Origin of the sequence: Peribacillus sp. FSL M8-0224 (genome assembly GCF_038003055.1) — a bacterium.
Classification (GTDB): Bacteria; Bacillota; Bacilli; order Bacillales; family DSM-1321; genus Peribacillus; species Peribacillus frigoritolerans.
Genome location: NZ_JBBOOJ010000001.1, coordinates 1,730,149 through 1,787,819, shown reverse-complemented (window position 1 = coordinate 1,787,819; position 57,671 = coordinate 1,730,149). Strand labels below are relative to the sequence as shown.

General features: G+C 38.4%; 55 protein-coding genes and 2 pseudogenes (2 of these 57 only partly in view). 11 read left to right on the top strand and 46 right to left on the bottom strand.

The genetic code is table 11. The annotated features are described in order from the left end of the window. Nucleotides 1-644, bottom strand: partial view of an alkaline phosphatase PhoX gene (locus tag MKX49_RS08665; RefSeq protein ID WP_340876082.1) — the 5' portion only. Its footprint begins 802 nt before the window's first position; the window shows 644 of its 1,446 coding nt (coding positions 1-644); the start codon lies at nt 642-644; the stop codon falls past the left edge of the window. Between the two features lie 832 nt (nt 645-1,476). Between MKX49_RS08665 and MKX49_RS08660 the strand changes: the two genes are divergently transcribed. Further along, nucleotides 1,477-1,680, top strand: coding sequence for a hypothetical protein (locus MKX49_RS08660; RefSeq protein WP_340876080.1), 204 nt, complete (start codon nt 1,477-1,479; stop codon nt 1,678-1,680). 101 nt (nt 1,681-1,781) lie between these two features. Here the strand turns inward: MKX49_RS08660 and MKX49_RS08655 are convergent, their stop codons facing one another. The 7 genes and pseudogenes from MKX49_RS08655 to MKX49_RS08625 all read right to left on the bottom strand — a co-directional run. Next, nucleotides 1,782-2,228: a hypothetical protein gene (locus MKX49_RS08655; protein WP_340876078.1), complete on the bottom strand. Its 447-nt coding sequence runs from the start codon at nt 2,226-2,228 to the stop codon at nt 1,782-1,784. Between the two features lie 69 nt (nt 2,229-2,297). Beyond that, on the bottom strand, nt 2,298-2,474 hold the full coding sequence (locus tag MKX49_RS08650) for a hypothetical protein (RefSeq protein WP_161784875.1): 177 nt from the start codon (nt 2,472-2,474) through the stop codon (nt 2,298-2,300). Between the two features lie 457 nt (nt 2,475-2,931). After that, complete coding sequence (sigH, locus tag MKX49_RS08645; RefSeq protein ID WP_404826649.1) at nt 2,932-3,660, bottom strand: RNA polymerase sporulation sigma factor SigH; 729 nt, start codon at nt 3,658-3,660, stop codon at nt 2,932-2,934. A 1,159-nt stretch (nt 3,661-4,819) separates the two neighbouring features. Further along, entirely contained in the window at nt 4,820-6,067 is a 1,248-nt protein-coding gene (locus tag MKX49_RS08640; protein ID WP_340876074.1) for a helix-turn-helix domain-containing protein, read from the bottom strand. 316 nt (nt 6,068-6,383) lie between these two features. Next, the gene (locus MKX49_RS08635; protein WP_340876073.1) at nt 6,384-10,466 is read right to left on the bottom strand and encodes a S8 family serine peptidase; all 4,083 of its coding nucleotides are present in this window, start codon (nt 10,464-10,466) and stop codon (nt 6,384-6,386) included. A 371-nt stretch (nt 10,467-10,837) separates the two neighbouring features. Beyond that, nucleotides 10,838-11,125, bottom strand: a pseudogene (locus tag MKX49_RS08630) (DUF6584 family protein); the annotation flags it as partial. A 265-nt stretch (nt 11,126-11,390) separates the two neighbouring features. After that, nucleotides 11,391-11,880: pseudogene (locus MKX49_RS08625) on the bottom strand (transposase); the annotation flags it as partial. Nucleotides 11,881-11,971: 91 nt separating this feature from the next. On the opposite strand from MKX49_RS08625, the gene yyaC reads away from it, so the two are divergent. Next, nucleotides 11,972-12,541, top strand: a complete 570-nt coding sequence (gene yyaC / locus MKX49_RS08620; protein ID WP_340876072.1) for a spore protease YyaC — start codon at nt 11,972-11,974, stop codon at nt 12,539-12,541. Between the two features lie 96 nt (nt 12,542-12,637). Here yyaC and MKX49_RS08615 read toward each other — a convergent pair whose 3' ends face one another. Together MKX49_RS08615 and MKX49_RS08610 are read right to left on the bottom strand one after the other, a co-directional pair. Next, nucleotides 12,638-13,948, bottom strand: a complete 1,311-nt coding sequence (locus tag MKX49_RS08615) for a CitMHS family transporter (protein WP_275725819.1) — start codon at nt 13,946-13,948, stop codon at nt 12,638-12,640. Between the two features lie 248 nt (nt 13,949-14,196). Continuing rightward, complete coding sequence (locus tag MKX49_RS08610; protein WP_034313052.1) at nt 14,197-15,060, bottom strand: LysR family transcriptional regulator; 864 nt, start codon at nt 15,058-15,060, stop codon at nt 14,197-14,199. A gap of 149 nt (nt 15,061-15,209) precedes the next feature. Between MKX49_RS08610 and MKX49_RS08605 the strand changes: the two genes are divergently transcribed. Both MKX49_RS08605 and MKX49_RS08600 read left to right on the top strand, forming a co-directional pair. Further along, entirely contained in the window at nt 15,210-16,337 is a 1,128-nt protein-coding gene (locus MKX49_RS08605) for a 2-methylaconitate cis-trans isomerase PrpF family protein (protein ID WP_340876070.1), read from the top strand. A 57-nt stretch (nt 16,338-16,394) separates the two neighbouring features. Then, nucleotides 16,395-16,541 (top strand): hypothetical protein, encoded by a 147-nt coding sequence (locus MKX49_RS08600; protein ID WP_202190542.1) that lies wholly within the window; start codon nt 16,395-16,397, stop codon nt 16,539-16,541. Nucleotides 16,542-17,148: 607 nt separating this feature from the next. Here the strand turns inward: MKX49_RS08600 and tcuA are convergent. Further along, the gene (tcuA, locus tag MKX49_RS08595; RefSeq protein WP_340876068.1) at nt 17,149-18,660 is read right to left on the bottom strand and encodes an FAD-dependent tricarballylate dehydrogenase TcuA; all 1,512 of its coding nucleotides are present in this window, start codon (nt 18,658-18,660) and stop codon (nt 17,149-17,151) included. A gap of 268 nt (nt 18,661-18,928) precedes the next feature. On the opposite strand from tcuA, the gene MKX49_RS08590 reads away from it, so the two are divergent. From MKX49_RS08590 to MKX49_RS08580, 3 genes are all read left to right on the top strand, one after another. Then, on the top strand, nt 18,929-19,789 hold the full coding sequence (locus MKX49_RS08590; protein ID WP_048677798.1) for a LysR family transcriptional regulator: 861 nt from the start codon (nt 18,929-18,931) through the stop codon (nt 19,787-19,789). A 45-nt stretch (nt 19,790-19,834) separates the two neighbouring features. Then, a complete protein-coding gene (locus MKX49_RS08585; RefSeq protein WP_340876066.1) occupies nt 19,835-20,962 on the top strand; it encodes an AbrB family transcriptional regulator in 1,128 nt (375 codons plus the stop codon). 397 nt (nt 20,963-21,359) lie between these two features. After that, the gene (locus tag MKX49_RS08580; RefSeq protein WP_340876064.1) at nt 21,360-22,682 is read left to right on the top strand and encodes a CitMHS family transporter; all 1,323 of its coding nucleotides are present in this window, start codon (nt 21,360-21,362) and stop codon (nt 22,680-22,682) included. 297 nt (nt 22,683-22,979) lie between these two features. On the opposite strand, the gene MKX49_RS08575 is transcribed toward MKX49_RS08580, so the two are convergent. Continuing rightward, nucleotides 22,980-23,300, bottom strand: a complete 321-nt coding sequence (locus tag MKX49_RS08575) for a hypothetical protein (protein WP_340876063.1) — start codon at nt 23,298-23,300, stop codon at nt 22,980-22,982. A gap of 607 nt (nt 23,301-23,907) precedes the next feature. Here MKX49_RS08575 and MKX49_RS08570 point away from each other — a divergent pair. Continuing rightward, nucleotides 23,908-24,390: a DUF456 domain-containing protein gene (locus MKX49_RS08570; RefSeq protein ID WP_318290892.1), complete on the top strand. Its 483-nt coding sequence runs from the start codon at nt 23,908-23,910 to the stop codon at nt 24,388-24,390. Nucleotides 24,391-24,571: 181 nt separating this feature from the next. On the opposite strand, the gene MKX49_RS08565 is transcribed toward MKX49_RS08570, so the two are convergent. The 10 genes from MKX49_RS08565 to MKX49_RS08520 form a co-directional block, all read right to left on the bottom strand. Continuing rightward, nucleotides 24,572-25,351 (bottom strand): sulfite exporter TauE/SafE family protein, encoded by a 780-nt coding sequence (locus MKX49_RS08565; RefSeq protein ID WP_323598104.1) that lies wholly within the window; start codon nt 25,349-25,351, stop codon nt 24,572-24,574. Nucleotides 25,352-25,402: 51 nt separating this feature from the next. After that, nucleotides 25,403-25,630, bottom strand: coding sequence for a sulfurtransferase TusA family protein (locus tag MKX49_RS08560; RefSeq protein ID WP_034312794.1), 228 nt, complete (start codon nt 25,628-25,630; stop codon nt 25,403-25,405). 42 nt (nt 25,631-25,672) lie between these two features. Further along, on the bottom strand, nt 25,673-26,800 hold the full coding sequence (locus tag MKX49_RS08555) for an MBL fold metallo-hydrolase (protein ID WP_323598106.1): 1,128 nt from the start codon (nt 26,798-26,800) through the stop codon (nt 25,673-25,675). 48 nt (nt 26,801-26,848) lie between these two features. Next, on the bottom strand, nt 26,849-27,244 hold the full coding sequence (locus MKX49_RS08550; RefSeq protein WP_340876062.1) for a DsrE/DsrF/DrsH-like family protein: 396 nt from the start codon (nt 27,242-27,244) through the stop codon (nt 26,849-26,851). Between the two features lie 25 nt (nt 27,245-27,269). Further along, a complete protein-coding gene (locus tag MKX49_RS08545; RefSeq protein WP_340876060.1) occupies nt 27,270-27,842 on the bottom strand; it encodes a sulfurtransferase TusA family protein in 573 nt (190 codons plus the stop codon). A gap of 47 nt (nt 27,843-27,889) precedes the next feature. Further along, nucleotides 27,890-28,192 (bottom strand): rhodanese-like domain-containing protein, encoded by a 303-nt coding sequence (locus MKX49_RS08540; protein ID WP_048687706.1) that lies wholly within the window; start codon nt 28,190-28,192, stop codon nt 27,890-27,892. An 18-nt stretch (nt 28,193-28,210) separates the two neighbouring features. Beyond that, nucleotides 28,211-28,579 (bottom strand): rhodanese-like domain-containing protein, encoded by a 369-nt coding sequence (locus MKX49_RS08535; protein WP_340876058.1) that lies wholly within the window; start codon nt 28,577-28,579, stop codon nt 28,211-28,213. Nucleotides 28,580-28,605: 26 nt separating this feature from the next. After that, on the bottom strand, nt 28,606-29,085 hold the full coding sequence (locus MKX49_RS08530) for a DsrE/DsrF/DrsH-like family protein (protein WP_048687705.1): 480 nt from the start codon (nt 29,083-29,085) through the stop codon (nt 28,606-28,608). 111 nt (nt 29,086-29,196) lie between these two features. Continuing rightward, nucleotides 29,197-29,502 (bottom strand): monooxygenase, encoded by a 306-nt coding sequence (locus MKX49_RS08525; protein ID WP_340876055.1) that lies wholly within the window; start codon nt 29,500-29,502, stop codon nt 29,197-29,199. Between the two features lie 38 nt (nt 29,503-29,540). After that, nucleotides 29,541-29,801: a metal-sensitive transcriptional regulator gene (locus tag MKX49_RS08520; protein ID WP_034312817.1), complete on the bottom strand. Its 261-nt coding sequence runs from the start codon at nt 29,799-29,801 to the stop codon at nt 29,541-29,543. Nucleotides 29,802-30,382: 581 nt separating this feature from the next. Between MKX49_RS08520 and MKX49_RS28395 the strand changes: the two genes are divergently transcribed. Then, nucleotides 30,383-30,520: an IS3 family transposase gene (locus MKX49_RS28395; RefSeq protein ID WP_375541196.1), complete on the top strand. Its 138-nt coding sequence runs from the start codon at nt 30,383-30,385 to the stop codon at nt 30,518-30,520. A 66-nt stretch (nt 30,521-30,586) separates the two neighbouring features. Here MKX49_RS28395 and MKX49_RS08515 read toward each other — a convergent pair whose 3' ends face one another. Beyond that, nucleotides 30,587-31,570, bottom strand: a complete 984-nt coding sequence (locus MKX49_RS08515) for a tRNA dihydrouridine synthase (RefSeq protein WP_340878502.1) — start codon at nt 31,568-31,570, stop codon at nt 30,587-30,589. A 284-nt stretch (nt 31,571-31,854) separates the two neighbouring features. Between MKX49_RS08515 and MKX49_RS08510 the strand changes: the two genes are divergently transcribed. Then, entirely contained in the window at nt 31,855-33,489 is a 1,635-nt protein-coding gene (locus MKX49_RS08510) for an acetolactate synthase large subunit (protein ID WP_318290883.1), read from the top strand. Nucleotides 33,490-33,516: 27 nt separating this feature from the next. Next, nucleotides 33,517-34,950: an aldehyde dehydrogenase family protein gene (locus MKX49_RS08505; protein ID WP_048687700.1), complete on the top strand. Its 1,434-nt coding sequence runs from the start codon at nt 33,517-33,519 to the stop codon at nt 34,948-34,950. Nucleotides 34,951-35,191: 241 nt separating this feature from the next. Here the strand turns inward: MKX49_RS08505 and MKX49_RS08500 are convergent, their stop codons facing one another. The 23 genes from MKX49_RS08500 to MKX49_RS08390 form a co-directional block, all read right to left on the bottom strand. After that, nucleotides 35,192-35,587 carry a YybH family protein gene (locus MKX49_RS08500; RefSeq protein ID WP_340876054.1) on the bottom strand — a complete coding sequence of 132 codons (396 nt, stop codon included), beginning with the start codon at nt 35,585-35,587 and terminating at the stop codon, nt 35,192-35,194. A 155-nt stretch (nt 35,588-35,742) separates the two neighbouring features. Next, on the bottom strand, nt 35,743-36,549 hold the full coding sequence (locus MKX49_RS08495) for a sugar phosphate isomerase/epimerase family protein (RefSeq protein ID WP_065421209.1): 807 nt from the start codon (nt 36,547-36,549) through the stop codon (nt 35,743-35,745). Between the two features lie 21 nt (nt 36,550-36,570). Then, nucleotides 36,571-37,917, bottom strand: a complete 1,347-nt coding sequence (locus MKX49_RS08490; protein WP_340876052.1) for an MFS transporter — start codon at nt 37,915-37,917, stop codon at nt 36,571-36,573. A 192-nt stretch (nt 37,918-38,109) separates the two neighbouring features. Then, nucleotides 38,110-39,477, bottom strand: a complete 1,368-nt coding sequence (locus MKX49_RS08485) for an MFS transporter (protein WP_340876050.1) — start codon at nt 39,475-39,477, stop codon at nt 38,110-38,112. Nucleotides 39,478-39,725: 248 nt separating this feature from the next. Further along, nucleotides 39,726-40,538 (bottom strand): dioxygenase family protein, encoded by an 813-nt coding sequence (locus MKX49_RS08480; RefSeq protein ID WP_340876049.1) that lies wholly within the window; start codon nt 40,536-40,538, stop codon nt 39,726-39,728. 28 nt (nt 40,539-40,566) lie between these two features. Further along, complete coding sequence (locus MKX49_RS08475) at nt 40,567-41,760, bottom strand: thiolase family protein (RefSeq protein WP_340876047.1); 1,194 nt, start codon at nt 41,758-41,760, stop codon at nt 40,567-40,569. 4 nt (nt 41,761-41,764) lie between these two features. Continuing rightward, nucleotides 41,765-42,103: a DUF3870 domain-containing protein gene (locus MKX49_RS08470; RefSeq protein ID WP_048687694.1), complete on the bottom strand. Its 339-nt coding sequence runs from the start codon at nt 42,101-42,103 to the stop codon at nt 41,765-41,767. Between the two features lie 75 nt (nt 42,104-42,178). Then, complete coding sequence (locus tag MKX49_RS08465) at nt 42,179-43,294, bottom strand: muconate cycloisomerase family protein (protein WP_318290875.1); 1,116 nt, start codon at nt 43,292-43,294, stop codon at nt 42,179-42,181. 20 nt (nt 43,295-43,314) lie between these two features. Then, nucleotides 43,315-43,947 (bottom strand): 3-oxoacid CoA-transferase subunit B, encoded by a 633-nt coding sequence (locus tag MKX49_RS08460; protein WP_251542177.1) that lies wholly within the window; start codon nt 43,945-43,947, stop codon nt 43,315-43,317. Next, nucleotides 43,940-44,629 carry a CoA transferase subunit A gene (locus MKX49_RS08455; RefSeq protein WP_340876044.1) on the bottom strand — a complete coding sequence of 230 codons (690 nt, stop codon included), beginning with the start codon at nt 44,627-44,629 and terminating at the stop codon, nt 43,940-43,942. The genes MKX49_RS08460 and MKX49_RS08455 overlap by 8 nt, the downstream gene beginning before the upstream one ends. A gap of 21 nt (nt 44,630-44,650) precedes the next feature. Then, on the bottom strand, nt 44,651-45,370 hold the full coding sequence (locus MKX49_RS08450) for a carboxymuconolactone decarboxylase family protein (RefSeq protein ID WP_340876043.1): 720 nt from the start codon (nt 45,368-45,370) through the stop codon (nt 44,651-44,653). Nucleotides 45,371-45,384: 14 nt separating this feature from the next. Then, nucleotides 45,385-46,068 (bottom strand): cyclase family protein, encoded by a 684-nt coding sequence (locus MKX49_RS08445; RefSeq protein WP_340876042.1) that lies wholly within the window; start codon nt 46,066-46,068, stop codon nt 45,385-45,387. 239 nt (nt 46,069-46,307) lie between these two features. Continuing rightward, nucleotides 46,308-47,141 (bottom strand): alpha/beta fold hydrolase, encoded by an 834-nt coding sequence (locus tag MKX49_RS08440; protein WP_340876041.1) that lies wholly within the window; start codon nt 47,139-47,141, stop codon nt 46,308-46,310. Between the two features lie 274 nt (nt 47,142-47,415). Next, nucleotides 47,416-47,877 carry a pyridoxamine 5'-phosphate oxidase family protein gene (locus MKX49_RS08435; RefSeq protein WP_340876040.1) on the bottom strand — a complete coding sequence of 154 codons (462 nt, stop codon included), beginning with the start codon at nt 47,875-47,877 and terminating at the stop codon, nt 47,416-47,418. Nucleotides 47,878-47,912: 35 nt separating this feature from the next. Further along, nucleotides 47,913-48,488 carry a non-oxidative hydroxyarylic acid decarboxylases subunit B gene (locus MKX49_RS08430; RefSeq protein ID WP_340876038.1) on the bottom strand — a complete coding sequence of 192 codons (576 nt, stop codon included), beginning with the start codon at nt 48,486-48,488 and terminating at the stop codon, nt 47,913-47,915. Between the two features lie 47 nt (nt 48,489-48,535). Next, complete coding sequence (locus MKX49_RS08425; RefSeq protein ID WP_340876037.1) at nt 48,536-50,023, bottom strand: UbiD family decarboxylase; 1,488 nt, start codon at nt 50,021-50,023, stop codon at nt 48,536-48,538. Nucleotides 50,024-50,152: 129 nt separating this feature from the next. Beyond that, on the bottom strand, nt 50,153-50,980 hold the full coding sequence (locus MKX49_RS08420) for a MerR family transcriptional regulator (protein WP_323598124.1): 828 nt from the start codon (nt 50,978-50,980) through the stop codon (nt 50,153-50,155). Nucleotides 50,981-51,505: 525 nt separating this feature from the next. Then, a complete protein-coding gene (locus MKX49_RS08415; RefSeq protein ID WP_048687683.1) occupies nt 51,506-52,282 on the bottom strand; it encodes a DeoR/GlpR family DNA-binding transcription regulator in 777 nt (258 codons plus the stop codon). A gap of 285 nt (nt 52,283-52,567) precedes the next feature. Continuing rightward, nucleotides 52,568-53,284: a twin-arginine translocase subunit TatC gene (gene tatC / locus MKX49_RS08410; protein WP_439126778.1), complete on the bottom strand. Its 717-nt coding sequence runs from the start codon at nt 53,282-53,284 to the stop codon at nt 52,568-52,570. An 86-nt stretch (nt 53,285-53,370) separates the two neighbouring features. Continuing rightward, on the bottom strand, nt 53,371-53,559 hold the full coding sequence (locus MKX49_RS08405; protein WP_063236065.1) for a twin-arginine translocase TatA/TatE family subunit: 189 nt from the start codon (nt 53,557-53,559) through the stop codon (nt 53,371-53,373). A gap of 117 nt (nt 53,560-53,676) precedes the next feature. Further along, nucleotides 53,677-55,080 carry an amidohydrolase gene (locus MKX49_RS08400; RefSeq protein ID WP_340876036.1) on the bottom strand — a complete coding sequence of 468 codons (1,404 nt, stop codon included), beginning with the start codon at nt 55,078-55,080 and terminating at the stop codon, nt 53,677-53,679. Nucleotides 55,081-55,624: 544 nt separating this feature from the next. Continuing rightward, nucleotides 55,625-56,800 carry a M20 family metallopeptidase gene (locus MKX49_RS08395; protein ID WP_340876035.1) on the bottom strand — a complete coding sequence of 392 codons (1,176 nt, stop codon included), beginning with the start codon at nt 56,798-56,800 and terminating at the stop codon, nt 55,625-55,627. A 2-nt stretch (nt 56,801-56,802) separates the two neighbouring features. Continuing rightward, a protein-coding gene (locus MKX49_RS08390) for a Zn-dependent hydrolase (RefSeq protein WP_340876034.1) crosses the window boundary here: on the bottom strand, nt 56,803-57,671 show its 3' portion. It continues 358 nt past the right edge of the window; only the last 869 of its 1,227 coding nucleotides appear in the window; its start codon lies off the right edge, out of view; the stop codon is at nt 56,803-56,805.

The window sequence follows — 57,671 nt, the reverse complement described above, 5'->3', positions numbered from 1 at the left end:
TGCCCAGCTTCATGGGAGAAATACCCCATATCACGGATTGGTGTTCTTGACATTTCGTTTTCAGGATCAAGCGGATTTACTTCAAATACAAAGCCATGCCCCATATCACGGGTTTCTTCCATTGTTAACCAAGTGCCCCAAGTTGTAGCTCCACCAGCACAGTTACGGATTGTACCTGAACTTGATACATACTGATCAATGACCTTGTTATTTTGTCCAACGATTAATGTGGTTGTGCCGCCGGCAGCACCAGCACTCCAAGGTTTTTTTCCGTTTACAGGGTAATCCGAATTTGTCCCATTTTCATGATTTCTTACAAGAATGGTTGTACCCTTCTCTCCTTTATAGGCAGCCATTCCATCATGGGCAGAAGGGACAAGGTCACCATTAGGCATGATATCACCAGTTCGTGAAAGCATTTTGTAATGAAATCCCCTTGGCAGATCAAGAACTCCATTTGGATCTTTTACTAATGGGCCATAGCCACCAAATCCACTTGTTGGATTGCTGGATTCCGCTGCAAATCCTTTTGTAGCTCCCGCAAGAGAAAATACCCCAGTTGAACCAAGTGTTAATGCTAAAGTACTCATTCCGCCAACTTTTAAGAAATTACGTCTGTTTAAACCGCTATTGCCAGATTTCATCAACATTACCTCCAAAAAATCTTTTTGAGGGATGCTATATTCCTTATAGCAAACTCTACCCTTAAAATTAACAGACCATTTTAAACGCTCTGTTAAACCCATGTGATTTTATTCCTTCACATGAAAGATAAACCAAAAGTCACTGTTTTCACAAAACAATGGAGGTTATAACGACATTTTTAACATGTAAAGGGTGGAAATTGATGGTATTAGTCAAAAGTGGAGAAAAAACTAAGGATTTTGTCATAAAAAGACCGATGCAGAATATTAAAGCTTATTAATCGTTTGTAAATATAAGAGATACACTATGACAAACTAGTTAACCCGATTAATTCCACCAAAATCTACTGAATTTTTGGAAGAGGAAAGGCAAAGACTTGATATGGTGGAATCACGCTTGGATCTATTCGCACAAAGTGAAGCATGCAGAAAAAATCAGCCGATGAGTTTGATGATTGTAGAACGGACAAAATGCACATAACAACCAAAAATAAAATCCATACGATTGTAAGACAAAGCGACAGTCTTGTGCAGTATTTGAGTAATGTAAATAGCGAGACAACACCCCAAATATATATTCTCTTTTCCTATCGCTTAATGAAGCTATATCAGTATAGTCACCACAGTCATATCAGATTAACCCTTTTATTTTGATGCAATCAGGATACCAAAATTGACTACAGGACTACTCAAAAACAATCAATAGCTTTTACATAGCCAATTATTAAGTAAATGGTGTCGATTTATTTTTCGACATATTCTTTTCTTAAAAGGAATTAACACTTGGATAATCGAATATAGGTATTTAAGTTTATTAGAAGGGGTGATTCAAGTGAGTATTAACATGGCTGAACACAGACTTGTCAAAGAAATAGCGATTTCAATCATCTCTACCCGTTTAGAAAAAAGCTTGGATGAACTAGAAAACTTATTTGGTGTTATTCTCGATACAGAACCGGCAGATGTATTGGCTACAAAAGCAAAACAGTTAGCCTCTCCAACAACTGTAGAACAATGCATTGATATTTTTATATAGAAGATTGAAACATAAAAGGCATTACAATAAAAGGTACTCAACATTGTTGTGAGTACCTTTTTGCCTAAAATTTCTGCTTTAAAAAATGAACATGAAAACGATTATTTCACTTCCATAATCCATTTTGCTTTGCTACCCGTAGTATAATCTGTGAAAAAGATTTCATAAGGTGCATTATCGGTTACTCCCAAAGCAGCAGGTCCGTTAACGTGCTTACCAGCTTGAACACTCTCGGTTAATGTATCGAGAGCATATACCTCCATCTTTTCACCTTTGCTGTCATACACTTCAAAATCACCTGCGCTAACTACTTGTTCTTCTTTTGTACCATTTTGGTATTCAATATCAAATCCCAATACTTCTTTGGGCTGTGTTTCTTCGAATTCGTTTCTTTCCTTTGTGTAATGTACATTTGTTAATGTTATGATATGACCTACTACATTTACCTTTTCACCTAGTTTAAAGGTTCCAAGCTCTTTAGGTTTTTGTTCGGAATCTTCATCGAATTCAATAGGCTTCTTGTTTTCCGCAATAACTGTGTGGCTCAAATCAAAGGTACGGATAGTAGGTTCTTTTTTATCATCATAAAGTTAAGAGTGTCTATATAGTTCTCGTATTTAGGCATCCATAATAGCTGCTTGCATGCTGTTCTCAAAGCTTCCACCATCTGAGTTGTTCACTTTCATTTCTATCGTTTTAGAGTCTTTTAATTCAATGCTTTTATAAGTGATAGTTTCTTCATCATCAGGACCAGCCATCTGTTTTAAAATTGTTTTGAAGTCTTTTTTAGGCATATAAATTTTAGCCCATGCATCTTTATCAGGATTCTAAAAACCATTTTAGAAAAATCTTCTAAAGTTGAGAATTCTTTTTGTTCCTTCTTTGGTAAAGAAAAACGCCATAATACATAAAAGTATAACAACGATGGTATTCTATATTACTAAACTTGGCTATATTTCTAAATAATAGATGGGTACCCATAAAAAATAAGTTCTCCATATAGGTGAGCTAGAGAAATTAAGTAGCCAATTACAGTATTGGTGCTAGTAGAATGGCATAGTCTATTCCACTTGCTTGTTGAGAGAATAATCGTTTTAATCTTTCTGTTAACATCAGTGCCCTTCCTTCCATACCGGTGTTTGTTGTATTTTTAATTTCACTATTAAATACAACTAAGGTTTTTCAAACACATAAAGCCAAAGGGTTAAAAACCCTTTGGCCAAAAGAGCAACTTAATAGTAAACGGCTCTTTTATCTATTGAATGTGCCTTCTATTGCGTGTCTATTTCTAAGTTCCAATAAACTCTCCAATTTTCTCTTCACTCTCTGCAACGCATTATCTATAGACTTGGCGTGAGTATTTAATTTATCAGACATTTCTATATAAGTAAGGTCCTCTAAGTAATAAGCCAAAACCTTCTTTTCTAACGGACTTAGAACCTCAGATAATTTTAATTCCAAGTCATCAGCAGATTCTTTATCTATCAATATCGCAACGGGATCAGAAATAACGGTGTCTGTCATTACTTCCATAAGAGTATGATCCGGATTTCCTTCATATATAGGCATATCAAGCGAAATAGAAGAATTTAACGGAGTATGTTTTTGACGAGTAGCTGCCTTGATGGCTGTAATAATCTGTCTCGTGATACATAGTTCTGCAAACGCTTTAAAATAAGATTGTTTCTCGCCATTAAAATCCCTGATGGCTTTGAACAATCCTATCATCCCCTCTTGGATAATATCTTCTCTATCTGCCCCAATTAAGAAGTATCTGTTAGCCTTAATCTTTACAAAAGATTGATATTTTTTCATCAGTACTTCTAGTGCCTCCATATTTCCTTGCCGGACCTTTTCTATTAATACTCCATCTTCAAAATTAGCACATAGGAATGACGGTTTTTCTTCGATAGCTATACCCACAAAAATCCCTCCACCGGCTGCATTCAATTGAGCCTTGTTGTTTAAACGGACGCCCATTTTATATGCGGTAAATTACCATATTATTTAATATTAACCTATAACAATCACCAATGATATTAGATTATTTCGACAATTAAATACATTCCTATACACCTTTTTTTAGTTAGAAGGATCCGTTTACACCCTCTTTTTAGGCTGTTTTCTAAAAGATTGTTGCCCTTAGGATAAAAAATTAAAAACTTGAATTTTATGGTAAAATACAAGGTGGTTCTTATTCAAAAAACGGGCAGTTTAATGGAGTTGCATTTTAAACGTTTGTACTAGGAGTCAATCTGAGGGTTGTTTCCTATTGTAGCATTTATAAACAATGAAGGATGAGGGATTTCATTCTTTTTTACAACTCTATTTTACTACTTCCTATGCAACTATCCTGCCCCGCCATTTGCACTAAATCTGATTTATGTCCAGATCTAATTAATTGGTTACTATATGTATTTTGAATAAATCTATCCAAATTATAAGTTTCTACAATTACTTGTAAATATTCTATCTGTCCATTACTGACAATAAATAAGGGATACTTTTTACTTAACTCATTGGTGCCTTTGAGCCCACCCGTTTGTCTGACTCCGACGCCCACGGTGTACCACGACTTTCGCGCCCTTTATGGGTAAGCACTCATGGGAGATTAATCCTTTTTTGGTCGTCGCGTTAGCCTCTACTTAATTTGTTTTTATTGGAGGTTTTTGTTTAACGATTTATTAAACTCAATCAGATCACTCATAAGGCTCAGCCCTTTTTTAAAAAACGTTTTTATGGGTCTATCTTGTTGGTCTTTTCTAGATTTTGTGCTTTTTTAATTTTCATGGGAGTTCAATAAGAAAAGCGATTCTTATTAAAGAAACGCTCCCTTTTATTGAATATCACTATTTATCTTTTAATCATCTAATACAAAGTATCTATGTAATAAAATGGAATTTAGTTGTTTGACAAATATCACTAGGTAAGGTAGCCGAATTGTTGATAGTTCATCATACTTTAAGTTGATGGACTTATCAGCTTTACATATTTTCTTTTCGATATTTTTCAATTAAACTTTTAATTGCTTTCCAATTTTAATTCTTCTTTGATTGACTATTTTTTCACGCTGACTTTCAGCTTCAATCCAATCTATGCAGCATTAACATCTGCATAGAGTATCTTTTTTTATTAAGCCTTATTCATGATCATAGTAGCTCTTTCTGCCTTGTATGTAAGAATTGGCAAGGTCCAATGCTTTTTGGACGGCACCAATTCGGTTATAGAAGTGGAAGAGTTTTTTTTCGTAGTGTTCAATTAACATGGTGAAGCCCATATTTTTAAAAAAAGGAAGGGCTGTAGTCTCAATAAAATGATAGTAATCGTCTTCTTCATGATTAAGCTGATAAAGGTGTAATTCAAAAAAAATCCAGTTATACGATTTTGTCGATTTTGCTATTCTAAGGCCTTTATGTGCTAATTCCAATAAAATCTCGTTTGAAAGTAGTTTTCCTTTATAACAAGTATTAATATAACCATCTAATGCAGTTAAATAATGAGGAACCTTTTCATCCATTAGTTTCATAGCTTCTTTGTATTGTTCGGATGCTTCTTTGTATTTTTTTCTTCTGTAAAGTTCAAATGCAAGATTATTAAGGAGCTTTGATTTACGGTCTATTTCATTAATGGTATCACAGGTACGTATTAATTGTTCGTAACGTTCTTTCGTCTCTTCAAAATCATGAAGCTCCTTTGCATTTAATTGTAATAACATGATCGTCTCTGTATCAATTATTCGGATGACATTTAACGTTTTTTGAAAATAGTCAAGAACTTTCTCTGCATAATAATACGATATTATATTAAAATGAATAAGGTGATATGCTAGTGCCAAATGGTAATAATATTCAAATTGATTATATTGACTTTGATCAATCGATGTTAAAATTTGAATACAATCTCGATACTGTCCGTTGTGAAAGTAATACATACCTAGAACATGTTTTAACATATTGCGGTCTTGCGGAGAAAAAGATGATTCATTTTTTTGCAGGTTTTGAATAATTAATAATGCTGTTTCTAACTGATAATTAGATAAATAATACCTTGCAGACAGTAATTGATAGAAAACTTGAAAATCTGGCAATTGAATCAGTGTTTCTTTTTCGATTTCTTCTTTTAAAATTTCTGATTCTTTGCTTTGTTGCATAACGAACGTGTTGTGCCATAGCTTTAGTTTCTGTTGAAGATTATGATACCGCACAAATTCATCATCAAGACAGATATTCAATCTTTGGGATAATAAGAGAGTAATTTCCCCTGAGTATTCTGTTATCTCTCGTTCTATCTTACTAAGATGTGTACCAGAACAAATCCCTTCACAAAGCTGCCCCTGAGTCAACCCCGCTTTTTCACGATAAAACTTGATAAGTTTCCCCTCAATCATAGCTTCACCTCTAGGTTGTAATTTTATCTAGTATATATTGAAAAAAGATGAATATATAATCTATATATTCTAGTAAAATTAAGAAAAGCGCAAGACTACTTTAATACCTTCCCTCTATTTATTAGCTTTTTCAATATTCACTCTTGTTTCCCTTTTTTACGAATTCCAAATCTACCTCAATATTTTATTCTGAAGAAAATCCAAATAACGCAACCTTATTGGAATACTCTCTTTCTTAATACCTTTAGAAAAATTTTATACTTTCTTTAAAAGTTAAAACACGATGAAGCTAAGCTTTCATCGTGTTTTTTAATATTTATGGCTGTATTCCCAACTCAACTAAAATTGATTCTAATGTCTTACCTTTATACTTCTTCTTTGGTTTTGGAGCATTATCGACATGCTCATTTTGCTTGAGATAGTTTGTTTGAACATATTTCATATCTTTAGCATCAACTATTCCATCAAAGGTGATATCCGCTGCACGCTTCTTTGTTTTCCATGCATTTTGAATTTCAATCGCATCTAGAACATCAATGACATTGTCTTGGTTTACATCACCTGCAGTAATATCAAGGGCAGGTATCCAGCGATTTTGACCGTATAACTCACCATTGTGCTCAAAACCTATACCAGAATTTAATTTTTCTTTCGTGACAAAGTGTCCTGGCGCTTTCATTTCTATCGTGAAGGCATTTGTGCTTAACGGCAGCTTGTTGAATACATATTGTCCATTTTCTTCTACCGTTGATGTCGCATCGAACTCATTTCCTTCTGGATCAAAGATTTTCACTGTACCGCCAACCTTGCTCCAATCCCTTTTCTCTGTAACAGTACCATCTTCATTTTTAAATCCTTGCGGAGAGACATAACCTCTGGCCATTGAGAATTGCGGATTAACCTTCCAACTATAACCAGCTTTTAACACACTGCTTGTCTGATTATTAGCATTCATTACGCTCACAGTCGGATTAATCGCTGCTCCAAGGGTATATTGATCATCCTGAACCTTTAACGTAACCTCAACGACTTTTGAATGGTCTAATGCTTTACTCTCTTCATTAAATTGGACAGTAATAACCTTGTCTTTAATCGTTAAAGAGGCTTTGTCCGAGAATTCGCTGTGAAGCTTGGCATCAACTAACTCTACGCTATCTAAACCTCTGTCATAGCCTCCGTCACCATTAAAGTTCCATTCCGCCTTTGACACTGCGTTTAGGTTATCTAATGAAAGCGTTGCTTTTACCGTATCGCCTGTTTTCACCTCATACTTTTCGCCAATAGCATACGCGACAGGTGTACCTTCTTTTACAAAGTAATATTGCTTTGAAGCAGGTTTGTTTCCTGCCATATCATATCCATTCATGCGGAATTGAAGTGCTGGGATGGATTCATCCAGGGCGATTTCTTCGACAAACTTTCCTTCTTTATCCATTGGAATTGGCGTAGAAGGGAAACCACCTTGACCCCAGTAATACACCATCGAGTTCGATGATTGATCGATATTTACGCCCAATTTCTTTAGTTCGTCAATGGTTGGATCTGTGATTTGAATGTCGAATGGATATGTTTCTTGACCTGGCTTATATTCAATAAATGGAGACTTTCCATCAAGTGAACTTTTGAAGCTCGGTGCATCGAGATCGATGAGCAAATGCTGCGTTTCAGTTGTAACCTTCCCGGAAGTACCTGTACCAATGAATTTCAACTTGTAATGTCCCGGTTTTTTCACATAACTTGCTTCTTCCGAAATGGGCTGTTTTGAGTTTCCTGTAAACTCATAATAAGCTCCATTAAATGCATATAATCCATAATCTACATTGTCATAAGCGTAATCTAAATTTATTGTTCCGACCAACCCGAGGTCCTTTCCTGTTTTGCCATCTTGAAGAACGACATCCATTTTTTCCATTGGTGCACGAAGGTTAAAATCAGCAACTACAAATGGAGTACGCATAGGATCCCATGCCACTTGGTTTAAATGACCTGGGGAAAAGGCAGGATTTAGTAGCCCGACCTTATTAAACCCATCTTCCATTGTGCGGAAGCTGAAAGGAATCCGATACTGCTCTGATGAATTCGCATTGTTTGTTAATGTAATATATCCTTCGTAAATTCCATCCTTTGCTTTCTTAGGAATAAGCAAACGTGGTGTTACTTTTTTGAAGTCTTCACTTTTTACAGAGATTTTGCTTGGAATATCCAGCTCCACTCCATTTTCCTTCAAGCTGTTTGAACCATTCGATTCAGTTACAGATACACTGAAAGTTTTGTTTACTTTATCATGGTTTTCAATAGTGATTGATTTTTTTAGATTTAGTTTTTTATCTGCATAGTGAACGTCAAAGCTGAGTCCGCCCGTCAATTCTTTTACCTTGATTAATTCCTCAGCACCTGGAACAAATGTTTTATCATTAATTTTGAAGCTTGTTCCACTATACACAGCTTGGTATGGATCAACTCTGCCTGCTCCAACTTCAAATACACTATAGTCTCCGTTGAGAGGATCTGCCGTATTCATTAGAACGGCTTTAATATCTTCCGGCTCTAATTGCGGATTCGCTTGAAGCATGAGTGCTGCAATCCCCGCTGTATGAGGAGTAGCCATAGATGTTCCAGAATATCTTGAATATGCATATTGATAGTTTTCTTGATGTTCAGCTTCCACCATATAAGAAGGGATTGTTGAGAGAACACTTACTCCCGGTGCCGTCACTTCTGGCTTCATATCGTATGTTTCTCTTGCCGGGCCTCTTGAGCTAAAGTCCGCTAAGTGGTCACCTTCTGTCTGTTTATCCGCGTATTTGGAGAAAGTAAAATTCGCTTCACCTGCTTGAATCTGTGCTTTAATGCTTTCTCCCGCTTCTTTTGTTAAAGAAAATGCAGGCACAAAGTCAACGGACTCTCCAAGATTGGCATTAATTTGCCCTTCCACATTGTTATAAAGAAGAACGGCGGCTGCTCCATTTTGTTTTGCATTGCTGACCTTTTCCGCTAAGGCGAATTCTCCGCGTTCCACAAGTGCAATTTTCCCTTTTACATCCTTGCCGGAATAATCAGAGCCATTTCCTAAACCGACATTCACTACCTCATAGGATTTCCCTTCCCATTCCTTTAAATGGTCTGAATAGTGGCGTCCCAAACTAACAAGTTCGATCGAATCTTTATTTCCGATTTTCCCATTGAAAGTAGAAACCTCCATCGGCACATCACTCGCCCCGACTGTCAAAGCAAGTGCTGCTGAGCCAGGTGAACCTAATGTATAATCATCTGATCCTGCATTTCCAGCTGCTACAACTGCTGTTACACCATTAAGGACAGCATAGTTAATGGCAGTACTAGTTGGATCATAAGGATCATTGATGTCCGATCCGAGGGAAAGGTTGATAACATCCATGCCATCGTTTACAGCTTTTTCTATACCTGCAATGACCCCTTCAGATGATCCTGATCCATATGGTCCAAGAACACGATACGCATATAAATCCACATCAGGAGCCACACCTTTCACAGAAACCTCTGCATTCGTTCCTTGTCCAGCAATGGTACCTGCAACATGTGTTCCATGGGAAGTATAATAGGAAGAACCGGACCAGCTAAATTCTGGTTGCCCCGACGCTTGCCAATCCTTGTACGTTGCCTCCATTGGATCATTATCTTGATCAACTAAATCGTAACCGCCCTTATAGGCATCTTTCAAATCAGGGTGGTTGTAATCAATCCCTGTATCAAGAACCCCAACTTTGATTCCATTTCCTGTAATACCTTCATTGTGCAGCTGGTCAATTTTTAAATATGGAATACTTTCAACGGATGTACCAGGGGCTGATTTCTCTCCCATGGCGATCGGATCGACCTTAAATTCTACATTTTTATATACTGCTTTTACGACTTTGGATTGCAAGAGCTGCTCTACCTGATTAGCTGGCAGCTTCATAGCTACCCCGTTATAAACGGTCTTAAAGGTAGAAGTGATTTTATGACCTGTTTTCTTGCTTCTAAGATTAGTAGATGGAAGAATCGATTGAATGTCTTTATTAAACTGAGCATGTTCCTTTTCTACTTGATCATCCGCTTGTTTTTTTGAAAGCTTCTTTCCTTTTACATTCGCATCTAAGACTGCAACTTTTCCCGGCTTTGATTTGAACTGGACGATGACCGAGATTTCTTTATCCTTTTTTAACTCTTCCATTTTAAATCCTTGCAATCCGACATTATCTGTCATTTCAAGTTTATTTAACGCTTTTCGTTGTTCACTTGTCAACGAAGCCAAGACGTCTTCTGCCTTTATGTTCGCTGCATTTGCATAAGGAATGAAAGGCGTGTTTGCTGATGATAGCAGCAGGCCAGCTGACAGCGTAATCGCTGCTGTTCGTTTAATGAATGAATGAATTTTCATATCTTCCCTACTTTCTTAGTTAATAGAATTCCCCGAAAAAATACCCCTTTCTAAAAATTTAAAATATTCATACAATAATATTAATTGCCTTTCTATCGGATTGCTATTGGGTTAATTTTACAGAACTTTCTACCTACTTTCTCTTTTATATGTTCTGTAAAATCATTATTTTTGCGAAAATTAGTGAAAAAGTCTTAAATTCATTTTTATAAATTGGGGTTTTCTTTAGTAAAATAAGAAAATATGAATTCCATTGAAAGAGTTGAGGAGGGGAAGATCTATACTTAAGTTGCAGCAAAAAGGTTTATTCACGAAAATATCCAAATTAACTTCCAAGTGTTATTATCTGGCCCAATTGTTGAACAAAGATCAAACAGCACTGTTGTACTAATAGAATAGGTTCGTTTCCCAAAGATTTTTTCGAACAGAATACACGCTTTTACCATCTCTGATGCCTTATTTTTTTCTAAATACCAGTAACGACCTGCCATTGAAGGATATTTTAATGCAAATTAGATGTCCCCTTACTTTTTACGGAGTTCTAACTCATTAGGATAGGTTGAAATTAACCCTTTTAGTCTATCCCTTGCTTTCCCTAAATCATTTTTTTCAATGTCCTCTTCTATCTTCTTAATCGTTTTAACAGGTACCTTTTCTATACAAACACCTCCTTATCTTTTTTCTATATAGTATTTATTTCTAGGTAGTTCAAAATAGTTCTTTTTTCAACTAACCCGCCCCGTTAGTAGCATAAGAAAAAGCTGCCTTAAAGACAGCTCTGATCTTCAGCTAAACCAGCAAATAGGATGTCAATTTCTTTCTCTAAAATTTTCATTTCCCTTATGATATACTATTTTTGGCCATGACAAATAACCCTCCACCCCCCTTTTGGAAGGATGTTTCTCTGTTTCACAAAACCGTTAATCAGGCTAAATCTAGGTACATTTCTTTTCTCTTTAATAGAAGAGCGTAAATCCTATGAACCCAACTTATTCATACAGGCAACGATTGACACTTTGGCCGGTTTTCCTTCTGATTTTTTCTTATCATAGAAGGCTTTAAGCTTTTTGTTCCTTGAACTTCTTAAGCCACATAGTACGGCAAGATACAGAGAATGACGTAGTCTGCCTCGAACCCCTTTTTGTAATACGATTAATGGTTGGCGTAAACTTAACCGATGAGTGAACACTTGGATCTACTCCAGCGAAGGCAACCAATTTTTTTGGATGATTAACTCACCAATTTCAGAGATAATCGTGGCTGCGATTTTTTCTCCTATACCGGGAATCGATTGGATGATCTTATATTCTTCCAGTTCATTTGCCAGGGCCACTATACGATTTTCCAAATCAAAAAGGTGTCCCTGGTAATGAAAAAGCAACTCAATATGAAGATTGATTACTTGACTTTCATAATATAAAAACATCCATCAATCTCAAGCATATGCTCATATTTACATGCATGATATCTTTTTAATTCGTATAATAGAATGAAGGGAAATCAAAATGAGTCTAATTTACAAAAAGAGGGAGCAGATTTGTTCTGTGGAACCAAAAGGCGAAGAAATAAACAGTTTAGCATTAAAAGTCAAAGAGATTATTCAATCTTCAGGATGTCAAAACGAAGATGTAATCTTTCTGTGTATTGGTTCAGACCGATCAGTCGGGGATTCATTGGGCCCTTTAGTCGGGACCATGCTTAAAGAGCATACGGTGCCTTATCGTGTTTATGGTACCTTGGAAAACCCCGTTCATGCATTTAATTTAAAAGAGACGTTGAAAGAAATAAAAAAACAATTCAAAAAGCCTCTTATTTTTAGTGTGGATGCATGTTTAGGGGATCAAAACCAGGTCGGTTATGTTTTTTTGAAGGATGGACCTCTTGTCCCAGGGAAAGCTTTAAAAAAAGTATTACCTGAAGTGGGAGACTATCATATTATAGGAATGGTAAATTATATAGATCCGCTGCCAACGATGCAATTTTTAAATGATACTCGTCTATACACGGTTATGAATTTGGCGAATAAAATCGTGAAAATCATTACTCAGGCGACCGGCGAGACTTCTAAACCTTAATTAAAAGAATGGGCTGTCCCAAAAACCACTAATAATAATTGGTTTTGGCACAGCCCTAATTGTTTAAGTTCGAGAATTTTTTTAATAACGTTATACTTAAATAATAGCCCCTGTCAAGATAGCAACAATAATAAGGACTAATGAACAAATTAGAGCCCATTTAAATGCATACCGCTGTAGTTCCCCGATATCCGTCTTTACCATCCCTACCAGTAAAAGAGTCGAGGCCACGAGTGGACTTAAGAAATGTACAGGCTGCCCCAGTACGGAAGCTCTGGCAATTTCTAAAGGACTCACCCCATAAGCTTCCCCTGCTTCGGCAAGAATTGGCAAAACACCAAAGTAGTAAGCATCATTTGATAAAACGAACGTAAATGGCATACTTGTGAACGCAACGACCATCGGTAAAAAAGAGCCTAAAGAATCCGGAATGATGGCCACTAATGAATTTGCTATTGCGTCCACCATTTTCGTTCCGGAAAAGATCCCTGTGAAAATACCAGCCGCAAATACTAATGTGACAACGGTTATAGCGTTTCCTGCATGTGACCCGATTCGCTCTTTTTGCTGTTCTAAATTAGGGTAATTAATGATCGAAGCAAGAACAAACCCGATTAGAAACAACACAGGTACCGGTACTAAGCCCATTACAAGAACGACCATGACTGTGAGCGTCAACAAAAGATTGACCCAAATTAATTTAGGGCGCTTTAAATCGTCTTGTATGGCGGAAGCTACCGCTGCTTCAGCAAGAGCCCCTTTCATTTCAGGTGCAGATTTGATATAAACAACGCCAAGCCTTTTGCGCTCTTTTTTACCAAGTACATAAGCGGTAAAAAGAATAGCTGCTATTCCTGAGAATAGTGTTGGGATAATCGGGACAAAGAATTCATTTGCATCCAGACCTAGAGATGCTATTGCTCTGGTTGCAGGCCCTCCCCAAGGAGTCATACCACTCATAATACTGACAGCAAGCATAGAAATAGTTGCAAGAATAAGTGGATTCATACCAAGTCGTAAGTAAAGAGGCAGCATAGCGGAAATCGTAATCATATGAGTCGTGGTACCATCACCATCTAAGGCAACGGTCATTGCGATTACTGCTGTTCCTACCGCTATTTTAACGGGATCCCCTTTTACGATTTTCAACATGGTTTTAATAAGTGGATCAAATAACCCAGCGTCAATCAGAACTCCGAAAAACAAAATAGCGAACAATAGCAAAGCGGCTGAAGGTGCGACAACCTTTATTCCATCGAGCATCATATCTCCGAGCTCTGGACCAAATCCGCCAATTAATGCAAAGATAATTGGAATGACTACAAGAGAATTAACAGGTGATAACCGTTTAGACATGATTAAATAAGTAAAGACAACGACCATTGAAATTCCAAGTAACGTTAGAATATTAATCCCTCCTATTAAAGAAACCGCTTACAAACCAGATGAGAAGTTTGAATAACTAAAATATATTACATATCTTCTGATTCCCTGTTGCTTTATTTTCTATTTTTAGAATAGTTCATATCATCAAATAAGTGAAATACATATTTTTTTTACTTTTTCGAAAAAAAAACTTATAATCCATTTTATATTAAATTAAGAAATCCAAAAAAGCACTATGAAATTTTCAATAATTTCATAGTGCTTTTTCGTTACAGATTGGAATTTTTATTCAAGAAATCAATAAAGTTTTTCACAGTAGAGAGTTTTAATGAATCCTGGTTATACATTAACCATGTATTTCTTAACACCGGCTTCCCATTTTTGTAGGATAACCCGTATGTATGCAAATTATCTGACGGCTGCAGGCATATTTCCGGCAGAATGGAAACACCAAGATCATTTTTGACCATCTCTTTGCACGTCTCCTGCCGATCCGTTTCCATAGTTACAAATGGTGGCTCTGGGAATCTATCATGCCACCAGCCATTTATTAAGTTTTTTAAAGAACTGTCGGTCTTATAATTTATGAATGGAAGTTCCGGCAAATTATCCAAGTCTACCTCTTTCTTAGAAATTAAACAAAGTCTTTCTTTATGCAGTAATGATTTGATTCCATACCATTCATAATTTCCACGCAGTATGCCTAATTGAACACTAGAGGAATCCAGAAGATGCATGATTTCAGTACTCCACCCTGTATTCACATTAAATTGTACATGAGGATATTGTGTTGAAAACTTTTTCAATATTTCTGGTAGTTTATATTGGGCAAAGTTGCTGGAAACGCCAAGCCTTAACGTTCCTCTTACCTCATTTTTCATATTCAGCATATAATCTTTCGTTTTTTGCAACTTTTTCACCATTTCTTCCGCATAGCCCGCCAAATGTATCCCTTCTGAAGTGAACTCAATGCCTCCTTTTATTTTGAAAAATAGGTTTGTGCTAAATTCTTTTTCTAAATTTTTAAGCCGGTACGTTAGCGCCGGCTGCGATATATATAAACGCTCTGCTGCACGGCTAATGTTTTTTTCTTCATATAGTACCCTTATCGCAATCCAATCTTTTTCGTCCACTTAACCATCTCCTGATTTTTGGATTATAAGTTTTTTTATCATTTTTATTCAAAAAATATGTATTTTACTTATGAATAAACATATCATACTATATTTTCAAAGGAACCGGTAGTGCTATAAATATTGATTTGAGAAAAGGTGGTTATACAATGAAAGTACCTGTAGTAGTAATGCGCGGCGGGACAAGTAAAGGTGTGTTCCTTAATTTTGAACATATGCCTTCGAATCCCTTACACTGGGAGGATTTCTTACTTGACGTGATGGGCAGTCCGGATCGGAGACAGATCGATGGTCTTGGAGGAGCGAATTCTTTGACAAGTAAAGCAGCGATCATCAAAAAATCAGAATCACCGGAATTCGATGTGGAATATACATTTGCTCAGGTCAGCATCGATAATCAAATGGTTGATTTTAAAGGAAATTGTGGAAATATTTCATCTGCTGTGGGACCTTACGCAATTGAGCAAGGATTAGTCCCTATACAAGAACCTGTTACAACTGTGAAAATTTTTAACGTGAATACACAAAAACTGATTATTGCAGAAGTAGAGGTTGAAAATGGACATGTGAAATCAGAAGGATGCTGCTCAATACCTGGGGTTCCTGGTAAAGGATCACCTATTTATCTTTCTTTTACTCGTGCAGAAGGAGCAGTTACAGGAAAACTTTTCCCTACAGGAAATCCGATTGACATGATTAAAACCAAGGATCGGCTAATTCAAGTTTCAATTATTGATGTTGCCAATCCACTCGTTTTTGTAAGGGCACAGGACATTGGTCTAAGCGGAACCGAATTACCCAATGATTATTCACGAGAAAAATTAATTGAACTGGAAGAAATCCGGTCAATTGCAGCTGAAATGTGTCAATTTTCCGATAAGAAATCAGCTACTGTCAAATCTCCTGCTGTACCTAAAATGACTCTAATTGCTCCTCCTATGGATTACGTCGATCTAAACGGATCTGAAAGAAAAGCGTCAGAGATGGATTTGATGATCCGAATGATGTCGATGCAAAAGCCCCATCAAGCGCTTGCTATTACAGGAGCCATCTGTGCAACAGCAGGGGCTTACTTACAGGAAACGGTTTTATCTGATATGGTGAACATTAAACACGAAATTTTCCGATTAGCCCATCCTGCGGGGATAATGGAAACAAAGGTTGATTTCTTGGCAGGACACATACGTGCCATTAAAGTGGTACGCACAGCAAGAATCATTTTGGAGGGATACGTGTACACGAAAAAAAATTACGAGCATTCCTATCAATTAGCTTGATAGGAATGGATCTGCAAATTACAGCAAAAATTTTTCTATCACTTGGAGGCTTGTCAAATGTGGGTCATCACTATCTTTTTAAAGGAAAATATTAAAATATTTGAATTTGACACAGAAAAAGAAGCGAAAGAAATATTCAAAAATATGAAAGGCACTAAAATTCTTTCCGAAATAGTTTACTTTAATGATCCTTGTTTTGTATAAGTGAGACTTCAAAAGAGCCGAAACTCTAATGTATTTCACCTAAACCATGTCTTCAAATTTAATGATAAACTAGGATTGAGAATATAAGTGAATTTCCCCAGATAAGCTAAACCCCCTATACAATTAGGGTACAGTTACTGAAGCCAGATTTTTATGGTTACTATAATATTTTAAAAAAGCTAATTACTATCCATCATCTTGTTTAGAGAAAAATTCCAATACACAAAATCACTACCCTTTTTCATGCTGAATTTTAGAATCGAGCGGTGACTGTATTCATACGCGTTGATGCCCATCTATCCATTCAAGCTATTGCTGAACTCGAAAAGCTAGTAATGAAGAACCTTAATGTCTCGCCATCAAGACGATTAAAGCTATACATTCACTTCATCTGAAAAAAATCCAATAGATAAACTGTAACTAAGTTTGACCTTTTATATTCCTATATGATATGAGTTTTAGTCAAAGCATAAAGACTATTAATATGTTAAAATACCAAACAGCCAAGGACTTTTTTAAGCCTTGGCTATTTTTCATTCTTCTACTTCACGTATCTCTATTATTTTTTGGACACATTCTTATCTAATAAACCATTCAAGGAAAAGACTCAGTGATTATTGATCGTTTCAACCTTTTCTTGAGTATAGCGTGCTGCGGATGAGCCAGCTAATTTTCCAAAGACTGCTCCAGACATTAACCCGGATCCACCAGGATAGTTTTCATAAAAAATCCCCCCAATCATTTCACCAGCCGCAAAAAGACCTTTTATCGGTTGTTCTTCTTTGTCTAATACATGACCCGCTGTATCTACATGCAAACCACCGAACGAGAAGGTAATTCCGCACGTTACAGGGAAAGCGTAGAATGGACCTTGCTCAATTCGAAGTGCCCAGTTGGATTTAGGAGGGGTAATTCCTTTCGTTCCTTTGCCATCTTTCTCTGCGGGTCTATACTCGCCATCTTGTACCGCACTGTTATACTCTTCGATCGTTTTAAGAAATTGTGTTTGATTGACCGGCAGTAAACTAGCCAACTCTCCAAGCGTATCTGCTTTATAAAAAGTCGCTTCTTCAAGGTCATATTCTTTACGCAGCATCGGGCGTACCTGTGCATCATAAATTTGATATGCAACATGTCCAGGCTGTTTTAATACCTCACGGCCGTATTTTGCATAAGTGTAATTTCGCAAATCTGCTCCTTCATCAACAAACCGTTTCCCTTCATTATTAAGCATGACGCTGTACGGATAAGAATGCTTTTTAAAAATATCTCCCGGCTTCGTGAAGTCCCCTACTTTTGGCGCATTATAATCTGTCCCAATAGAATGACATCCAGACCACTGCCCAAATTTTTGAGCCCCTACTGCCATAGCCATGGAAATGCCGTCTCCTGTGTTGAACTCGGTTCCACGAACAATAGCCGCTTCCCATTCTTCACCAATATTTTCACTTCTCATTTTCTTATTGGCTTCAAAGCCGCCACAAGCCAAAATCACACCGGATGTCTGAACTGTCACCATTGTATGATCCTTCTCAACAACGACACCGGTTATTGTATTATGCTCTGATACGAGCTCCACAGCACGTGAATCGTACCAAACGTCGATGCCAATTTCTTCTGTCCGCGCAAAGAGCTGTCTCATTAAGCCAACGCCTTTATCCTCCGTTTTGATAGGCAGTCCTCCCCAGAAATTGCGCTTGCCAGCTTGTACGAAAGATTGATTTTCATAATTCAATTCAAATTTTATTCCCTGATCACGCATCCACGCAATTGTTTCATACGATCTAGAAACCAGCTGCTTTGCTAACTCAGGATTACTTTGTCCACCTGTTACTCGCATTAGATCATTGTAATAATCGGTTTCCGTGTATTCAGGCATTACAATTAACTCGGATTCTTCATCTGTTAATTCAGGTATTATATTTCTGATTCCGTCTAAATTATTGTATGCAACGCGAATGGCTCCATCCGTGAAGAAAGAGTTCCCTCCACGCTTTTCCACTGGTCCCCGTTCTAACACAAGAACTCTAGCACCTCCCTCTTTTGCTGAGATTGCGGCACATAAAGCTGCGTTTCCTGCCCCTACTACAACTACATCATAATATTGTGCATTTGACATTTTTACCCCTCCTGTTAAGTAGTGATAACTCTTCATGTAAATAATAAGTGAAAATAATGAATAAAAATAATATTGTTTTTTTATTCATTGCCATAGAAAAATTTTATGAAAGAATGCTGGAAAGGCAAAACTATAGTGAGTCTATTGATTTACATAAAAAGATAGATTTCTTTTTTAATTAGCTGTATTATACTTTTAGAAATTAAATAAATTATCATAATTTATAATTACCCATAAATATTTTTTATGGTTAAAGGAGAAAAATTTTATGGATGAAAAAGACTGGCTTATATTAATTACTCTTTACGAAGAAAGAAATATAACAAAGGCAGCACAGCGACTATTTATTTCTCAGCCAGCTTTATCCTATCGTATAAAACAGCTGGAAAAAGAGTTCAAAACAAATTTGATCTCTAGAGGCAAAAGAGGTGTCGAGTTTACAGTTGAAGGGGAATACCTCGTTCAATATTCGAAAAATATGCGTAAGCAATTAGGAGCGGCAAAAGAACACATTTCAAATTTGGATAAAAAAGTAAAAGGAACTTTGCGATTGGGTGTATCTGGCTTGTTTGCCCGATATAAACTACCAGTATTATTAAAAGAATTTCTAACCCTATATCCAGAGGTTGAAATCAGTTTGAAAACTGGATGGAGTTCTCAAATTCATCAAATGCTTCAAAAAGAAGAAGCACACCTCGGGATTGTTAGAGGTCCTTACAAATGGCAGGAAAATAAAGTGTTATTTCAAGAAGAAAAGATTTGTATTGCCTCCAGTAAAAAAATTGAATTAAAAGAACTTCCTTTTCTTCCTAGAGTTAATTATCAGACAGATCAATCGTTAAGAAATACTATTGAAAACTGGTGGCAGGAAACATTTGCGTTACCACCTAAGATTTCAATGGAGGTAGATCGGATTGAAACATGTAAGGAACTGGTTCTTAATGGTTTAGGATATGCCATTTTACCAGAAATTTGTATTAAAGATGATGAACCGCTGTATACTTTCCCCATTGTATTAAGCGATAATAGCTATTTGCTTAGAGAAACTTGGGTTTTTTATCGGGATGTGACTATGGATTTGGCACAAGTGAAAGCATTTATTGATTTTCTTAATGATTCTAAACAATGAAACAAGACGAAACGAAGTAAACTAATTCAAAGGAAGAGAATTAATATGAAAAAGTGGGATTTAAATAATGCAAGCAAGACAATCCAATTTTCGGCTGCACTTCTAACTGCTTTTATTGGAGGTGGCTTTTTCTCTCATTTCAGGTTTCCAATCCCCTGGCTTCTTGGTCCAATGGCAGCCCTATTAATTGCATCACGTTTCAAAAACGTTAAATTGATTTGGCCCGTTTCGATGAGAAATACTGGATTAATTATTGTAGGTTATTCAATAGGCATCTCCTTTACCAAGAGCTCACTGTCTGATATGATTAGTCACCTTCCCTCAATGATGATCCTTACAATCTTAATTGTCCTTGTATGTGCATGTTCTGCTTTTGTTATGTCAAAATATTCCGGCATTGACTATCCCACCTCCTTAACGAGTAGTATTCCTGGAGGTTTGTCACAAATCGTTGTGTTTGTAGAAGAAATGAAAGGTATTGATATTACTACCGTAACCTTTTTCCATGTTACAAGAGTGATAATGGTGGTTTTCTTAGTTCCCCTGTTAATTATCAGTCCCCTGTTTGCAGCGAATCGTACCAATGATTCATCTAAAATAATGGATAACGTTATTCCAGAGTGGAGTGATTTATTTCCTCTTATCTTTCTGTTCGCCCTTATTTGTTTTCTCGCAGCAAGAGTAAGTAAAATATTCAAATTACCAGCTCCTTACTTTTTAGGACCAGTAATCGTTACTGCTGCAATAGGTCTTTTAGGTTTGCAGGGACCACCACTTCCTCTTTCACTTCTTGATATATCTCAATTTATGGTTGGCGGTTATATCGGTTTACTATTAAAACCGGAACAACTTGATAACAAAAGAAAAACCTTATTATTGGCTTTGATGAACGGACTAATCTTGATCTGCGCAACAATGTTTTTTAGTTTTCTACTGACCAAGTATTATGATTTATCGCCTATTACGGGTTTTTTAAGTTTAGCCCCTGGTGGAATGGATCAAATGGGAATCATTGCACAAGAAGTAAATGCTGATGTATCTACTGTTACCAGCTATCAACTATTTCGGATGGCGTTTATTTATGCCGCAGTGCCTCCATTACTAAAATTGGTATTAAAATTAAGTTTAAGAAAAAAAGACAAGAACAGTAATGTAAAACTAAATGTTAAATAAAAAAGGGGGAAGCATTGCTCAAGGACAATGAAATAAGTCTGATTTATAAAGAAAAGAAGGTTATCATGCAAAATATTTAGATGATGACCTTCTTTATTGATCCTAAAAGTAGCATTAAATTTTTAAAAAATTTCGTTATTGAATCATTTATCCTATGGCTTTATTTACTCTCCTCCCCATTCTTTTTTAAAGAATAAATTATTTTGATACCAATACAAAAAAAATATGTATTTAACTTATTGTTCTCTCTGTATTACCTTTAATAAAGAAAAGCGCATAAGCATAATGTAAAACTTATTAATCTACCAGTTTATTTTTCTGAAAAATCACAAAATTATTTCTTAGTCACCCAGAGATCATTTGAAAGCGCATTCAAAGTATGGGAGGGGATTTAATAATGTTTCTTACAATTTTAGGTATCTCCATGGTTACCGTCTTTACCTATTTAATTATGTCCAAACGTTTATCACCCATTGTTGCTTTAACTTTAGTTCCAATCGTTTTTGCTGTAGTTGGTGGTTTTGGAAGTAAAATTGGCACTATGATGATGGAAGGCATTAAGCTAGTCGCTCCTTCTGCAGCTCTATTATTATTCGCCATATTGTTTTTTGGCATTATGATAGACACGGGCTTATTTGACCCACTTATCAAAAGGTTATTAGAAGTTGTCAAGGGAGATCCTGTCAAAATTTCGATAGGTACCACCATTCTAGCATTACTCGTGGCCCTAGATGGAGACGGTACAACAACGTATATCATTACTGTTTCAGCTATGTATCCACTTTATAAACGAATCGGTATGAATCCATTGGTTTTAGCTACAGTAGCCATGCTAGCTTTAAGTGTTATGAGTGGTATGACCCCCTGGGGCGGCCCTGCTACCCGAGCAATAGCAGTATTGGGACTTGATGCATCCGAATTTTTTGTTCCACTTATTCCTACCATGATCGGCGGTGCTATTTGGGTTATTTTCGTGGCATTTATTTTAGGGAAAAAGGAACGTAAACGATTGGGTGTAATACACATAGAAGAGTTAAAAAATGAAATAGCTGCTACTGTAGAAAATGAAGCCACTGATGCATTACCTCATATTGACATTAAACGCCCTCGTTTTTTATGGGTTAACTTATTAATTGTGGTAGGCATTATGGTCATTCTTATTATGGGATTGGTACCTTCCCCTATTTTATTTTTGGTCGGTTTCACTATTGCTTTAATGATTAACTACCCTAATCTGGAAATGCAAAAAAGACGTATCTTAGCACATTCTGGAAATGCTTTAATTGTTGTTCTACTAGTTTTTGCAGCTGGAGTATTTGCAGGAATTTTTTCCGGTACAAAAATGGTTGATGCTATTGCTAATGGACTGGTTGCGATAATACCAGCTTCATTAGGACAGTTTTTCCCTGTCATTGTTGGCATTACAAGTATGCCATTCACTTTCGTTTTATCGAATGATGCCTATTATTTTGGAGTTCTCCCTATTCTTGCAGAGGCAGCTTCAGCATATGGCATTAGTCCGTTAGAAATTGCCCGGGCTTCTATATTGGGACAACCCGCTCATTTAATGAGTCCGCTTGTTGCTTCAACCATTCTATTAGTTGGCATGGTTGATAAAGACCTTGGAGAATATCAGAAATTTGCATACAAATGGGCCATCTTGACATCGTTAACCTTAACAGTATTAGCTATAATTAGTGGCGCTATCTCTTTTCTGTAAAGTATACGAATAACCAAAAGAATGAATTGGGAAGAAATACAATTCTTACTTTAATGTTATTACAAAAAATATATTCTTATTTTTGTTATGAAACTGCCTAAAGTAAAAAGCTGCCTTAAAGACAGCTTCAATCTTATTATTTGCTCTCAAATGATAACCAATTGTATTTTAACTACCGTAAATAACTGTTTCAAAAGCTAATAGCAGTTGTATTTCTTAGATGAGATCAACTGCTTTCTTTGTGTTTTTTTGTTCCCTATAGGGAAACCTCTAAAGGTTAAGGCTTTTATGCAATCATTATTTAATAAATCCATTGAGAAATTGATATAACTCTTCTAATTCACTTTCTTTTGCCACAATACAGTTAGGGTATTGTTTTATCTCTGCTACGCTGGATAATTTAAAATCATTCGGAGTCGGGAGGCCAGAAGCACAAATCATTAAAAAGTCAACAAAGTGAATTAACCCAGTCACTGCTGACGTTTTTATGGTCATTTGCCCCATTGCTCGCCCTGCAAATAAACCCTTCATTGCACTTTTTCCACCTGTTCTTTCTATTACTATTCTACTTTCGTCTATTACTACTTTTGTTCCTGATTTTAAATCAAAAGTTTTCAACTTCTCAACCTCCTACTTTTCCCTTAATATTACAACATCTTTATATGAAAATGGCTTATAAATGTCAATGAAAATAAGCTTCAACTAACCTGCCCAGTTTTTTGAATAAGAAAAAGGTTGCCGAAAAAAACCCTAGTTAAAGTGTTAATATAAAGATTCATCAACAAGTTCTTATTGGCAAATTGAGAAATATTTTTATTTCATCATAAACTTAGTCCATTTATACACATTATACATCTAATGTTAATGAAAGCTGCATTCGTAAAGATTGTTGCAATAATAAGGAATCATTTTTTTGGGAGTATAATATAGAAAGTTCTTCCAAGAAAGAAACAACCGCTTGAAAATCTAATATTAATCCAACATCTATGAGGTGAATTTTTTGGTATAAAGTATATGGGAAGTAAGTAATGACATAATCATGATCTAAACGCCTCCCGTTAGACAAAATAAAGAAAGGCCCAAATATCAAGGATTTGAGCCTTTGGTATTTGATGACCTGTGCGGGATTCGAATATACAAGAAAAGAATAAATGGTGTTTGTCCCTAAATAGAAATATAATTTAATAGATATATGAAAAAGTAAGTATGAAAAGGTGGAGTTTCATTGGATATTTTATGGTGGGGGTTAACGATCGTCTTATTTGCTTTAAGTTTTGTAGGAATTGTCTATCCTATTATTCCTTCGGTTGTTGCCATTTGGGGAGGATTTGCAGTTTATCAATTCCTGGTTAATCCTGATGAGTTATCGTTATGGTTCTGGATCAGTATGGTTGTGTTGAGCGGTGTATTAATCGCGGCAGACATTATCGCAAACAGTTATTTTGTTAAAAAGTATGGGGGGTCAAAAACATCCGAGACAATAGCAGCTATTGCCACGATTGTTGGTTCATTTGTCTTTCCTCCTTTTGGAATAATTCTCGTACCATTTTTAGCAGTCCTCGTTTCGGAATTAATCATTCAAAAAGATATAATGAAGGCTGCTAAAGTTGGGTTTGCAACTATCATCGGTTTTTTAGGCGGCAGTTTAGCCAAAGTATTAATTCAATTATTGATGATTGTTTGGTTTATTTTAGCGGTAATCTTTTAATTATTTATAAACGGCCGCATAAGGAAAAAGCTGACTTTCAACAGTCAGCTTTTTCTATTAACAGAAGTCCGTACAAGATAAGAAAAAAAGTGATGGCGGAAAAGGAACTATTAGTGTGGCCTATTGTGAACACTTCTTTAACGATAGAACTTCTCACAACTGCTCCCTTCTGTGTCAAAACTCAAGACATGATCCCCGCCCAAGTTTTTACAGCCGTGGCTAAAATCAATAGAGCCAGTATGACTTGCAGTACTTTTACATTCATTTTTTTACCGGCCATTGCCCCAAGCGGAGATGCTATTAAGCTAGCTACAACCATGATCAACGCCGGATAGAAGTCAACTTGACCGGTTGAGATTTTCCCTGCTGTTGCACCAACGGATGAAATGAAAGTAATGGCCAATGAAGAAGCAATCGTGACCCTTGTTGGAATTCTTAAAACGATAAGCATGATGGGAACTAATAGAAAGCCCCCTCCGGCACCGACTATCCCGGCGCCTAAACCAACGATTAATGCCAGGATGGCCGCAAGCCATTTGTTAAAGGTAACTTGCTCTACAGGAATGTCATCTATCCCTTTCTTCGGAATGAACATCATGACAGCCGCTATCAACGCCAAAATGCCATAGACGATATTCACTCCGTTTTCCGACATCGATTGTGATCCAAAACTTCCAACCACGCTTCCGATCAACACACTGATCCCCATGTAGAGAATTAGCGTTTTATTTAAATGTCCGCTCTTACGATAGCTCCATATACCTCCGATGGAAGCGAATAAGACTTGTACAGCGCTAATGCCTGTCACATCATGGGCACTAAATGCCGCTAAACCGAAGATTGGGGGAATAAACAGCAGCATTGGATAATTTATTATCGAACCGCCGATGCCGAGCATCCCTGAAACGTATGAACCTATAAAACCAATCAAAAAGATGGTAATGATAAAGGTTATATCCATTTTAAGTGCCTCCCTTAAAAGAAGGGAAACCAAATGGTTCCCCTCTCTTTATCAACCTTTTCTGATCCAAAATTTCAGTATATCATTTTCTTCTGCTGTTTCCATCAGTTCATGTCCACCGGATTTTGACCACGCGGCTAAGTCTGCTTTAGCTCCTTTATCGGTTACATGTATTTCCAGCACTTGCCCGGTTTGCAAATCATTCATCGCTTTTCTCGTTTTGACGATCGGCATTGGACATGCAAGTCCCTTAGCATCTAGCACTTTATCTGCATTCATATTTCATCTCTCCTATTTTCTTGGTTTCTATTTTTATCGATATTAGCGAACCGCACAGCGATTTGGTCCAATTTCCATTTCGCGCTGTTTTTCATTATCGGGTTCGATTTTCCCCATATTGGTTTCGCGAATTTCTTGATAGGCGTTTGGCTGAGGCGGTAAATTACCTGTTACCAGCTCTCTGAATTCCGTTTCATCTGCTATATTCAATCCGTGATTTTCAGCAAATAGCGAACCCAACTTTTTAGCGACGCTTCCATCTTCATTCAATTCATCAATGATCATGAAATGTGATGGCAATACAATTAACTCTTCTGATAATTCTTTATAACGTGTATACAGTGTTTCTCTCAAGTCCCCTACCCAATCCTCAGCCAAACCAGCTAGGTCCGGTCTGCCAATGGAATCGATGAATAGTATATCCCCGCTTAGCAAGTATTTTTGATCCACCACAAATGAAGTCGACCCAATGGTATGTCCCGGGGAGTATAATGCTTGGATATCAATCGCTGTATGACCGATCGTTATCACTTTCCCGCTTTCTAACGGCTGATATTCAAAAGTTACCTCAGCCGCATCCTTTGGGGGCAGCCAGTAAGCTGCATTTGTTACTTCCGCGATTCTTCTTCCACCTGAAATATGATCGGCATGTAAGTGCGTATCCAGAACATGTGTAATCTTCACCCCGATATCATCTGCGAAATCAAGATAGGCATCTATCATTCTTGTGGAATCAATAACGGCTGCTTCCCCATTGGAAACGACCATGTAAGATAAACAGCCTTTACCAAGTCGAACAAATTGATAAATTTCGGCGCCATTTGTCAATTCGCCTATCCTCACTGGTTCCAAGTGTTCACTCCATGCTTTCATGCCGCCCTTTAAATAAAAAACATCCAATCCAGCTTCAGATAACATTTCAGCAACCATGACGGATGAGCCTTCCTTTGCACATACTACCAGGATTTCTTTATTGGCCGGGATTTGATCGAGAATTTCTTCCACGCCATCCAGTAGATCAAAGTAAGGGATATTAAGGAATTCGAAATTCCGCCCTTCAATTTTCCAATCATTAAAGTCACTTTCATTTCGAACATCAAAAATAAATAAGTCGGTTTTATTGATTACTTTCTTTGAAACTTCAGCGGCTGTCATTTGCTTAAACGCCATATCGGATACCCCCTATAGTATTAATGTTTTCAAAAAATTTTTCCTTCATTAAAAGGTTAATGTAACATCAGCATCTTTCGCGAACTCCAAAAATGTGACTGCTCCACCTACTTCGATACCACCAACGAAAGCTTCTTTTTCCATGCCCAATACGTCCATGGTCATTTGACACCCAATAAACTTGACGTCCATTTCCTGTGCCATAGTAACTAACTCAGGAATGGAAGGAACATTGGCCTTTTTAAACCCTTCGGCAAAATGCTCCTTACCCTCAGGCAGAGGAAGTTTTCCATTCGCGTCTTTATGAATTAAGTTCAAACCTTCGAAAGTAAAGAAAATGGCCACTTCTTGATCTGTTGCTGCCGCTGCCGTTGCGATGTTAAACACTTTATATGCATCAAATAAGCCACCATTACTTGCGATTATGGCTACTTTTTTAGTCATGATCTATTCCTCCATTTTATAGTTTTCATTCATTCACAGATTTTTGGGAAGGACCGTTCCATTGGCTCATGCCGGGTACAACATTGAATACCTGTTCAAATCCAGCACTGGTCAGTTTTTGTGCAGCAAGATCACTCCGGCTGCCTGTACGGCAAATCACGAAAATCTCTGACTCTATATCCAGTTCACCCATACGTTGTTCCAATTCCCCCATTGGAAGGGATCTTGCTCCTGGAATGTGATTAAAAGCATATTCTGCGGATTCTCGTACGTCCAGAATGACCATATTTCTATTTTCTTCCATTACTTGTAGAAGTTCTTCATTGAAAATGGTTTTTTCATGCTTCTTCACTTCTGTTTCTTCTCCGCTTGCTTTCCGAAGATAATGTTTTAGTGTCGTTCCTTCTTCAACCGTACCCAAGTATTGGTGACCTGAACTTTCCGCCCAGGCTTTCATATCGGCGGTTGACCCTTTATCAGTTGCTTGAACTTCGAGTACTTCCCCCGCTTCCAGGCCATTCATGGCTTTTTTCGTTTTTACGATTGGCATTGGACAAGCTAAACCTTTAGCATCCAAAACAGAATTTGTTTTAATCATTTTTAGTTCCTCCTGTGTCTTTTATAGGGATGGGGGTATATTCAAATTTAAAATTTTTCTGTGGGACCTTCCCATTCATTCATACCACCTATCATGTTCAACACTGTATATCCATGATCCTCAAGTAACTGTGCTGCCCTTGAACTTCTGCCCCCTGACCGGCAAACCATGATATACTCTTTTGATTTATCCAAGTCCTGCATTCTAAATTCCACCAGACCCAACGGGATGTTCACAGCATTTGGTATTTTCCCTGTTTTTACTTCATCCGCTTCCCGTACATCAATGATGTGGACTGGGGAGTTCCCCTTCAATAATGCGTTCACTTCATTCGGTAAAATTTTTTTCATCTTTATAAGAACCTCCTTTTATTCGCGCCAAGAACTCATGCCGCCTTTTACGTTGGTGACTTCTTTAAATCCAAGTTTTTTCAATGCTTTACACGCATTACTGCTCCTCATCCCGCTTTGGCAGATTACAATCACTTCTTTGTCTTTTGACAGTTCCTGTGCCCTTTTGCCAAGTTCGTTTAAAGGAATGTTTTTAAAGTCCTTTATGTGATTGCTCCGATATTCATTAGGAGTACGGACATCAATCAATTGCTTATTTCCTCTATTTTTCAACACAGCTTTTAGCTCTGCCGCATTTATATTTTTTATCCCCTTTACAGGGACAAAGCGCTGATATAAAAACCAAACAATGAAACCTAATATGATGAGATTAAATATAGTTCCCAATGGACCCATCCCTCCGGTACCCAAATTTATATAAATAAGTTTACATTTCCATCCTCTGCTTCAGCTAAATAAGCAGCAACACCTGCATACTCAATTCCATCCAATAATTCCTCTTGCTGTAAACCCAATAAATCCATTGTCATCGTACAGGCTATAAGTTTGATTTCCTGTTCCTGAGCCAACTCAATTAAATTTGGGAGTGACATGGCGTTATGCTTTTTCATCACATGTTTGATCATTTTAGGTCCCATCCCAGCAAAGTTCATGTTTGATAGACCCATTTTATCAGAACCACGCGGCATCATTTTCGCAAACATTTTTTCAAGAAATCCTTTTTTTAATGAAATCGGCTCATCCTTCCTTAAAGCATTCAATCCCCAGAATGTATGGAAGATGGTCACTTCATGATCGTAAGCCGCCGCCCCATTTGCAATGATATAAGCAGCCATTGCCTTATCATAATCACCACTAAATAAAATGATCGTCGTTTTTTTCTTTTCAGTCATTATGCTTCCCCCTGATAGAAATTTCATTTTTACACCTTTATACCCAGTGGGGTATATATTATGCTAAAAATATAGTGCGTCAACCCACTTCACTAAAATAAATGGTTATCTTTATTTGCTTGGTCCATGATTGATTGAAGTCAAACCTTCATTCACTTCGAAAATTTTTCCATTAACCTTCTCTATACCAAACCCATTTAACCGAGCTGTATGCATCGTCAAGTACTTACATGCGCATTCCTTCGTTTCAAACAGATAAATGCCGCCTGCTTTCTTTGCCTCACTGTCTTCGGTCCAAATCTTCCAGATCAAGCCTTCTTCATCATTAATGCTTTTTGCTAAATCTGTAAATTCTTTTACCATTTTGTTGCCGAAAGGTCCCTCCATTTTAAAATCCACTTGTAAAATATAAGACATGAATAACACTCCTTTTTCTACAGTTCAGGTCAATTCTTTTACCTGCTTTTTATCAGTAAATTAACCGCTTCCTTGACTAGATGATCAGTCCCCTCTCCATTCTCGACGTTTTCCCGAACGCATTGCTCAAGATTGGCACTTACGATAACACCCATGGTCCTATCGATGGCACTTCGCGCAGCCGACAACTGAGTGACGATTTCCCTGCAATCTTTTCCCTGCTCCATCATTCCAAGAACACCCTTGATTTGTCCTTCAATCCGCTTCAAGCGATTAATGACACTTTTATCATACTCCATACTCCGCCCCCCATCTATTTACAATCGTTAATATCATAACTGATTACATTAATTCCATTTCCGATTAAGAAGCTCAGACCCAAGGTCACTTCTCCAAGCAATTATTGTGAATTTGTTCATTTTCTCTTGAATTTGCGTGCTTTACTCGTGAGTTTGAGCGTTTTACTCATGAATTTGCACGTTTTACTCGTGAGTCTGGGCATTTTACTCGTGAATTTATTCATTGATAACTCGTGAGTTCATATTATACCTATAGGGGTATATTGTCAAGCCGTTTAATTCACACTTTAATAAAAAAATAAGCGCCACTTAGTACTAAAACACAAAATGATATTTTTAGATTAAACTGATTACTTGGAGGGAGAGCATTACGCCCATATGAAGCCAAACCAAGATGATGAAGTGGCTGATATTTTCTACAACGGCCCTAAGAAGTCCCCTTTAGCAAAAAATGTGAGCAAATCACTATTATTTCAAAACGCATCCAGTAAGCCAAAATAAAAAGACCCAAACCCCTTTAATTTAAAGGATTTGAGCCTTGGGTCCCGTTTATCTTTGTTTTTAACTTGTATATCTAAAATATTGAAGAGTTTACATGCTTTTTATTTGCCAATTTAAAACCCAATATAGATTACTATAATAACAAACATAGAAAGCAAAAATTGGTGGGAATGAGTGCGGTTCAATACCGCCTTCACATAATTCAATTAACAGCTTAGTAAAAAATCTTTTGGGGTACAGTTGTTTAACGTCCTACTACGCTTTTACCTTGAATGGGGACAATTCTACTGTTCCCCCATCCCATCAAGATTGTTTGACCCAAAGTTTTCGAGCAATGCACGCGCTTCATCTGTTGACTCTGTGTTCATTAATTGAACTCTTAATTCACTTGCCCCTCGAAACCCACGAACATATATCTTAAAAAAGCGATGAAGAGCCTTGAATGAACGTAGCTCTAATTTTGAATATTTATCATGGAGATCCAGATGCAACCTTAAGAGATCAAGCAATTCCTTACTACTATGATCCTTCGGTTCTTTTTCAAAGGCAAATGGATTATTGAATATACCACGCCCAATCATAACCCCATCAATACCGTATTGATGAGCGAGCTTTAAGCCAGTTTGACGGTCAGGGATATCCCCATTGATCGTTAAGAGCGTATCTGGTGCCACCTGGTCACGAAGTTTCTTAATCTCCGGGATTAGTTCCCAATGAGCATCCACTTTACTCATTTCCTTTCTTGTACGCAGATGAATGGAGAGATTAACAATGTCTTGTTTCAATATGTGTGTTAGCCAGTCGTGCCATTCGTCCACATCCGTGAAACCAAGCCTTGTCTTTACACTTACGGGCAATCCTCCTGCTTTTGCTGCTTGTATTAATTCTGCTGCAACTTCTGGACGACGGATAAGGCCACTTCCCTTCCCATTCTGTGTCACATTAGGTACAGGACAGCCCATATTGATATCAATACCCCGAAAGCCTAGTTTCGACATACCTATGCTCATTTGCCGAAAGTATTCAGGCTTATCCCCCCATATATGGGCTACAATTGGTTGTTCATCCTCTGTAAAAGTCAAACGCCCACGTACACTGCGGATGCCCTCTGGGTGACAATAACTCTCCGTGTTTGTAAACTCTGTAAAAAACACATCAGGTCTGGCTGCCTCACTCACTACATGGCGAAAAACTACATCGGTCACATCTTCCATTGGTGCCAGTATAAAAAAAGGTCGTGGTAGATCACGCCAAAAATTATCTATCATATTCAAATTCCAATCCTTTCATTATGGGTTACCAGGCTAACCCCTTATCCCAAAATTAAAAAGCAGAATGTCCCTGCTTCCTTTACACTTATACCATGCTTAAGCACTTTTTATCAAACTGCAGAAATTTTTTTTTCACGAAACCCATCCGACTTCCATATTCCCCCTCCTAGTTTAGAGCCGCAAATGCTCGAAATAGTTTTTCATACACCCAAGTACATAATTTCTAGGGGGCAAAGCCAACATATAAGGAAAGAAATTGAAATGGTCGAGGAGGAAATAATTTGAAGGCATCTGATTTGTTTGTAAGATGTTTAGAGAATGAAGGGGTTCAGTTTATTTTTGGGATACCTGGTGAGGAAAATACGGATCTTATTGATTCTCTAATAAGCTCTGATATTGAATTTATCTTGGTTCATCATGAACAAGCTGCAGCTTTTATGGCAGACATCTATGGCCGGCTAACTGGAAAGCCAGGCGTCTGCTTGGGCACATTGGGACCGGGTGCAACCAATTTATTGACAGGGATAGGAAGTGCTTATCTGGATTATTCCCCTGTTGTCGCGATTACAGGTCAGGCGGGCCTTGATCGCATTCATAAAGAGTCGCATCAATATGTGGACATTATTGGCGTTTTCGAGGAAGTTACGAAATGGAATCAACAAATTAAGGTGCCTCATACGATTCCGGAAATTATCCGTAAAGCATTTAAAACGGCTGTCATTGAAAAGCCGGGAGCTGTTCATATAGAACTTCCGGAAGATGTGGCGATGATGGATACAGAAGGGGAACCTCTTCCGGTTACACCAATGCCTAGATCCCGCCCAGCCGAGGAAGAAATCAAAAAAGCCGTCGAATTAATAAATCGCGCTAAAAAGCCTATTATTTTAGCTGGTAATGGCGTGATCCGCGATGGAGCTTCTGAGGTTTTGCGGAAATTTGCAGAAGAGAAGCAAATTCCCGTTGTGAATTCGTTCATGGCCAAAGGAGTTTTACCTTCTGACCATCCATTGTCCCTTTTTACAGTAGGGATGCAAGCAAGGGATTATGTTCTATGCGGATTTGATTTGGCCGATCTTATTATCACCGTCGGCTATGATTTCGTCGAGTATTTGCCAAAGTATTGGAACGATGAGGCAATGAACCCGATTGTTCATATTGATGCTCGACCCGCCGAGATTGATGCCTATTACCCCGTTCAAGCAGAATTGGTCGGGAACGTTAGCGAGGCACTTGAAGCCTTGACGACTGGTGTAGCAAAAAAAGAACTTTGGCCAGAAGTGAAAAGGTTAAGGTCCCAAATCATTGAAAAATTTCATTCTTCGGATGATGTATCAGGAAGCCCAATTATCCCTCAGCGAATCATTGCCGATTTGAAAAGGGCGGAAAAGGGTAATGCCATTGTCATTTCGGATGTGGGTGCCCATAAATTATGGATTGCCCGGATGTATCAGCCGGAAATCCCTAATCATACGATCATTTCTAATGGCTTTGCATCGATGGGAATTGCCATTCCTGGCGCAATTGCAGCCAAATTGGCAAAGCCTGATAAACCTGTCATTGCGGTTACAGGGGATGGTGGATTCCTGATGAATGGAGTTGAATTGGCAACGGCAAAACGTCTAGGTCTTGCCTTCGTGATAGTCATTTTCCATGATTCAAAATACGGCCTAATTGAATGGAAGCAATTGAATAAATTTGATCGTACGAATGCCATTGAATTTACAGATCCAGACTTTTTAGGGTTCGCAAAAAGTTTTGGGGTTAAAGGAGTGAAAGTAACCCACTCCGATGAATTGCTACCTGCATTGGAAGAAGCGCTTTCGAGTCAGGAAATTGTCTTGATTGATGTGGATGTCGATTATTCGGAAAATGTAAAGCTCTCGAAAACATTAGGTGATTATATTTGTAAATTATAGAAGCGGATATTATTGGAGGGATTTCAGATGAAGAAAAAGTGGCAATTGTGGATCGGTGGTAAATGGCGGGAGGCTAAATCATATGAGCCATTATATAACCCCCATTCAAACGAAGAAATTGCACAAATCGGACAGGCTGAACCAGCGGATGCCATTGAGGCGATTGTGGAGGCAAATGCTGCTTTTCAGAAATACCGATCCTACCCGGCTCATGCACGAGCAGAAATTTTATTTAAAGCTGCAGCAATCATGGAAGAACGCAGTGAAGAACTTGCAAGAATCATTTCTCTGGAGGCGGCGAAAACGATTCGAAATGCTCGTGAAGAAATGAATCGTACGGTTCAGACCTATCGCTTTGCTGCAGAAGCGTCCAAGAACAATTATGGAGAACAGATCCCGATGGATGCGGCAGTCGGTGGGGTAAACCGTTTTGGCTTCACGGTTCGCACCCCGATTGGCGTCGTTACCGCGATTACCCCATTTAACTTTCCCTTTAATCTGGTTGCCCATAAAGTGGGTCCAGCTATTGCCGCTGGAAATTCGATTGTGTTAAAACCTGCCGAACAAACCCCATTGAGCGCACTGGTTCTTGCCGATATTTTTAAAGAAGCCGGGTTGCCAGATGGAGTATTGAACATCATACCTGGCAAAGGCGATGTTTTAAGTGAAGCCTTGACGACCCATCCACATGTAAAAAAAGTGACTTTCACAGGCAGTGTAGAGGTCGGACACCTTATCCAGCAGCAGGCAGGCTTCCGTAAGCTTACACTTGAACTCGGGTCCAATTCCCCTTTCATCATTGATGAAGGAGTCGACATCGATCAAATTATTCAAAGAAGTGTAATGGGTTCATTTACGAATAATGGGCAGGTGTGTATCTCGATTCAACGGATTTATGTCCACAAATCACTATACCAACAATTTTTAGATCGTTTCGTCAGTACCACAAAACAGCTTGTCATCGGTTCACCTCTCGAGGAAAATACAAATATTACAGCGGTGATTTCAAAAAAATCATTGGAGCGTTTACAAAGTTGGATTGATGAGGCAGTACAGGAAGGAGCAAAAATTGAGTGCGGCGGTACAGTGGAAGGCAATGTACTATTGCCTACCGTTTTAACCAATGTAAATCGTGACTCAAAAGTATTTCGTTTCGAAGTATTTGGTCCGATTGTCTGCATTTTCCCTTTCGATACGCTGGATGATGCCATCAATGATGCAAATGATTCGCGTTACGGCTTGAACTCAGGAGTGATGACTCCGAGTATAGAACGAGCTTTTTATGCGGCGGAACGCTTGGAAACAGGTGGAGTCGTAATCAATGATATCCCAACTTATCGAATTGATAATATGCCTTATGGCGGCTGGAAAGACAGCGGTGTTGGCCGGGAAGGCGTCAAATATGCGATGCAGGAAATGATGGAGCAGAAGTTTATCAGCTTTAAAATAAGCGACCATTGAGGAATATTAACCCGTGGTAAATGAGACGGCGATATCTTAAGGATCTCGTCTTCTTGTTTTGTCGTACATTATTTTTTTATTGTAGTCTTTGTTATTAATGGGCACAATCGGAAATTATTATTCTGCCACTTGCCGCATCGAACTTCAAGTCTTAAAGGGGTGAGTCGTCAATTGTTTCCAGAATGAGGAAGAAGATTATTCTTAAAAAATAAAAAGCCACCATTTACGGCAGCTAATTACTTCAATTCTTAATTATTTCAGCACCATAAGAGTTGTCGATTATACAGCGCCATGTACCCGTGGAATCCTTTTTAAAAACATATGTCGCTGTTCTTTCCATCGAGAATTCGGAATCGTCCTTTTGATTGGCACTTAGATTGGCTTGTGCCACAACCAATGCCGTATCACCCGTTTCGATTATTGCCATCTTTTCTTGATTGACGATTAAACTATGATTAAAGTATTCAGCGATAGCTATGAATGCCCGGCGAATTTCATCTTTCCCTTTTGCGACCGTTCCAGGTTTGACAACTAAAGTCGCATCCTCTGAATAGAACTCCATTAAATGATCGAAATCCTCATTATTTATGGCCCTGTCCGCATTTTTTATGACTTGTTCCAGCTCATGATTCTGCATATTCACCCTCCTATTCAGCTTCTCTTAATCAGTCCTCTCTTTAACTATTTGATGTTCGACTGCGATGATGGGATATCCTGCTCATTAAGAGAATAGAGTCATTTAAATAAAAGTTGAAATCCCACATATATCTTCATGTAAAATACGCGAAGCAATCAATATGTCAGTTGTTGTTTCCATTGTTCTAATGAGGCAAGCAAGTTAGGCATTCCTTCCTGACCGAAATACTCGAGAGAAACAAAGCCAGTATAATTTCGCTTTCTCAATTCTTCTAGTAAGCGAAGATTGTCAACGTCTCCACTAAAAATGGGTGCTGGTTTGTTTTTATAACGCTCTTTATGATCGAAGTGATAATTTTTTAAATGTACATGGCTGACATGGGGGAAGATGGATTCCAATACCTCTTTCGGATTCAATTGATCAACGTATAAGTTAGCACCATCGAAAATCAGTTTTATCCGTGGATGGTCGATATCTTCTAGAAGCTTTTGAATGGCTTCGAGGTTATCCGCAAAGGAGTCATAGTGAATTTCTATTGCTACATCCACTCCATAGAGATCTGCCATTTGCCCTAATTTATTTAATTCGGTAGCCGTTTCCGACCATTGCTCTGGTGAGGCATTCCTTGAAGCTATATGGCCTGCGAACGTCCGTATTAATGGGCAGTTTAATTGATGAGCCATATCTAACAATTTTCTTGCTTGATTGATTTCATTTTGATGTTCTTTTTGGTTCCAGAGTTTCGAAAAAGTCGTATATCCACTAATGGAAGGTATTTGTAGATCATTGGTTTCAAGTAATTTGGCCAATTTGTCCAGTGGTCCGTGCTTCTCCTGAAATCGTTCTATATGTTTATTCCATAATTCAAGTCCTTTAACATCCGCTTGCAAAGGAAGCAGCCAATTTATTATTTCCTCTATGTCCCATTCTTTAAATCCTGTCGTGCATAAACTCAGTTTCAATGTAATTCCGCCTTTCTCCATTTAGTTTTTCATCGTGATTTCTATACGCTGGACTTTTCCGATAAGAAAGATATAAGCAAAAGCGCCAATTAGGGCCACTACGGATATGAAGGTTAGCGCTGCTGCATAAGAATGTGTCGCACTAATGATTAAACCGACGATTAAGGGAGATAATGCCCCGCCAATGTTAGCTACGAAATATAGTGAGGAGCCCGTTAGGCCTACCATTCCTTTCGGTGCAATATCAGCTAAAAGGGCACCGGTAACTGTTGATGCCATCCCCTGTCCAAAGAATGCTATCGCCATAAAGGTGATGACTATGTTTGGTGAATCCGTATAATTCCCCCCCAGAATCAAACAAGACAATAACAATCCGACAATAATGGGCAGTTTACGGGCCAATCCTGTTGATACACCGCGAGTCAGCATCCAATCGGAACATCGGCCGCCAATCAGAGTTCCTAATATGGCAACAATGTAAGGGATACTCGCATAAATTCCGGTTTTTAACATCGTCATTCCCTTTTCATCGATCAAATAGGATGGAAACCAAGTCATGAAGAAAAACAAAGTAGTTTGAATCGAAAATTGCCCGATGAACATTCCCCAAATTTGACGGTGTTTAAGCAGTTGGCCTATTCGTTTCCAGGAGAAAGGATGCTTCTCTTCAGTTCCGATCATTCCCCCGCCTTCTTTGATATAATTTAGCTCTTCCTGAGAAATCCGCTTATGTTCCCTAGGGTTCCGATAGAATCCATACCAAACAAATCCAATAAGAATCCCAATAATTCCGGCGATATAAAACAGGTAATTCCAGCCAAAGGTTATGATGATCCAAGTAAAAACTGGAGTCAGGAAGGCTAGCCCAATATATTGGGTACCCGTATAAATCCCTACAGCAGTTGCACGTTCTTTTTTAGGAAACCACTCAGATACACACCAGGCATTAGTAGGTATGGAAGGAGATTCAAAGGCACCAAGCCCTATGCGATATGTAATAAGTGACGATATATTTTTCGCGCTTCCTACCATGAATGTAAATACAGACCATAAAATGAGGGAAACCGTGTATACCTTTCTAGGACCGAATCTATCAAGAAAGTAGCCGCTGAATAGCATGGAGAAGGTATAGCTCCAGCCAAATACGGAAAATATGATTCCCATCAAAGCCGGATCTATTTGTAAATCGGCTTGAATATTCGGAGCAGCAAGCGAAATGATGGCACGGTCGATGTAATTAATACAAGTGACTAAAGCAATTAGAAATAAGATGAACCATCGAACAGTTTTCTGTTTTCCTTTTTTTGATCCGTCCGTTACCAGTTCCGATGTGCGATCGTCTATTATTTCTTTTAATTCTGAGCTCAATATTTTTCCCCCTAACCTAATGCCCAACATTAGTACATCGTTCTACTAAATTTTATTGAAATTTCATAAATGCTATATGTTTCCTGCAATCACTTATCAATCTGAGTTTCCCTATAAACATTGAATTGCAGATCCCCTTGTTGCAAAGTTAAACAACCAAGGGGGTTTTATTCCGAATTGTGAATCATTTCTTTAAATAGTTACAGTCTTCTCTGATTCTACCTCTTCAGTGTCCTCCTTGACTACCCTGTCAAAAGATCCATGTTTTTCTTGGACCAGAATATAACCGACCGCTGCGATGATACTTGGCAGGGCAAATGTAGCAAAAGCCACCTTCGGATCCATGCCTGTTGATAGAAGAAAGGCTATTAAAGTAGGAGCGAGAATGGAGCCGATCCTGCCTATAGCTTGCGAATAGCCCATTCCCGTCGTACGGATTTCACGGGGGTAATATTCTGTGATATAGGGATTGGCTAAGTTCATGGCACCAACAGTACATGCCCCCCCCATAAAAATAAGTAAATATACTCCGATGGTATTAGTCGTAGCGCTCAATGCGACAAAGGTAACGGCCCCTAAAAAGAATAGTGTAACAAGTATTTTGCGATGCCCAATTTTCCCCGCATAATAACCGCCGATTAATGAGCCTCCTATTTGACCAAGGCATAAAACCAGGTTAAATGAAAGGCTTGAGGTGATACTGAATCCTGAATCCTGCATCATTTTTGGAAGCCATGTATTTAATCCGTAAGCCATCATCAATGTACAGAACACAGCCATCCATATGGAAATCGTGCTGAATGCCCGTTTATTCGTGAATAGTTTTTTTACTGGAGATCCTTTCCCCCTCTGTTCAGCTTCACTAAGCCTGAAATCGTCAGTTTCTTTAAAATCCCCTTCTGGTTTGACCTTATTAAGGATTTCAACAACCTTACCAAATTCCTTTTTTGCTAGATAGTAGGAAAGGGATTCAGGAAACTGCTTCATGAATATTGGAAGTGTAAGTAATGGCAAAATCCCAATAAAGTATAATACACGCCAATCCGTATAAGGAATGATATACATTCCCACTAACGATGCCAGGATTCCGCCGATTGAATAGCCACAATACATCGCAGCTACAATGATGGCCCGATTTTGTTTTGGGGAATATTCAGTCATTAGCGATATAACATTCGGCATCAAAGCTCCCATGCCTATTGCCGCTATGAAACGCATGACGGTAAACCATGTGAGGTTGGGTGCAATCCCTGCCCCCAAGGTAAATACGCTGAACAAAATCATGCAAATGACGAGAACATTCTTCCGGCCATGTTTATCTGCGATCGGTGCTAAAATCAATGCGCCCATCATCATGCCGAATAAGGAATAACTGCCGACTGCCCCAGCCTGAATCGAAGTTAAATCCCACTCTTCCATCATCCAAGGCAAACCCACACCGTACATCGCTATTTCATACCCGTCGAAAGCGATGGCATAAAAACACCAAAGAAAAACAAGTGAATGAAAGCGGTTAAATTTACTGACAGCAATGATATCCGAAGCAATTACACTACGCATTTTCCGCCTCCCATCATTTTAAAAAATTTCCGTAACGAATTTATTTTCCGAGTTCCATAATAGGAACTCGGAAAAATTCGGAAAAATCAGATAATCCAGATTGAAATTGTTCAACAAACTATCTTTTTTATTTTCATTACATACTAGACACCATTTATTAGGGTCTCCCAGTCTAAAATAATTTTGAAAAGATCAGATGTAACTACCCTTTTTTTCGAGATTCTTTGCCTTCATATTCTTAGCGATGATTAGTTTTTCACGACAGGTTTATTGAAAACAGGTTTATCTTGTAATCTTAATTCAAAATCTAAATGAGCCGTATAATAATCATTTTTCAATCCTTTTTCTGCACCTGAATGTTTATCTAACTTCGTAATTAAGCTTCCGCGAACACCTTGTGCAACATCGTTTTCTAAATATTCATCGCCTTCAAAATATATTTGCGTTACTAATCTATCGCCATTTTCCGGTTGGAACAAGAGATGTAAATGTGCTGGACGAAATGCATGATGATCAATCCACTTTAAGAATTGTCCGGAAGGTCCATCTGTTGGAATTGAATAATTACCCGGTACAACTGTTTTTATTTCAAAATTACCATTCGCATCTGTATAAAAAACACCACGCAAATTATCATTTGGAATACCTTCAGCGAAATAGGAGTATTCACCATTTGCATCAGCCTGCCACATATCGATTTTGGTATTTGCCAACGGATTTCCATTAACATCTTTAACAGATCCTGAGAAGTAAAGGGCGTCACCTGGTTCATTTTCTCGTTGTGGCAGCATTCCGGGATTTTGAACGACTGGCGTATTTTCAATGTAATATGGTCCTAGAATAGTAGGTTCCGTTCCTTTTACGCTTTTATACATTTCCTGAAGTGCATGCGTTTCAAAGAATACATCCATAAATAACGGAATTTCCCCTGCCCTGCCTAATTGATCCATCCAATCAACAAGAGCTTGATAGTCATTATGATCTATTTCATATTCACTAACTAATTCCTTGAATTTAACTACCAATCCATTATAAACGTCGATTACTTTTTGATTCTTCATAATACTTCCTCCAATTTTTTTAAAGTTTTTATATTTGTTGATTTTCAATGATGGTACTGATTCCTAATCCACCTGCTATACATAGTGTGACTAGCCCATATCTTTTTCCCGTTCTTTCTAACTCATGTATCAATTTGGTTGCTAAAATTGCACCAGTGGCACCAATTGGATGTCCCATGGCAATGGCACCGCCGTTAGGATTCACTTTATTCATATCAAGTTTCAATTCTTTGATTACTGCCAAAGCTTGCGCAGAAAAGGCTTCGTTCAGTTCTATTAAATCAATATCATTCAGTTTCAACCCTGACATTTGAAGCGCTTTCAAGGTGGAGTTGACAGGCCCCAGCCCCATGTAATTCGGTGATACGCCTGCTGCCGCTTGAGCAATCACTCTTGCTTTCGGCTTTTTACCATGCCTTTTTGCTGCTTCTTCCGACATAAGTATCAGAGCGGATGCACCATCATTTCTTCCACTACTATTTCCAGCGGTCACCGTTCCATTTGTCTTGAAAACCGGTTTTAAACTTGCCAACTTTTCCAGACTGGTTTCTCTTGGGTGCTCATCCACATTAAATTCCAATAACCCTTTTTTCGTTTTAATTTGATAGGGGACGATTTCTTTCGTGAATATTTCAGTAGAAATTGCCCGTCTTGCATTTTCTTGGCTCCTTAAAGCAAATTCATCTTGTTCAGTCCTTGAAATGGAGTATTTTTCAGCGAGATTTTCTGCTGTCATTCCCATCGTTAACATTCCGTAATCTTCAACGGGCTGTGAACCTGGCTGGCTTTCCGTATTCGGGTCCAATAACTGTCCATTCCCTGATTTCAATCCAAAACGGATATTTCTCATATAGTATGGGGCCGTGCTCATTGATTCCGCTCCGCCCGCAATGATTACATCTCCTAATCCGCTTTGTATTTGTTGACTAGCAGAATTGATTGCCTGGATGCCGGATCCGCATTGTCTGTGTACGGTATAACCTGGTACTTCCACAGGAAATCCTGCCCGGAGTGATGCAACTCTTGCCAAATTTGAAGCGTCTGAACTTTGTTTGGCTTGTCCCATAATCACTTCATCAATACTCTCTTTAGGAATATCCGCTCTCTTGATCACTTCATCAAGGACAGCAGCTGCCAGGAAATCGGCAGGAACATTTTCCAATGCTCCCCCTAATTTCCCTATAGCGGTGCGAACCGAGTCTATAATAACTACATTGCTCAATTTTCTACCTCCTGCTATTTTTATTTCTTTCTTCTAAACTATCCTTATATCTCTGGTGAGCTATTTTCAGGGCAACAATCACCGACTGCTGCGATGGAGCTAAAAAGTCCGTTTTAATATTCTCTATTAAAGAATCAATATCCTTACTAAAATCAAAACCAACTATCATTCGCTTGAAAAAATCCTGGGCCAAAGTTGTTAAAAACGTAAATTCTGCATTAATGATGATGTGACTTTCCTTGTGAATTTCCAATACCATCCCAGCGTATTTATAATTTTCATACATGCTCGTATTTTGCGGCGCCTTCGCATAGGCGGTGATTAATAATGTTGGCTGTCCCATATAAAACTACATCCTCTCAAGATTACTTGCATAAACTAGTGGGTTTTCCATAATCCCCTTTCTAGTTTATATTAATTAAAGACCTCTTGAAAAATGTTTTACTTTTTCCATATCTATCTCCATGCCAAATCCTGGACCATCCGGGATGATTATTTCATAATTCTCATATTTTATTTCGTTTAGGGTAATATTTTCTTTGAATAGTAACGGACCGAATAATTCAGTACCGAATTCAAATTTGGGAATGGTTGAATAAAGTTGTGCACAAATGGCCGTGCCTAATGATGATTCAATCATCGTTCCTCCATACAAACCAAAACCTACACCTTCAGCAATTGCAGCCACTTTTTTCGTTTGGGTCATCCCGCCATGTTTACATATTTTCAAGGCGAACGAATTACCTGCTCTATGTTTAGCTATTTGGAATGAATCTTGTAAAGAATTCAATGACTCATCGGCCATGATCGGGACCTTAAAACGATCCGTCAATCTTGACATCCCTTCATTATCCCAAGCTGGCAGCGGCTGTTCGACCATGGAAACCCCGCCTTCCTGTAAAGCTTCAATGCAATACGTAGCCGTTGTTTCATCCCATGCCTGATTAACATCAACCGTAATGCGTGCTTGATCTCCCACGGCTTCAATAATTTTCAATACATGCTCCACATTCTTATATGGATTCCCTTTGCCAATTTTCAATTTAAAGATATTATGACGTTTTTGGTGTAAGGATTCTTTCGCTTCTTCGATATCTTTATTCGTATCCCCACTTGCCAATGTCCATGCCACCGGCAATGATTTATGAATTTGTCCTCCGAATAATTCATAAGCAGGGATGTTTCTCCTTCTGGCTACCAAATCCACCATGGCTGATTCAACGACAGCCTTCGCAAAATTATTTCCTCTAACATTGAGTGAAACTTCATGCATGATTTTGTCATAATGGACGGGGTTTTTACCAATGATAAGCGGGGCGATATATGTATCAATATTCACTTTTATCGCCTCTGGCGTCCCCTCACCATATGAAGCACCGCCTATTGTCGCCACCTCTGCCCAACCTTCCGCGCCTTCTTCATCCATGACACGGGCAAGAATGATCGTTTGTTCCACGATCGTATGCATGGCAAGCTGGTGAGGACGAATTGTGGGTAAATCAATAATGTATACTTCTACTGAACGTATTTTCATTTAATCCACCTTTTTAACATTTAATAGATAAAATCCGCTTCTGTTTTTGCTCTTACTTCTTCGATCGTTACACCGGGCATCAATTCAATCAATTTCAACTGTTTGTCAATAACTTCAAAGACAGCCAACTCGGTAATGATCATGTCAACGCTTCTAGTGGAAGTAATCGGGTAGGTGCATTTCTTTAAAACTTTACTTTTACCTTCCTTACTTGTATGTGTCATGGTCACGATCACTTTTTTGGCGCCAACCAACAGGTCCATCGCTCCTCCAACACCCATGATATTCTTGCCTGGTACCGCCCAATTTGCAATTTCCCCGGTTTGACCTACCTGCAAAACACCTAAGATGGCAACATCAATGTGACCTCCACGGATCATTGCAAACGATTCTGCACTATTAAAAAATGATGCCCCAATCGATTGCCCTACTGGTAACTTGCCTGCATTAACTAAATTGGGATCGATTTCATCTTCCTCTACATCAGCAACTCCCAATAATCCATTTTCCGTATGGAAAAAAACATTTTCATCATCAATGTACTTTGCAACCAAGGTCGGAATCCCGATTCCAAGGTTCACTATACAAGGACCCGTCAATTCTTTTGCCGCGCGTCTTGCTATCATATTTTGCATGAATTCTTTGTCACTCATAAACTTTGACACCTTCCTTCGTCAGGATTTTCTTTGCCTTTATAATTCCATCGACGAATAGATGCGGTGTTACAATCTCTTCTGGTGAGAGTGCTCCAGGTTCAACTATCTCATCCACTTCCGCAATTACGACATCTGCAGCTGTTGCCATTCCCGGATTAAAGTTTCGAGCCGTTTTATAATAAACAAGATTACCAAGTGTATCTGCCTTCCATGCCCTAATTAAAGCTACATTTGCTCTTATGGCAGGTTCAAAAATATATGTAGCCCCATTTATTTCCCTTTCTTCTTTTCCTTTAGCTAAATCGGTCCCTACACCCGTTTTCGTATAGTAACCGCCAATGCCAGCACCGCCAGCACGAATGGATTCCGCTAATGTCCCCTGTGGTAATAGTTCTAATTCAATTTCCCCGCGTTGGTAAAACTCCCCAATTTCACGATTGCTTGTAAAATAAGAACCGATCGCTTTTTTTATTTTCTTCTGGCTTAGGAGAACTCCCAGCCCTTTTCCTTTCTCGCCTAAATTGTTACTGATTACCGTCAAGCCTGCTACATCCTTTTTGGCCAAACCATCTATTAATGTAAGAGGGGCACCGATCAAGCCAAATCCACCTACCATTAGTGTATGACCGTTCTTCACACAAGATAAAGCTGCTTCTATATCTTGATGTACTTTCGTCATGTTTTCCCCACCAATCTCACGTTACTTATTTTCAATCAATGAATCACTTGCCTCAAACCAAGCAGGTATTCCAGCAGTCAATAAGCAAATCAGACCCACTTCAGCTAATTGTTCTTCCGAGGCCCCATTTAACCTTGCCGCCTCCATCCATTCCCCAACCTGTTCCCCTTTTAATTCTGTAATGAATATTCCTGTCATCAGAAGATGTTTTAGCCTTTTTGAAACCACTGAATCACTTAATATATAATCTTTAAGGGAGTTTTGGTCTTCCGATTTAACCAGTTTCAAAACATTCGAGACGAATTCCGTCTCCTCATCCCCTAATAGTTCAATCATATAAAGCAGGATTTCTTCTGCTGTTCCTTGATGGCCACTTATTTCGGGATATCGAATGCCTTTAAGTGTAAGAGCATACTCCAAAGACTTCATTCCTGTTTTTAATGCTTCTGTTCCGTTATATAAGTATGAAACTATTAGATATTCCACCAGTTCCGGTAATGTTGCCCCGCCATCGATTGCCCCTTTTGTATGGTAAACCATACTTCGTTCATACAACCTCGCAGCATTCATGCCTACCAGTAATATATCTTTCTCCTTCTTCGTCAATGCTCCCTCTTGCATGATGTTACTGCGCAAGTTGGTATAGTGATCAAGTGCATTGGGGCTATAATCGTGCATTTTTTGCACCCAGCCTGGCACCACATCATAAACTTCCTTGAAATACAATAATCCCTCGCTCATTCGTCTGCACCTCTTTATATTAATTGTGAATCGAGTATCGATAGTGCCCTTATAGGTGAGGCTGTTGCATTTTTTAGTTTTAAAGGAATCCCGAAAAAAAGAAAGCGAGAATGCTTAGGTAATTTTTCAAGATTCACTAGATTTTCAACGATATATATATCATGGTTCAGTAATTTTTGATGAATTCCGCTTTCTGAGTCCTGGTTCAAATCGGCATTGGGCAAATCCAAACCGACAATATGTATTTGCTTTTCAATAAACCATTGGGCCACACTATCATCTAAGGCCTGCGCTTCAAAAAAGCCTTCTCCCCCCCATGATTTCCCCCATGTCCTGATGAGGACGATATCGTTTTTTTCTACATACACCCCCTGCCTGCGTTCCGCCTCTTCAAGTAAAGCTTTCGTAACCGGTTCATGTGTCGCTTTTAACATGCTTACATCCAGTATGAGGGCATCACCAAACATATTCTCCAGATTGATGTTTTCAACCGACTCCCCGTTTTCAAAGTAATGTGAAGGCACATCGACATGTGTCCCACTATGATCAGAAAAAGAAATCAACTTGGAACGGCAGCCTTTAGGATGTTCCTCATGTTCAAGATGTTCAAGAGGTTCATCTTTAATGCCTATTGCAGGTAAATCATTATCCGTAACTAGACCATCGTAAAGTTCCAATGTTAAATCAATGATTTTCAACCATAAAACCCCCAAATTCATTAAGCGTTTACATTATCACGACAAAAATGGCTACCCTAAACATACTATCAATAATTGACAGCAGGTGTTTAAGGTAGCCAGTTGTTCACTAGTTGTTATTAAAAAAGGTTATTTTTTAATAGCTAATGAATAGGCAATAATTAAGTTTATTTTATATTCTTAATATTACACTATTTTCTGTTAATTTCAATATCTTTTTTTAAAATAACTGCAAAAAATTAAATTCGTTTTAAAAAAGATTTTATTCCTTCGTTAATCTCCGCCCTTTTTTCAAAAACCATTGTATAGTGATTACATGTAGAAACGATCATTTCAATATCAGGCGTATATTTCTTCGTATCAGCATAGGCTTCTTCATAAAATAAAGGAGGAAATCCCCCTATTTTCCCACTGGCATACACCAATAACGTTTTACAGGAAATTTGTCTACAAATCTCTTTAGGGACAAAAGAATAAAAACTATCGAAATCTCTAAGAATGCTGTCTTCTGATGATTTATTCTCCCAGTAACCATCCACTTCATGAACCTCATACTCCGCCACACTTTGCAGGTGATCCGTCCATTTGATACCCAAGCGGCTATAGATTTCCTTAATTTCTGCAATATAGCTTTCTTGAGATTCATATTCTTTACTTAATCGGCCTAGAGAAGGTTGTACGATGTCCCTTTGTTGTTGAGAGCAATTGGCCGCACCATCCAATAATATCAGGGCCTTTACCGAGGTTAATTTGCTGGCTACAACGCTTGAGATGAAGGCTCCCATTGAATACCCGATCAAAATCGGGTTATTTATCTTTAACTCTTGAATTAACTCAATTACATCTTCTGCATGTTTGAATAGAGAAGTCTGCACATCTGCCCTTGAACTATTCCCCCTCCCTCTCAAGTCAATCGAAATGACTCTGTACTCGCCCTTTAACATTTCTGCATAATAATGCATTTGCTTATGATTACCCGTTAAACCATGTATGGCGATGATTGGCCCTTTCGTTCCAGGATAATCAGCAATTTGGATTCTGTGATCCCCCAATTCCTTTACATACATTTCCATAGCAACTCCTCCATTTCCATATTTATTAACATTAACCATCCTGCTATTTAATAAAAAAAGCTATCTTAACTTCACATCAAGGTAACTTGATCGAGAAATTAAGATAGCCAGTCAGTTCATTAATTTTCATTAAAAAAGGGCATTTTTTAATGATTAATGAATAGGCAAGATATAAATACATGTAACGATTTTATTTTACATGAAGTTCTAATTATTTCAATCATAATTTGATTATTTCGAATCCTTTATCGTCTTAAAGTCGGTAACTGGGATTTTATTGAAGGAGGTCCTCTATGGTAGCGCTCCATCGTTCAACAACTTCTTTAGGGTTTTTCAAGTCGATTTTAATTCCAGAGGTTATTTCAGCATATTTAGCCATATCCTCCCGTGCCTCTATTATTTTGGCGTGGAATCTTTCTCTTTTGTATTGCGCATCTGGCAGTTCTTTTAATCTCTCTAATGAAAGGCGAATATATTGTGCTTTACCTTTCCAAAACAAAACCAGTGTGGCTTTATGGGTACGAATGACATTGGCTGTAGTCGAAGTATCCGGCCATAGGCCAATCCTTAATTCCTTCCTGCTTATCGCTACGATCTCACCCACGCTAACCATAGCAGTATGCGGCCATCCTTCTTCACTTACCGTCAACAGCATCATGGCTTCATGCTGCTTGTCGACAAGATCTTTACCATTTAACAAGTCGAATACCTCTACTGGCATTTCCACCCCATTCATTTTTTCACCTTTTTCCTTAATTCACTAGCAATCTGTTATATTTTGGTGCGATATTTCATTCCGTCCCACCGTTTCGCACCGTGAGTATCGATTTCAAATTGATCTAACGCCCGATAAGCAAGATGGTCAATGATATCGTTAACATTCTCAGGATGATTATAGAAGGCTGGCATCGGAGGGAATATAATGGTCCCCATTTTGGAAAGCGCCGTCATATTCTCCAAATGAATCGTATTCAGAGGGGTTTCTCTAGTCATTAGTAATAATTTTTTTCTTTCCTTCAACATGACATCAGCAGATCGCGTTAATAAATTATCCGCTAGTCCCATGCGAATGGAAGCTAGCGTTTTCATACTGCAAGGTGCTACGATCATGCCATCAACCCGGTAAGATCCACTTGATATTCTTGCAGCTTGATCTTTGTAGGAATAGGAATGATCAGCTAATCCCTCCACGTCTTTAACAGAATAAGATGTTTCATGTTGAATGGTGGCATGTGCCCACGGGGACATGATTAAATGGGTCTCAACTTCACTGCTTTTAAGCATCTGAAGAATCCTAATTCCAAAAATGGCTCCAGTCGCTCCTGTTATCCCAACAGTGATTTTCATTAATTCCCCTCCTTACATTAGTCATTGAATCGAAACTTTATAGAAACTTATGAATTGGAAAATCCAGGAACGAATCGACTTGGATCCACCTCTTTAAATTCAGACCTTTTAAATTCATTTTTTAAATGAAATGGTACTGTGCAGTCAAATATGGTTTTACAGGAAATCCCCTTTTCCTGAATGGTAGGGCTGTATGCAGGATCTTGTGTAGGATCTAACGGGTGACAGCGCACTCCAGGAATGAAAACCGTATCAACATCACCTTGGTAACGAGTATTTAACGCCCATAGAACATCATTGCTATCGAAGGGATCCACATCTTCATCCACGATGAATACATGCTTCAGTTCAGAAAAGGCGGAGAACGCCAATAGTGCAGCTTGTCTTTGGCGCCCTTCATCACTTGGCTGACTTTTCTTGAATTGAAGAACAGCCATGTATTTACCTCCTCCTGAAGTATGGGCATATACATTTAATAATTTTCCTGGCATGGATTTTTCCACCATTTGCAGAATGCTTGCTTCAGTTGGAATGCCAGCCATATTCACATGCTCCTCACTCGGACCAATAACTGTTTGCATGATTGGGTTGACTCGGTGCGTTACAGCTTTCACTTTGATTAGTGGCAGATCCGCAACAGCTGAACCTGTATAACCAGGGAATTCCGGCATTGCTTTTCCAGTATTGGTGTTTTGATCTTCCCGAACACGCACTCCGGGAACCAATTCCCCTTCTATTACATATTCAGCATTCGCGATAGCTTTTTCATCAATCGTCAAGCATTGGACCAATTCTACCGCTTCTTTCCTGATCGCCCCTGCAACACTCAACTCATTAAAGCCAAGGGGTGTCGTTGGTGCTTCAAAACAAGCAGCGACTTCAATAGCAGGGTCAACACCGATACTAATGGAAATGGGTAACGGTTTTCCTGCTTTTTCAGCCTTTTCACGAAAAACTTCCAAATGACGTCCAGGAACAAAATACATGGTCATCTCATCTTTACTTTGTAAACATAAACGATGTATCGTAATATCAGATTCACCCGTTTCTGAATCGGAGGCATAGCACATGCCTATCGTGATATACGGACCTGCATCTTCCTCTGTATTCGTAGGCGCAGGTATTAATTTTCTGATATCGAAATCCGGATCTTCTGCATAGTGAACCACTTCTTGAGCTTTCGCTTTATCATTCGAAATGGTGATTGGATCAATTGGGTTTTTTACAGCTTCATTTAAAAGGAACCCGAGCCGCTCGGGTTTTGTATCCAGCATGTGGCCGACTCTTTCCCGGCTGGCTAAAAGTCCGATTACCACACTTGAATCTTCATGACCCAAAACATGATTGAAAACCATGGCAGGTCCGATTTTTGTTGGACGCATCACTGTCCCGCCAGCACCGACATGACGATACACGCCAGATAATTCAGCATGAGGATTGACTGGTTCATCCGTTTCAATCAATTGTCCTGGAATCGACTTCAGTAGTTCCAGCGCAGAACGTAAATCTGTCACTTTATTCATTTTTTCAGACATAATAAATCCCCCTGTCAATTTAAAATCAGTATCCTATGTATAGTCACATTAAAATAACCTATATGTTATCGGTTACAATTGATATTCTAAAGTGTATTTCTACTATACAGTCAATGGATATTTGAAAATTCAAGTAATTTTCTCTATAGGGATTTGCAGCTGACAAAAATCAACACTACTATCATTCTCGTAAAAGGTCGTATCCAATAAGCAAGCATCTACGACGTCCCCAATAATTCTATAGTGATTTTCACTGATCCATTGAACCAATTCATTTAAAAACTCAATGTTATATGGCATTCCATATTTATATACACATGCATATTGCCCAGCAGGCAACGTCATCATGTTATCCATATCAGGATCGATAAAAGGTAATGCAGTATATATTCCCGCACCCTCGAAAACATCATCCGTTCCAAGCTTATCCTTTAAAATAACCGTGCCAAATCCCTCAGACGGAAGCATTTCATGTTTACTTAATACATTCCAAGCTTTCATCAGCGTTAAATGTAATTCTTCTCGGCACAATTCATTTTCAAATGGTATAAATAAGACATGCCTTTCAGGAAATTCTTCGATAATAGGTTTATCCAATTCACTTTTAATATTTTTGGCTTCTGAATATTTCATTAATCTCTGTTGAATGAATGTACGGGTATTCATCAAGGCATTTATTTCTTTATCAATGAATTCTTGATGAAATTCCAAAAGTGACATGGCAGTGGTTAAATTCCGATTTCCTATATGGTCCTTAATATCATTCAGTTTGATGCCAACCGACTTCAAAAAGCAAATTTCCCTTAGAAACGGAATCTGAACGGCACTATAGTACCGATAACCATGTTCATCTATATGTACCGGTTTAAATAAACCGATCTTATCGTAATAAATGAGTGTTTGCCTTGAGATACTGTGAATGGAAGCCATTTCACTGATTGATAAGTAATTGCCCATATGAGTTCCCCCTCCGCATAGCCTTTTTATAAAGTCCCTCTACTTCTTATTATTACTTCTACAGCCATGATTTAATTTATTAATCTTTTGATTTCCCTCCTTCCAATCGGCTATACAGCCGATTGGAGAGGATCCTCCACTAACTTTACCATTTTTCCATGTAAAATGAATGGAATTTCAACGGCCCTTTCTATCGAAATGGAGCATATCAACATCTTCATTAGTAGGCAATATGTAAGCGACTGCAATGGATACAGAAGGAAAATACCAAAAGGTTTATTTTCTTACCAGCAATGTGGAGTGAACAGCTAATCACCTTTACAAATGATTAAAAAGAACTTCATCAATCTATCCACTGAAAAAAGAGCACCTCTTGGGCGCTCTTTTTTCATAATTTTTTTTACATGATTCACAAACATATCTTTTTTGCTTTTCGTTCAACACTATATTGTATATCCTCAATTTAAGCATTAACCGCTGTTATGAGTTTAATATAATTAGCAGTAAATCGAACCCATAAAACTATTACTCGTCTCTTTCATGACCTGGAACCACAATCACTTCTACCACATGTTTATTTAAGATTTCCTGCATGTTTTTTGGTACTTCTTTGTCTGTAATCACTATATCAACGGAGTTTAAGTCACATACCTTTTGAAAAAAAGTTTTATTAAACTTCGTTGAATCTGCAATCACAATGACCTGGTCAGAACGCTTAATCATTTCGTGAACGAGGAGACCTTCTTCCTCGATGGATGTAGACAGTCCTTCAGCAGATATTCCGCAAGTACCAATGATGCATTTATTCACCTTATAATCTTGTACATCCCTGATGGCTCTTGAACCATAAATGGCTTGGTGTCTAGTGCTTAATGTTCCGCCTAATAAATTAACTTTTATATCGTCCCTCTGGCTTAATACACTGGCAATGTTAATCGAATTAGTCACGACAGTGTTGTTCCGGCTCGTTAAATATTTAGCTACAAATTGAACTGTTGTAGAGGCATCCAAAATAAGATGATCCCCGTTGTTTATCAAAGAAGCTGCAAATTTTCCGATCTTGCCTTTAGCTTCCGATGCCATGTTCATGCGCTCACCATAATTATGGACTTCATTGGAAAGCAGAGCCTTTTTCGCCCCACCCCGTATTCGAATGATCTTCCTCATCTCTTCTAAATTGATTAAGTCTCTTCTGGCCGTATCTTTAGATACATTATTTATTTTACAAATTGTTTCAATATCAATCCGTTCGTGTTCGTTTAAATATTGAACAATGGCGTCTAGTCGTTCATCCTGTAGCATGATCTCACCTCGTAATTTAATTATAAGTTAATCCAAGTTTAATCACAAAGAAACATGAATTTTTTTAAGGATAATTAAGCTTTTGAGGGTAGATTATTAGTAAATGCCGAACACATTAATCAATATACTTAGTTATCAGAATTTCATATCGGGGATATTAACCAGGGATTAAACATGTCGGACAGCCCACCAAAATATAGATTCCGACCATTGTATGGGGTTATTCCGGACATAAAAAAAATCAACCTTAAAATGGAGATGCTACTATCTTGGTGCAAGACCCTTTTAGACAGATTCATATTTTTTACTTTCTTTTTCCCATTGATGTCGATTATATACGAATTTAGATAAGCTGACACTGCTTTCATATAAGAGTAATAAAGGTATTGTAACTAGGATATCTGATAGAAAGTCTGGTGGAGTAATCAAAATTGAAATAACTATTAAAATAAAGTAAGAATATTTCCTAATTTTTTGCAAACGGTATGGATTTATAATTCCTAAACTTGTTAGAAACATGATAACAACGGGCATTTCAAACAGAAATCCAAAAGGCAATGTCATATGAAGCATAAACCGGAAATATTTCTCCGTTGTAAAGAAAGTAGTAAACATGCCGTTTGATAGAGACATTAAAAAATTTAGGACAATAGGAAATAAAATAAAGTAACCAAAACTGATTCCTAATATGAATAGAATAAATAGAGCTGGAATATAAGCGCTAGTAACCTTGCGTTCTTTTGCTGTTAACGCTGGACGTACAAACAGCCAAGTTTGGTGAGCAGCAACCGGTATAGTAGCCGCGATGGCAACGACGGTGGCAATCATTAAATAAACGAGTATGATGTCACTCGGTCCTAACAGGGCTAGCTTAAACGGCAAGTCTTTAACTATTACATTATAAATATCTTGAACATATATAAATGTCAGTACGAGGAACAGCGTGAAAACGACTAACGTGATAATAATACGTTTACGTAACTCCTCAAGGTGCTGAATCATGCTCGTTTTTTTTTGATTTTCCAACTTCATCACTCCAGGAAAAAAAGATGTAAGACAGATCCTACATCCCCTCTTCATTTATTTGATTAGCTTTCTTTCTTATTGGTCACATCTGCATTAGTGTCATCTGCAACAAGGTCTCTGGTAGACTTTTTAAATTCTCTTAATGTTGAGCCAAACGCCCTTCCGATTTCCGGTAACTTTGAAGGGCCGAAAATAATAAGGGCAATCACTAAAATTAGCATCAATCCTGGTATTCCAATATTTTGTAGCATAACTTCCCCCATCAGTATTCATATTTTGTAATTCCTTTAAAACGTTAAACGTTAATGTGCTCATCGAACCTATCCCAATTCTTTTTTACCAAGGTTCATTAACATTGTCATACCCTTTTAATTGGTATGAAGCTTAGGCTTCACGCTATCCAGAGAACCCGAAGAGAGAGTTCCCTTATGCAATACGGCAGCACGCTTAGGCAGTCGGGCTACGGCTTCGGCCGAGCAGCTTGCTGGAATGAGTACAGCAGTCGCGGCATCGCCTACCTTTGGCCATATTTGCTTACCAGCCTCGTCTAACGGTGTAATGCCACCGGTAGCAAGGGAAAGTGAGCGAGACAGGTTGTATTCGTTTGACCATCCGTATAGATCTGAGGCGAGATGTGCCTTCTGCAGCGTATCGCCAATCCCGAATGGTGACCAGTGATCCGTAATACTATCATTACCTAGCATGACGTTCACCTTATGCTTCTGAAGGAGCGGAATCGGCATTACGTCTTTGCCGATTGGAACGGTTGAGGCGATGGAAATACCCAGCGATGCAAGGCGCTTTGCCATTTCTACGTCGGCGCCATCCCCTAACGAAGCGAGCGAAAACGCATGACTGATCGTCACTTTTCCCTGCAGACCCGCTTCCTCAGTCAGATCAGCCAATCGACGTATTGCCTTCAAACCCGTTTCGCCACCTTCATGAAGGTGAATATCAATACCTGCTTTGTAGTCAACAGCGATCTGTACCATCGTTTGCAACGATTTTTCCATATCCCCGTCAACTAAGGTTGGATCAAGTCCGCCAACATGTGTAACTCCGAGCTGCATGGCTTCGCGTATCAATCCCTGAGAATTTGAACGTAGTAGGCCATGTTGAGGAAATCCAACGATTTCATGTGATATTTTATCTGAATAGTTCGCTAAGGCCAGATTTAGTTTTTCAAGATTTTTCAAGCCAACGACTGGATCGATGTTGCAATGGCTTCTGACATAAGTTGAGCCATAGCCAAGAATTAGTTCAATTAATTTCTCCGCACGCTCCTGAGCTGTTGGAAGGAGCTCCAGCAGCAGTGTCTGCTCCAAGGTAATCATGTCAAAAATGCCATTTTTCCTCGTCGCAGCCGCTCTCCAAGGACCGCCATAAAAGGTTTTATCCAAATGAATATGCATATCTCTAAAAGAAGGAAGTAGTAGCATGCCTTTCGCGTCGTAGCAATCGACACCTTTTCCATAAGGGGACTTGGTATCTAGTATTCTGGTAATGATGCCTTTTACAATATGGAGGTTCCTCAATACGGTTTCGGTTGCGACGACCTGGCCATCTTTATACTTGTATCCACTTTCCAATCTAACATTCATCAATATGTAGGAACTGTTCTTTCCTGGTTTTTTGGTGTTATGGCCAGCCTTCCTCTCAGCCTCAGCACTTGCCGTCTCAGGCATAAATAATCCCACCGTGTCCGTGACACCGAGAACGGCGGAAGCGCTTCCAATTTTACAGACGTTACCTATAAACTTTCTGCGGGACAAACCTTCTTTTTCCTGATTCACCTGTGAAATCCTCCTTTAGTACGTTCGTATTTTAAGATGATCATGATTATAAACTTCATTGGAGAACAAGAGGCATCCAGCCCGGTATTTGATTGGATTTACTCTTTTCTTCCAATCTTTCATATCTCTTCTAGTGGTGTTTTTGGATTTATTTTTACAATTTCAATCCATTCATATCTGTTGAAATAGTCACTGGTCCAGTTACATGATGTCACCCTATAGATCCAATTATAAGTCTACTTAATTTTAATAGCAATAAAATTTGCATTATTTTAAGTTTTTTTAAGTTTTTCGTGGTAATTAATTGATTTCTCATTTTAATTTCGACACAAGATACCTTTGTTGTTTCATTCCTTGTTAATGGAAAACAAAAAGGAATGGTAAAATCCATTCCCTTTTTGACTGTATGCAACGCCCTTGTAGTAAAATGTAACCCTTAACGCCAGAAGGCCGCCAATTGGCGGCCTTCTGACATTGAAAGACTGTTTTGAAATTGTCCAAGTTCCTTCTTCTTTTCAGTCCGTTATTCATTCAAATACGCCCATGCATATTGGGCATAAAGTTCTGAACCGGTAGCAAGCGCATCCTCGTCGATGTTGAATTTCCCGTGATGATGCGCCCATTCCGTATCCTTTTCAGGGTTTCCTGATCCCACTAAAGCGAAACTTCCGGGTACTTCATCTAAATAGAAGCTAAAGTCTTCGCCCCCCATTGTTGGCTTTTCATTATATATTGCGTCTTCGCCAAACGCTTGTGAGGCCACCTTTTGCACTAATTTGGCACTATATTCATCATTAATGACAGCTTGCGTGCCACGGTAGTAATCAACCTTTGCGGTCGCACCGTAAATGTTCGCAACATTTTCAGCATAAATCTGGAGCTGCTTTTCAATATGGTCACGTGTTTTAGAATCAAAACAACGGACAGTCCCTTCAATGACGGCATTTTCTGCAATGACATTAAAACGTGTGCCAACGACCATTTTTCCAACTGTCAAAACAGCGGGATTTTGTGGGTCGACCGTTCTTGATACGACGGACTGTACATTCATGACGAATGAAGAGGCGACAATAGTTGCATCGATACAGTCCTGCGGCATTGCACCATGTCCCCCTCTTCCTTTAAAGGTTACGGTAAAGATATCTGCTGAAGCGAATGAAGGTCCTTGAGTGCAAGCGACTTTGTTTGTTGGCATTTGCGACCAAATATGTATGCCAAAAACATTATCAACACCTTCAACGGCCCCCTGTTTAACCATTTCCCTTGCACCTGTTGCTACTTCTTCGGCTGGTTGGAATATGAAGCGCACATTCCCAGGTAATTCTTCTTTTATTTCGTTTAGTGCCTTCGCTGCAATTAATAGCATGGATGTGTGTGCATCATGACCACATGCATGCATTTTCCCTTCTTCTTTTGAAGCATACGGCAAGTCTTTATTTAGTTCTTCTACAGAAAGGGCGTCCATATCTGCTCTTAAAGCGACGGTCTTTCCAGCCTTACCGCCTTTAATTTCTGCAATGACACCTGTTGGTTCTGCTTTTCGATAAGTAATCCCTAATTTTTCAAGGTAGTCACAAACAAAGGCAGTTGTATTTTCTTCTTCCCATGATAACTCAGGTTCGCTATGAAGTTTTCTGCGTATTTCTGTTAATTCATCACTATAATTTTGAATCGCTTCTTTTATCGTTTGATTAATCATTCTTATTCTACCTCCGTTAAACATTTAGCCACTTCGTAAAATATTTGCACTCCATTTGCCAAATGACGTGCATCAGACCATTCCTCTGGGCAATGACTTAGTCCTGCTTTACTTGGAACAAAAAGCATGCCAACATCAGTCACATCGGAAAAAACCATCGCATCATGACCTGCTCCACTATCAATGGAACAGTATGGAATTTCCATATCAGAACTTTTATCTTTTAATAAATCCTTAATCTCATTGCTCAATATCTTTGGCGGCATATACAACAGCTGTTCAGCCGTTGTATGGATCCCCTGTACCTGATAGGATTCGATTAATTCTTTCATCCGCCTGATGACATTGTTAATATGTTCTTCCTTGCTTGATCGAATATCTACCGAAAATACCACTTTATTCGGTATGACGTTTGCTCCATTTGGTAAAACATCTAGTCGTCCTGTCGTTATAACCGTTCCTTCTCCTTCCTCAATTGCAAAGTTCGGTAATTGAGAAATAATTTGAGCGGCAGCAACCAATGCGTCCGTACGGCGATCCATTGGGGTTGTGCCTGCATGTCCTGCCTTTCCTTCAATGGTTACTTCAAATTGAGTTAAACCAACAATAGCTTCTACAACACCAATGGGGATATTCTTCTCTTCAAGGATTGGACCTTGTTCTATATGCAATTCGAGAAATGCTTTAATGCTATTGGGATTTCTTCTTTTCGGAAGAGAGAAATCCAGTCCAATTTTTGACATCGCTTCAATTGTGGTGATACCATCTTTATCCTTTAAATTTTTAAAACTTTCCTCACTAAGCGTTCCCACTATTCCTCTCGACCCCATTAGCCCTCCGCCAAAACGAGCTCCTTCTTCTTCAATCAGGG

Excerpts from the sequence above, each read along its gene's own strand:
- MKX49_RS08650 (WP_161784875.1), bottom strand. The coding sequence starts at position 2,474 with ATGCCTAAAAAAGACTTCAAAACAATTTTAAAACAGATGGCTGGTCCT.
- sigH (WP_404826649.1), bottom strand. The coding sequence starts at position 3,660 with ATGGGCGTCCGTTTAAACAACAAGGCTCAATTGAATGCAGCCGGTGGA.
- MKX49_RS08640 (WP_340876074.1), bottom strand. The coding sequence starts at position 6,067 with ATGATTGAGGGGAAACTTATCAAGTTTTATCGTGAAAAAGCGGGGTTG.
- MKX49_RS08635 (WP_340876073.1), bottom strand. The coding sequence starts at position 10,466 with ATGAAAATTCATTCATTCATTAAACGAACAGCAGCGATTACGCTGTCA.
- yyaC (WP_340876072.1), top strand. The coding sequence starts at position 11,972 with ATGAGTCTAATTTACAAAAAGAGGGAGCAGATTTGTTCTGTGGAACCA.
- MKX49_RS08605 (WP_340876070.1), top strand. The coding sequence starts at position 15,210 with ATGAAAGTACCTGTAGTAGTAATGCGCGGCGGGACAAGTAAAGGTGTG.
- MKX49_RS08600 (WP_202190542.1), top strand. The coding sequence starts at position 16,395 with ATGTGGGTCATCACTATCTTTTTAAAGGAAAATATTAAAATATTTGAA.
- tcuA (WP_340876068.1), bottom strand. The coding sequence starts at position 18,660 with ATGTCAAATGCACAATATTATGATGTAGTTGTAGTAGGGGCAGGAAAC.
- MKX49_RS08590 (WP_048677798.1), top strand. The coding sequence starts at position 18,929 with ATGGATGAAAAAGACTGGCTTATATTAATTACTCTTTACGAAGAAAGA.
- MKX49_RS08585 (WP_340876066.1), top strand. The coding sequence starts at position 19,835 with ATGAAAAAGTGGGATTTAAATAATGCAAGCAAGACAATCCAATTTTCG.
- MKX49_RS08580 (WP_340876064.1), top strand. The coding sequence starts at position 21,360 with ATGTTTCTTACAATTTTAGGTATCTCCATGGTTACCGTCTTTACCTAT.
- MKX49_RS08565 (WP_323598104.1), bottom strand. The coding sequence starts at position 25,351 with ATGGATATAACCTTTATCATTACCATCTTTTTGATTGGTTTTATAGGT.
- MKX49_RS08560 (WP_034312794.1), bottom strand. The coding sequence starts at position 25,630 with ATGAATGCAGATAAAGTGCTAGATGCTAAGGGACTTGCATGTCCAATG.
- MKX49_RS08555 (WP_323598106.1), bottom strand. The coding sequence starts at position 26,800 with ATGGCGTTTAAGCAAATGACAGCCGCTGAAGTTTCAAAGAAAGTAATC.
- MKX49_RS08550 (WP_340876062.1), bottom strand. The coding sequence starts at position 27,244 with ATGACTAAAAAAGTAGCCATAATCGCAAGTAATGGTGGCTTATTTGAT.
- MKX49_RS08545 (WP_340876060.1), bottom strand. The coding sequence starts at position 27,842 with ATGATTAAAACAAATTCTGTTTTGGATGCTAAAGGTTTAGCTTGTCCA.
- MKX49_RS08540 (WP_048687706.1), bottom strand. The coding sequence starts at position 28,192 with ATGAAAAAAATTTTACCGAATGAAGTGAACGCATTATTGAAGGGGAAC.
- MKX49_RS08530 (WP_048687705.1), bottom strand. The coding sequence starts at position 29,085 with ATGACTGAAAAGAAAAAAACGACGATCATTTTATTTAGTGGTGATTAT.
- MKX49_RS08525 (WP_340876055.1), bottom strand. The coding sequence starts at position 29,502 with ATGTCTTATATTTTACAAGTGGATTTTAAAATGGAGGGACCTTTCGGC.
- MKX49_RS08520 (WP_034312817.1), bottom strand. The coding sequence starts at position 29,801 with ATGGAGTATGATAAAAGTGTCATTAATCGCTTGAAGCGGATTGAAGGA.
- MKX49_RS08515 (WP_340878502.1), bottom strand. The coding sequence starts at position 31,570 with ATGATAGATAATTTTTGGCGTGATCTACCACGACCTTTTTTTATACTG.
- MKX49_RS08505 (WP_048687700.1), top strand. The coding sequence starts at position 33,517 with ATGAAGAAAAAGTGGCAATTGTGGATCGGTGGTAAATGGCGGGAGGCT.
- MKX49_RS08500 (WP_340876054.1), bottom strand. The coding sequence starts at position 35,587 with ATGCAGAATCATGAGCTGGAACAAGTCATAAAAAATGCGGACAGGGCC.
- MKX49_RS08485 (WP_340876050.1), bottom strand. The coding sequence starts at position 39,477 with ATGCGTAGTGTAATTGCTTCGGATATCATTGCTGTCAGTAAATTTAAC.
- MKX49_RS08480 (WP_340876049.1), bottom strand. The coding sequence starts at position 40,538 with ATGAAGAATCAAAAAGTAATCGACGTTTATAATGGATTGGTAGTTAAA.
- MKX49_RS08470 (WP_048687694.1), bottom strand. The coding sequence starts at position 42,103 with ATGGGACAGCCAACATTATTAATCACCGCCTATGCGAAGGCGCCGCAA.
- MKX49_RS08465 (WP_318290875.1), bottom strand. The coding sequence starts at position 43,294 with ATGAAAATACGTTCAGTAGAAGTATACATTATTGATTTACCCACAATT.
- MKX49_RS08460 (WP_251542177.1), bottom strand. The coding sequence starts at position 43,947 with ATGAGTGACAAAGAATTCATGCAAAATATGATAGCAAGACGCGCGGCA.
- MKX49_RS08455 (WP_340876044.1), bottom strand. The coding sequence starts at position 44,629 with ATGACGAAAGTACATCAAGATATAGAAGCAGCTTTATCTTGTGTGAAG.
- MKX49_RS08450 (WP_340876043.1), bottom strand. The coding sequence starts at position 45,370 with ATGAGCGAGGGATTATTGTATTTCAAGGAAGTTTATGATGTGGTGCCA.
- MKX49_RS08440 (WP_340876041.1), bottom strand. The coding sequence starts at position 47,141 with ATGGAAATGTATGTAAAGGAATTGGGGGATCACAGAATCCAAATTGCT.
- MKX49_RS08435 (WP_340876040.1), bottom strand. The coding sequence starts at position 47,877 with ATGAATGGGGTGGAAATGCCAGTAGAGGTATTCGACTTGTTAAATGGT.
- MKX49_RS08430 (WP_340876038.1), bottom strand. The coding sequence starts at position 48,488 with ATGAAAATCACTGTTGGGATAACAGGAGCGACTGGAGCCATTTTTGGA.
- MKX49_RS08425 (WP_340876037.1), bottom strand. The coding sequence starts at position 50,023 with ATGTCTGAAAAAATGAATAAAGTGACAGATTTACGTTCTGCGCTGGAA.
- MKX49_RS08420 (WP_323598124.1), bottom strand. The coding sequence starts at position 50,980 with ATGGGCAATTACTTATCAATCAGTGAAATGGCTTCCATTCACAGTATC.
- MKX49_RS08415 (WP_048687683.1), bottom strand. The coding sequence starts at position 52,282 with ATGCTACAGGATGAACGACTAGACGCCATTGTTCAATATTTAAACGAA.
- tatC (WP_439126778.1), bottom strand. The coding sequence starts at position 53,284 with ATGATTCAGCACCTTGAGGAGTTACGTAAACGTATTATTATCACGTTA.
- MKX49_RS08405 (WP_063236065.1), bottom strand. The coding sequence starts at position 53,559 with ATGCTACAAAATATTGGAATACCAGGATTGATGCTAATTTTAGTGATT.
- MKX49_RS08395 (WP_340876035.1), bottom strand. The coding sequence starts at position 56,800 with ATGATTAATCAAACGATAAAAGAAGCGATTCAAAATTATAGTGATGAA.